This is a genomic window from Undibacterium sp. YM2 (assembly GCF_009937975.1).
GTDB lineage: Bacteria > Pseudomonadota > Gammaproteobacteria > Burkholderiales > Burkholderiaceae_D > Undibacterium.
Map to the genome: position 1 here is coordinate 2,130,764 of NZ_AP018441.1, position 57,671 is coordinate 2,188,434.

45 protein-coding genes, 3 tRNA genes, 2 rRNA genes and 1 pseudogene are annotated in these 57,671 nt (G+C 50.5%); 39 read left to right on the plus strand and 12 right to left on the minus strand.

The genetic code is table 11. The features are described from left to right. Positions 1–360 precede the first annotated feature (360 nt). The 3 genes from UNDYM_RS09585 (at position 361) to UNDYM_RS09595 (ending at position 4,877) form a co-directional block, all read left to right on the plus strand. Positions 361–3,234: ribosomal RNA gene (locus UNDYM_RS09585) — 23S ribosomal RNA — on the plus strand. Positions 3,235–3,490: 256 nt separating this feature from the next. Then, positions 3,491–3,603, plus strand: a 5S ribosomal RNA gene (rrf, locus tag UNDYM_RS09590). Between the two features lie 839 nt (positions 3,604–4,442). Then, the gene (locus tag UNDYM_RS09595) at positions 4,443–4,877 is read left to right on the plus strand and encodes a VOC family protein (protein WP_162040847.1); all 435 of its coding nucleotides are present in this window, start codon (positions 4,443–4,445) and stop codon (positions 4,875–4,877) included. 84 nt (positions 4,878–4,961) lie between these two features. On the opposite strand, the gene paaX is transcribed toward UNDYM_RS09595, so the two are convergent. Next, on the minus strand, positions 4,962–5,882 hold the full coding sequence (gene paaX, locus UNDYM_RS09600) for a phenylacetic acid degradation operon negative regulatory protein PaaX (RefSeq protein WP_162040848.1): 921 nt from the start codon (positions 5,880–5,882) through the stop codon (positions 4,962–4,964). A gap of 196 nt (positions 5,883–6,078) precedes the next feature. Between paaX and paaA the strand changes: the two genes are divergently transcribed. The 15 genes and pseudogenes from paaA to UNDYM_RS09675 all read left to right on the plus strand — a co-directional run bounded on the left by paaA (position 6,079) and on the right by UNDYM_RS09675 (position 22,011). Beyond that, positions 6,079–7,068: a 1,2-phenylacetyl-CoA epoxidase subunit PaaA gene (gene paaA, locus UNDYM_RS09605; protein WP_162040849.1), complete on the plus strand. Its 990-nt coding sequence runs from the start codon at positions 6,079–6,081 to the stop codon at positions 7,066–7,068. 30 nt (positions 7,069–7,098) lie between these two features. Beyond that, positions 7,099–7,383, plus strand: a complete 285-nt coding sequence (paaB, locus tag UNDYM_RS09610) for a 1,2-phenylacetyl-CoA epoxidase subunit PaaB (protein ID WP_110252930.1) — start codon at positions 7,099–7,101, stop codon at positions 7,381–7,383. A gap of 47 nt (positions 7,384–7,430) precedes the next feature. Continuing rightward, on the plus strand, positions 7,431–8,186 hold the full coding sequence (gene paaC, locus UNDYM_RS09615; RefSeq protein ID WP_162040850.1) for a 1,2-phenylacetyl-CoA epoxidase subunit PaaC: 756 nt from the start codon (positions 7,431–7,433) through the stop codon (positions 8,184–8,186). Positions 8,187–8,194: 8 nt separating this feature from the next. Beyond that, positions 8,195–8,709: pseudogene (gene paaD / locus UNDYM_RS09620) on the plus strand (1,2-phenylacetyl-CoA epoxidase subunit PaaD). Positions 8,710–8,752: 43 nt separating this feature from the next. Then, a complete protein-coding gene (paaE, locus tag UNDYM_RS09625; protein WP_162040851.1) occupies positions 8,753–9,829 on the plus strand; it encodes a 1,2-phenylacetyl-CoA epoxidase subunit PaaE in 1,077 nt (358 codons plus the stop codon). Then, entirely contained in the window at positions 9,830–10,621 is a 792-nt protein-coding gene (gene paaG, locus UNDYM_RS09630; RefSeq protein WP_162040852.1) for a 2-(1,2-epoxy-1,2-dihydrophenyl)acetyl-CoA isomerase PaaG, read from the plus strand. Between the two features lie 27 nt (positions 10,622–10,648). Continuing rightward, positions 10,649–11,143 (plus strand): hydroxyphenylacetyl-CoA thioesterase PaaI, encoded by a 495-nt coding sequence (gene paaI / locus UNDYM_RS09635; protein WP_162040853.1) that lies wholly within the window; start codon positions 10,649–10,651, stop codon positions 11,141–11,143. Positions 11,144–11,203: 60 nt separating this feature from the next. Then, positions 11,204–12,532, plus strand: coding sequence for a phenylacetate--CoA ligase PaaK (paaK, locus tag UNDYM_RS09640; RefSeq protein ID WP_162040854.1), 1,329 nt, complete (start codon positions 11,204–11,206; stop codon positions 12,530–12,532). 37 nt (positions 12,533–12,569) lie between these two features. After that, entirely contained in the window at positions 12,570–13,772 is a 1,203-nt protein-coding gene (gene pcaF, locus UNDYM_RS09645) for a 3-oxoadipyl-CoA thiolase (RefSeq protein ID WP_162040855.1), read from the plus strand. Positions 13,773–13,787: 15 nt separating this feature from the next. Then, positions 13,788–14,387 (plus strand): phenylacetic acid degradation protein PaaY, encoded by a 600-nt coding sequence (locus UNDYM_RS09650; RefSeq protein WP_162040856.1) that lies wholly within the window; start codon positions 13,788–13,790, stop codon positions 14,385–14,387. A 49-nt stretch (positions 14,388–14,436) separates the two neighbouring features. Further along, complete coding sequence (gene paaZ, locus UNDYM_RS09655; protein ID WP_370529456.1) at positions 14,437–16,413, plus strand: phenylacetic acid degradation bifunctional protein PaaZ; 1,977 nt, start codon at positions 14,437–14,439, stop codon at positions 16,411–16,413. Positions 16,414–16,729: 316 nt separating this feature from the next. Next, a complete protein-coding gene (locus UNDYM_RS09660) occupies positions 16,730–19,555 on the plus strand; it encodes an ATP-binding protein (RefSeq protein ID WP_162040857.1) in 2,826 nt (941 codons plus the stop codon). 193 nt (positions 19,556–19,748) lie between these two features. After that, entirely contained in the window at positions 19,749–21,626 is a 1,878-nt protein-coding gene (locus UNDYM_RS09665; RefSeq protein ID WP_162040858.1) for a potassium transporter Kup, read from the plus strand. Between the two features lie 57 nt (positions 21,627–21,683). Continuing rightward, positions 21,684–21,760, plus strand: a tRNA-Arg gene (locus tag UNDYM_RS09670). 174 nt (positions 21,761–21,934) lie between these two features. Beyond that, positions 21,935–22,011: transfer RNA gene (locus UNDYM_RS09675), tRNA-Arg, on the plus strand. 114 nt (positions 22,012–22,125) lie between these two features. Here UNDYM_RS09675 and UNDYM_RS09680 read toward each other — a convergent pair. Beyond that, on the minus strand, positions 22,126–22,524 hold the full coding sequence (locus UNDYM_RS09680) for a thioredoxin family protein (RefSeq protein WP_232063901.1): 399 nt from the start codon (positions 22,522–22,524) through the stop codon (positions 22,126–22,128). A 123-nt stretch (positions 22,525–22,647) separates the two neighbouring features. On the opposite strand from UNDYM_RS09680, the gene tsaB reads away from it, so the two are divergent. Genes tsaB through UNDYM_RS09700 form a run of 4 tightly spaced genes read left to right on the plus strand, consistent with a single transcriptional unit; the run spans position 22,648 to position 25,713 of the window. Next, on the plus strand, positions 22,648–23,358 hold the full coding sequence (gene tsaB, locus UNDYM_RS09685) for a tRNA (adenosine(37)-N6)-threonylcarbamoyltransferase complex dimerization subunit type 1 TsaB (protein WP_162040860.1): 711 nt from the start codon (positions 22,648–22,650) through the stop codon (positions 23,356–23,358). 11 nt (positions 23,359–23,369) lie between these two features. Further along, on the plus strand, positions 23,370–23,834 hold the full coding sequence (gene rimI / locus UNDYM_RS09690) for a ribosomal protein S18-alanine N-acetyltransferase (RefSeq protein WP_162040861.1): 465 nt from the start codon (positions 23,370–23,372) through the stop codon (positions 23,832–23,834). Then, entirely contained in the window at positions 23,834–24,757 is a 924-nt protein-coding gene (locus UNDYM_RS09695) for a uracil-DNA glycosylase family protein (protein WP_162040862.1), read from the plus strand. The genes rimI and UNDYM_RS09695 overlap by 1 nt, the downstream gene beginning before the upstream one ends. A gap of 5 nt (positions 24,758–24,762) precedes the next feature. Further along, complete coding sequence (locus tag UNDYM_RS09700; protein WP_232063904.1) at positions 24,763–25,713, plus strand: DUF1853 family protein; 951 nt, start codon at positions 24,763–24,765, stop codon at positions 25,711–25,713. Positions 25,714–25,766: 53 nt separating this feature from the next. On the opposite strand, the gene lplT is transcribed toward UNDYM_RS09700, so the two are convergent. Further along, entirely contained in the window at positions 25,767–27,029 is a 1,263-nt protein-coding gene (lplT, locus tag UNDYM_RS09705; RefSeq protein ID WP_162040864.1) for a lysophospholipid transporter LplT, read from the minus strand. 201 nt (positions 27,030–27,230) lie between these two features. On the opposite strand from lplT, the gene radA reads away from it, so the two are divergent. Next, the gene (gene radA / locus UNDYM_RS09710) at positions 27,231–28,616 is read left to right on the plus strand and encodes a DNA repair protein RadA (protein WP_162040865.1); all 1,386 of its coding nucleotides are present in this window, start codon (positions 27,231–27,233) and stop codon (positions 28,614–28,616) included. On the opposite strand, the gene hpnE is transcribed toward radA, so the two are convergent. After that, entirely contained in the window at positions 28,613–29,983 is a 1,371-nt protein-coding gene (gene hpnE, locus UNDYM_RS09715; RefSeq protein ID WP_162040866.1) for a hydroxysqualene dehydroxylase HpnE, read from the minus strand. The two genes, radA and hpnE, sit on opposite strands and share 4 nt — an antisense overlap. Further along, a complete protein-coding gene (gene hpnD / locus UNDYM_RS09720; RefSeq protein ID WP_162040867.1) occupies positions 29,976–30,809 on the minus strand; it encodes a presqualene diphosphate synthase HpnD in 834 nt (277 codons plus the stop codon). Before hpnD ends, hpnE begins: the two co-directional genes overlap by 8 nt. 417 nt (positions 30,810–31,226) lie before the next feature. On the opposite strand from hpnD, the gene UNDYM_RS09725 reads away from it, so the two are divergent. After that, positions 31,227–32,075, plus strand: a complete 849-nt coding sequence (locus UNDYM_RS09725; protein ID WP_162040868.1) for a hypothetical protein — start codon at positions 31,227–31,229, stop codon at positions 32,073–32,075. Positions 32,076–32,191: 116 nt separating this feature from the next. On the opposite strand, the gene UNDYM_RS09730 is transcribed toward UNDYM_RS09725, so the two are convergent. From UNDYM_RS09730 to hpnC, 3 genes are all read right to left on the minus strand, one after another. After that, the gene (locus tag UNDYM_RS09730) at positions 32,192–32,896 is read right to left on the minus strand and encodes a M24 family metallopeptidase (RefSeq protein WP_197740991.1); all 705 of its coding nucleotides are present in this window, start codon (positions 32,894–32,896) and stop codon (positions 32,192–32,194) included. Positions 32,897–32,931: 35 nt separating this feature from the next. Then, positions 32,932–33,144: a hypothetical protein gene (locus UNDYM_RS09735; RefSeq protein WP_197740992.1), complete on the minus strand. Its 213-nt coding sequence runs from the start codon at positions 33,142–33,144 to the stop codon at positions 32,932–32,934. 274 nt (positions 33,145–33,418) lie between these two features. Then, a complete protein-coding gene (gene hpnC / locus UNDYM_RS09740) occupies positions 33,419–34,228 on the minus strand; it encodes a squalene synthase HpnC (RefSeq protein WP_162040870.1) in 810 nt (269 codons plus the stop codon). A gap of 200 nt (positions 34,229–34,428) precedes the next feature. Here hpnC and UNDYM_RS09745 point away from each other — a divergent pair, with 200 nt between their 5' ends. The 7 genes from UNDYM_RS09745 (at position 34,429) to lon (ending at position 45,337) form a co-directional block, all read left to right on the plus strand. Continuing rightward, positions 34,429–35,643, plus strand: coding sequence for an efflux RND transporter periplasmic adaptor subunit (locus tag UNDYM_RS09745; RefSeq protein WP_232063906.1), 1,215 nt, complete (start codon positions 34,429–34,431; stop codon positions 35,641–35,643). Beyond that, positions 35,640–38,738, plus strand: coding sequence for an efflux RND transporter permease subunit (locus UNDYM_RS09750; protein ID WP_162040871.1), 3,099 nt, complete (start codon positions 35,640–35,642; stop codon positions 38,736–38,738). The genes UNDYM_RS09745 and UNDYM_RS09750 overlap by 4 nt, the downstream gene beginning before the upstream one ends. A gap of 298 nt (positions 38,739–39,036) precedes the next feature. After that, a tRNA-Leu gene (locus UNDYM_RS09755) sits at positions 39,037–39,123 on the plus strand. Between the two features lie 28 nt (positions 39,124–39,151). Further along, positions 39,152–40,501: a trigger factor gene (gene tig / locus UNDYM_RS09760; RefSeq protein ID WP_162040872.1), complete on the plus strand. Its 1,350-nt coding sequence runs from the start codon at positions 39,152–39,154 to the stop codon at positions 40,499–40,501. Between the two features lie 17 nt (positions 40,502–40,518). Beyond that, positions 40,519–41,145 (plus strand): ATP-dependent Clp endopeptidase proteolytic subunit ClpP, encoded by a 627-nt coding sequence (clpP, locus tag UNDYM_RS09765; RefSeq protein WP_162040873.1) that lies wholly within the window; start codon positions 40,519–40,521, stop codon positions 41,143–41,145. Between the two features lie 268 nt (positions 41,146–41,413). Continuing rightward, positions 41,414–42,679, plus strand: a complete 1,266-nt coding sequence (gene clpX, locus UNDYM_RS09770; protein WP_162040875.1) for an ATP-dependent Clp protease ATP-binding subunit ClpX — start codon at positions 41,414–41,416, stop codon at positions 42,677–42,679. 237 nt (positions 42,680–42,916) lie between these two features. Further along, positions 42,917–45,337: an endopeptidase La gene (gene lon / locus UNDYM_RS09775; RefSeq protein WP_162040876.1), complete on the plus strand. Its 2,421-nt coding sequence runs from the start codon at positions 42,917–42,919 to the stop codon at positions 45,335–45,337. A gap of 219 nt (positions 45,338–45,556) precedes the next feature. On the opposite strand, the gene lexA is transcribed toward lon, so the two are convergent. Next, positions 45,557–46,213: a transcriptional repressor LexA gene (gene lexA, locus UNDYM_RS09780; RefSeq protein ID WP_162040877.1), complete on the minus strand. Its 657-nt coding sequence runs from the start codon at positions 46,211–46,213 to the stop codon at positions 45,557–45,559. 265 nt (positions 46,214–46,478) lie between these two features. On the opposite strand from lexA, the gene rpsF reads away from it, so the two are divergent. The 7 genes from rpsF to UNDYM_RS09815 all read left to right on the plus strand — a co-directional run bounded on the left by rpsF (position 46,479) and on the right by UNDYM_RS09815 (position 51,375). Continuing rightward, entirely contained in the window at positions 46,479–46,847 is a 369-nt protein-coding gene (gene rpsF / locus UNDYM_RS09785) for a 30S ribosomal protein S6 (RefSeq protein ID WP_162040879.1), read from the plus strand. 27 nt (positions 46,848–46,874) lie between these two features. Further along, positions 46,875–47,174, plus strand: a complete 300-nt coding sequence (priB, locus tag UNDYM_RS09790) for a primosomal replication protein N (RefSeq protein WP_162040880.1) — start codon at positions 46,875–46,877, stop codon at positions 47,172–47,174. Positions 47,175–47,183: 9 nt separating this feature from the next. Further along, positions 47,184–47,468 carry a 30S ribosomal protein S18 gene (rpsR, locus tag UNDYM_RS09795; RefSeq protein WP_110252960.1) on the plus strand — a complete coding sequence of 95 codons (285 nt, stop codon included), beginning with the start codon at positions 47,184–47,186 and terminating at the stop codon, positions 47,466–47,468. 26 nt (positions 47,469–47,494) lie between these two features. Beyond that, complete coding sequence (rplI, locus tag UNDYM_RS09800; protein ID WP_162040881.1) at positions 47,495–47,947, plus strand: 50S ribosomal protein L9; 453 nt, start codon at positions 47,495–47,497, stop codon at positions 47,945–47,947. Positions 47,948–48,113: 166 nt separating this feature from the next. Further along, a complete protein-coding gene (locus UNDYM_RS09805; RefSeq protein WP_162044543.1) occupies positions 48,114–49,502 on the plus strand; it encodes a replicative DNA helicase in 1,389 nt (462 codons plus the stop codon). Between the two features lie 151 nt (positions 49,503–49,653). Continuing rightward, positions 49,654–50,280, plus strand: a complete 627-nt coding sequence (locus UNDYM_RS09810) for a DUF47 domain-containing protein (RefSeq protein ID WP_110252962.1) — start codon at positions 49,654–49,656, stop codon at positions 50,278–50,280. An 84-nt stretch (positions 50,281–50,364) separates the two neighbouring features. Continuing rightward, positions 50,365–51,375 carry an inorganic phosphate transporter gene (locus UNDYM_RS09815; protein ID WP_162040882.1) on the plus strand — a complete coding sequence of 337 codons (1,011 nt, stop codon included), beginning with the start codon at positions 50,365–50,367 and terminating at the stop codon, positions 51,373–51,375. 77 nt (positions 51,376–51,452) lie between these two features. On the opposite strand, the gene UNDYM_RS09820 is transcribed toward UNDYM_RS09815, so the two are convergent. The 3 genes from UNDYM_RS09820 to UNDYM_RS09830 all read right to left on the minus strand — a co-directional run bounded on the left by UNDYM_RS09820 (position 51,453) and on the right by UNDYM_RS09830 (position 56,051). After that, positions 51,453–52,211, minus strand: a complete 759-nt coding sequence (locus UNDYM_RS09820; protein ID WP_162040883.1) for a LytTR family DNA-binding domain-containing protein — start codon at positions 52,209–52,211, stop codon at positions 51,453–51,455. A gap of 8 nt (positions 52,212–52,219) precedes the next feature. Next, positions 52,220–53,551, minus strand: coding sequence for a sensor histidine kinase (locus UNDYM_RS09825; protein ID WP_162040884.1), 1,332 nt, complete (start codon positions 53,549–53,551; stop codon positions 52,220–52,222). Between the two features lie 259 nt (positions 53,552–53,810). Then, the gene (locus tag UNDYM_RS09830; RefSeq protein ID WP_162040885.1) at positions 53,811–56,051 is read right to left on the minus strand and encodes an EAL domain-containing protein; all 2,241 of its coding nucleotides are present in this window, start codon (positions 56,049–56,051) and stop codon (positions 53,811–53,813) included. A 288-nt stretch (positions 56,052–56,339) separates the two neighbouring features. Between UNDYM_RS09830 and aroC the strand changes: the two genes are divergently transcribed. Continuing rightward, entirely contained in the window at positions 56,340–57,422 is a 1,083-nt protein-coding gene (aroC, locus tag UNDYM_RS09835; protein ID WP_162040886.1) for a chorismate synthase, read from the plus strand. Positions 57,423–57,671: the final 249 nt, after the last annotated feature.

The window sequence follows — 57,671 nt, forward strand, 5'->3', positions numbered from 1 at the left end:
AGATTTAGGTTTGTACTTTCAAAGCGAAAGACATAGTAATAAGTAGTTCTCGTTCTTTAACAATTTAGAAGAAGTAAAGTAGAAATAATCAAAATTATTTCTGTAAAGAGAAGTCAGCGCAGTCAGTAATGACAGTGTTGATGGAAATTATGGAAGGGTTGTGATTGTATCGAACAAACATAGTATTAAAAGCGAGTTTGAAAAAGCTGTCGAAAGACAAGTTTTAGAAATATCAAATTCCTTGAGATACGGCAAACGCTAAAGTAATACTCATAAGTAGTAAAGAACTATAACCGGTTTTTGGTGATGAACCTGAAGTTGAAGAGATTCAATGACAGACACCAGAGGCTAACGTTATAGGGACAAGTGACTAAGTGCACATGGTGGATGCCTTGGCGATATCAGGCGATGAAGGACGTAGTAGCTTGCGATAAGCTGCGGGGAGTGAGCAAACACACATTGATCCGCAGATTTCCGAATGGGGAAACCCGGCCGTAAGGTCATTGCAACCTGAATACATAGGGTTGCAAAGCGAACGTGGCGAACTGAAACATCTAAGTAGCTACAGGAAAAGAAATCAACCGAGATTCCCAAAGTAGTGGCGAGCGAAATGGGAAGAGCCTGCAAGATTTAGCATCTTTGATAATAAAACGGAATGGAAAGTCCGGCCATAGAGGGTGATAGCCCCGTATATGAAATCATCGGTGTGGAACTAAGTTTGCGACAAGTAGGGCGGGACACGAGAAATCCTGTCTGAACATGGGGGGACCATCCTCCAAGGCTAAATACTCGATATCGACCGATAGTGAACCAGTACCGTGAGGGAAAGGCGAAAAGAACCCCGGGAGGGGAGTGAAATAGAACCTGAAACCGTGTGCATACAAACAGTAGGAGCGGACTTGTTCCGTGACTGCGTACCTTTTGTATAATGGGTCAGCGACTTACATTCAGTGGCAAGGTTAACCGCATAGGGAAGCCGTAGAGAAATCGAGTCCGAATAGGGCGAATCAGTCGCTGGGTGTAGACCCGAAACCAAGTGATCTACTCATGGCCAGGTTGAAGGTGCGGTAACACGCACTGGAGGACCGAACCCACTAATGTTGAAAAATTAGGGGATGAGCTGTGGGTAGGGGTGAAAGGCTAAACAAACTTGGAAATAGCTGGTTCTCTCCGAAAACTATTTAGGTAGTGCCTCAAGTATCACCGACGGGGGTAGAGCACTGTTATGGCTAGGGGGTCATCGCGACTTACCAAACCATTGCAAACTCCGAATACCGTTGAGTGCGAGCTTGGGAGACAGACATCGGGTGCTAACGTCCGGTGTCAAGAGGGAAACAACCCAGACCGCCAGCTAAGGTCCCAAAGTATAGCTAAGTGGAAAACGAAGTGGGAAGGCTAAAACAGTCAGGAGGTTGGCTTAGAAGCAGCCACCCTTTAAAGAAAGCGTAATAGCTCACTGATCGAGTCGTCCTGCGCGGAAGATGTAACGGGGCTAAGCTATACACCGAAGCTGCGGATATCCGTAAGGATATGGTAGGAGAGCGTTCTGTAAGCCTGCGAAGGTGACTTGTAAAGGTTGCTGGAGGTATCAGAAGTGCGAATGCTGACATGAGTAGCGATAATGGGGGTGAAAAGCCTCCACGCCGTAAGCCCAAGGTTTCCTGTTCAACGTTCATCGGAGCAGGGTGAGTCGGCCCCTAAGGCGAGGCAGAGATGCGTAGCTGATGGGAAGCAGGTTAATATTCCTGCACCGTCGTATGATGCGATGGGGGGACGGATCGCGGAAGGTTGTCCGACTGTTGGAATAGTCGGTTTTTAACCTGGAGAAGGCTGTTAGGCAAATCCGGCAGCGTAATTCAAGGGGTTGAGACGAGTGAATTTATTCACGAAGCAATCGGAAGTGGTTCCAAGAAAAGCCTCTAAGCTTCAGTCATACGAGACCGTACCGCAAACCGACACAGGTGGGCGAGATGAGTATTCTAAGGCGCTTGAGAGAACTCGGGAGAAGGAACTCGGCAAATTGGTACCGTAACTTCGGGATAAGGTACGCCCTTGTAGTTTGACTGCCCTGCGGCAGAAGGACGAAGGGGTTGCAATAAACTGGTGGCTGCGACTGTTTAATAAAAACACAGCACTCTGCAAACACGAAAGTGGACGTATAGGGTGTGACGCCTGCCCGGTGCTGGAAGATTAAATGATGGGGTGCAAGCTCTTGATTGAAGTCCCAGTAAACGGCGGCCGTAACTATAACGGTCCTAAGGTAGCGAAATTCCTTGTCGGGTAAGTTCCGACCTGCACGAATGGCGTAACGATGGCCACACTGTCTCCTCCCGAGACTCAGCGAAGTTGAAATGTTTGTGATGATGCAATCTACCCGCGGCTAGACGGAAAGACCCCATGAACCTTTACTGTAGCTTTGCATTGGACTTTGAATCGATCTGTGTAGGATAGGTGGGAGGCTTTGAAGCGTGGACGCCAGTTTGCGTGGAGCCATCCTTGAAATACCACCCTGGTTTATTTGAGGTTCTAACCTTGGCCCGTTATCCGGGTCGGGGACAGTGCATGGTAGGCAGTTTGACTGGGGCGGTCTCCTCCCAAAGTGTAACGGAGGAGTTCGAAGGTACGCTAGGTACGGTCGGACATCGTGCTAATAGTGCAATGGCATAAGCGTGCTTAACTGCGAGACTGACAAGTCGAGCAGGTACGAAAGTAGGACATAGTGATCCGGTGGTTCTGTATGGAAGGGCCATCGCTCAACGGATAAAAGGTACTCTGGGGATAACAGGCTGATTCCTCCCAAGAGTTCATATCGACGGGGGAGTTTGGCACCTCGATGTCGGCTCATCACATCCTGGGGCTGTAGCCGGTCCCAAGGGTATGGCTGTTCGCCATTTAAAGTGGTACGTGAGCTGGGTTTAAAACGTCGTGAGACAGTTTGGTCCCTATCTGCCGTGGGCGTTGGAAGTTTGAAGGGGGCTGCTCCTAGTACGAGAGGACCGGAGTGGACGAACCTCTGGTGTATCGGTTGTCACGCCAGTGGCATTGCCGAGTAGCTATGTTCGGAAGAGATAACCGCTGAAAGCATCTAAGCGGGAAACTCGCCTTAAGATGAGACTTCCCAGAGACTTGATCTCTTTAAAGGGTCGTTCGAGACCAGGACGTTGATAGGCTGGGTGTGGAAGTGCAGTAATGCATTAAGCTAACCAGTACTAATTGCCCGTAAGGCTTGTCCCTATAACCTTAGCAGGTAATAGGCTACGACAAGTATTGTGAAGTGTTTGCGAAATGTGCCTCTGTGAAAATCAATAGAACAGAGAGCAAGTTCGACAGCAGTCACAACCACCACAGTAAGCGATGGTCTCGCTTACTGTGAAAATTAAGTAATTCTTGATTAGTGCGAATAAGATCGCACACTCTACGACACTTCTTCTGAATTGGATTTGTTGCAGGCCACAAAACAACGTGACCCTCAACGAATCAACAAGTTATGCCTGATGACCATAGCTAATCGGTACCACCCCTTCCCATCCCGAACAGGACCGTGAAACGATTACGCGCCAATGATAGTGCTGCAACCAGTGTGAAAGTAGGTTATCGTCAGGCTTTTATTCCGCAGACCCCCACTCAAGCAATTGTGTGGGGGTTTTGCTTTTGCTCGAACGGAAATATCCCGGGTCGCAGCAAACAAAAACTACGTCAAGACCTCTCAACACAGAGGCACTGAGACACAGAGGGGCACTGAGAAAGGCGAGAACGGCAAAAGAACAGCAAAAACATGCGAACTTCTCTGTTTTTACTCTGTGACTCAGGCACTTTGTATTTTATTCTTGAAGCACTGGCATCCAATTCATCTCAATAGAGTGCGCCGTGCGCACTGCTTCTTCATTGCTCAATCGCTTTCTTATTCACCGCACGGCCCGTCAACCAACGACACTGGGCTCCAGCCTTCGCTGGAGCGACGATAATCTGGCTAATTCTCTTATGACCAGAACGGCTGGCTGCCTGCATCGCTGCTCAACTTGCTGGATAGTTCAAATCTTTGCATTCGGATGCGCGTATTTCAGCGTGAAAACTTAACATCGTCGCTCCTGCGCAGGCAGGAGCCCAGTGGCGTTCTTGGATTAACAGAGGCGTCCGCTTGGGGATAGGTACTTATCCAGTCACTTAATTCATGCGTATTGGAGGCATTCTTTTGAGTAACTGCTGCTAGAGTATCATTTTCTCTTCGGCGCGACTCTCCTGTATCGATTTACCCTCAATGCAAGTCAATACGATTATTGAGCAATTTGATTGAGATAACATTCGCAAGCGACAGTTCTGGAAAGATCCCATACAATTTTCATGATAACTTCTGTATGACGATGAATCTCCCAGATTGAAAACTCGTCATATATCAAGTGTAGCGAACAAGTGCATCAACAATTAAATGAGGACGCAAGCCTATGGCAATTAAGCGAATGGACAACATTCTCATCGTTGTCGATGACCTCGAAGCTGTCAAAGCCTTCTTTATTGCGCTTGGCCTGACACTTGAGGGAGAGACGACAGTCGAAGGCCCTTTGATAGGCAACCTGATCGCTCTAAAGGATGTCCGCGCGACTCTCGCAATGATGCGGACTCCTGACGGTCAGGGAATTGAGCTTGATAAATTCCACACTCCTGAAGCGATCAGGTTCGGGCCTGTGGATGCGCCTGTGAATACACTGGGTCTGCGCCGTATCATGTTTGCCGTCGATGGCATTCACGATGTTGTGGCCCGCATGCTTGAATATGGGGCAGAGCTGATTGGCGAAATGCAGTATGAGAATGCGTACAGCCTGGCTTATATCCGTGGGCCGGAAGGTATCATTGTTGCGCTTGCCGAACAGTTAGCCTGAGACGTGGCTATAAGCTGGTGCCTTAACGCTCGCATAGCTTTCAATACTACATAAACCGAAATGATATAAAACAGAAACGTGGCTTCAAAAAAGTCCACCAAACCTTTCTTGCAAACTCAAGCCACTGTCCTGTCGATGTTCAGGGTCCAGTACCTGACTCAACAAATTTTCTGCTGGCCGGAAACAGGCCCGGTAGAGATCGCGGCATAACCGGTAAGCCTCATCACCCAGCCAGCCTTCGGGGCGCAAACTGCTTGGTAAATTGGGATCGTGCAATTGGGTGCGACGGAAGCTATGTATCAGCAGACTGCGAATGACAAAGGCCGCGTGCTCAGGCAAATTCTGTCCTTGCACCAGTTTTATCAGTGGTGAGAATGCTTCAATAAAATTCTTGTAGGCGATATTTACTTCATCGAGCTGCCAGTGGCTGGCGATCAGTGATGGCAGGGGGCGCGCATTGGGCAAGTTCAAATCGCTGGTGCGACATACCGTGCATAATCCGGCAAAACCATTGCGTCCCAGCACATTTTGCAAGGCTGCGGTATCTGCCTGGGGGTGGGCAAATACCCCGGCATTGATCATGCGAAAGCCTTCCCATAACAATTCTTTTTTCAGACTCGCTTTATTGCCGGTGGAGGTATCGTCACCACTCATGATGACCAGGGTCCAGTAGTGATCCCACTTGCCAGTTTGTGGCACATACACGCGCTTGTAGGCATGCTGGAACCTGGCATAGCTTGCGGTTGCCAGTTGATATGTGCTGCGCCTTCCATCCCGTCTGGCTTCCAGCCAGCCTTCTTCGGCCAGTCTGAACACGCTAGTGCGTACCAATCTGTCATTAATGCCAAAATGACTCATTAATGAGATTAAACTACCAAGCCATATCGTGCCGCCGTGCGGGGCAATGGCATCGCCAAATACTGTCATCACCAGGGATTTTGCCCTGGGCGGATTATTGGTAAGTTGCTGGTCTATCCAGGTTTGGATGGCAGTGCTGGTCTGCATGCGGCTGTTGTGTGTTGATATGTGATTATTGGTTGTTGTTCAGATTTTACCTATGGTGTAGCTAATGAGGGGTAAATCCCTCAAAAAATTAAAATGATACAAAAAAACTTCAACATCAATAAAAACTGTATCATATAATTGTTTGACGCAGATCAATCTTCCATGTTCGCATCCTCAGGATGCCAAGGAGTGTTTCATGTATGCACAATTAGTCGAAACCGGCTTGAGCAAGCTCAAAACTGCAGAAGAGTTGAGCGATGCCGAGCGTGCTTTTCAAGAGCGCATCGATGCCGGTATCCGTATTGAAGCCAAAGACTGGATGCCAGATGCCTACAGAAAAACCCTGATACGGCAAATCTCCCAACATGCGCATTCAGAAATCGTTGGTCAATTACCAGAGGGTAACTGGGTCACCCGCGCACCTACGTTAAAACGCAAAGCCATCTTGCTGGCAAAAATCCAGGATGAGGCAGGGCATGGTCTGTATCTTTACAGCGCTGCCGAAACCCTGGGTGTGTCACGCGATGAGCTGCTGGCCGACCTGCATTCCGGTAAAGCCAAGTATTCTAGCATCTTCAATTACCCGACCCTGAGTTGGGCTGATATGGGTGCGATAGGCTGGCTGGTTGATGGCTCAGCCATCATCAACCAGATCCCTTTGTGCCGCTGTTCTTACGGTCCATATTCACGTGCCATGATACGCGTCTGCAAGGAAGAATCCTTCCATGCGCGCCAGGGTTACGACATCATGATGACCTTGTGCCGTGGCACAGCAGAGCAAAAAGCCATGGCGCAAGATGCACTGAATCGTTACTGGTGGCCAGCGCTGATGATGTTTGGCCCGTCTGATGCAGCATCGGTGAATAGCGCTCAATCTGCGCAATGGCGTATCAAGCTTTTTTCCAATGATGAACTGCGTCAGCGCATGGTGGATCAGACAGTGCCACAGATTGAATACCTGGGCCTGGAGCTGCCTGATCCTGCCATCAAATGGAATGAAGAACGTGGCCATTATGATTTTGGTGAAATCAACTGGGATGAGTTTTACCAGGTCTTGAAAGGCAATGGGCCCTGCAACCGCGAACGTCTGCGTACCCGTGTCAAGGCCTATGACGACGGCGCGTGGTTCCGTGATGCCTTGCAGGCCCATGCCGACAAGCAGCAACAACACAAAAAGAGCGCATAAAAAAATATATAAGAGAGCAGGAGACAGATCATGAGCAAAGAATGGCCCTTGTGGGAAGTATTTATCCGCAGCCAGCACGGTTTGGCGCACAAGCATGTAGGTAGCCTGCATGCTCCGGATGCCGAAATGGCGATCAACCACGCGCGTGATGTCTACACACGCCGCAATGAAGGTGTCAGCATCTGGGTGGCACGTGCTGGTGATATTTTCGCCAGCAGCCCAGGTGACAAAGAAGCTTTGTTTGAACCATCAAACAGCAAGGTATATCGTCATCCGACCTTCTTCCCTATGCCGGATGAAGTCAAGAATCTGTAGTTGAACTCTGTCTATACATCATCGCTAAATAATTCTGGAGAATTGAGATGTCAGAGGATAAGTTCAATCATGTTTTGCGTCTGGCAGACCATGCCATGATACTCAGTCAGCGCTTGTCGCAATGGTGTGGCAAGGGGCCTGCGCTGGAAGAGGACATGGCATTGACCAATGTAGCGCTGGATTTGATAGGTCAAGCCAGGCTCTGGTATGCCTATGCGGCAGAGCTGGAAGGCAAGGGACGTACCGAAGATGATCTGGCGTTCTTGCGGGATGCCCACGACTTTCATAATTTCTTATTGCTCGAACAGCCTAACGGTAATTATGCAGATACCCTGATGCGGCAATTCCTGTTTGACACCTGGCATTACCATTACTTGCAAGCGCTGAAGCAATCGACGGATCAGAAGATTGCTGCCATCGCAGAAAAATCACTGAAAGAAGTCACTTACCATTTGCGCCGCAGCAGTGACCTGGTGGTACGTCTGGGTGATGGTACTGAATTGAGTCAGAAAATGATGCAGACCGCTGTCGACGAGTTATGGCGCTTCACTGGCGAAATGTTCATGGACGACGAGATCGACGTCGCCATGCATGCGGCAGGTGTAGCTCCTTTACCTTCAGATTTGAAAGCCGCTTGGGATACCCATCTGGCCGATGTCATGCATGCCGCCACCTTGCGCCTGCCGGACGCTAATAGCTGGATGCAAAAGGGGGGCAAGCAAGGCGTACATACTGAACACATGGGTTACCTGCTGGCAGAAATGCAATTCCTGCAGCGTGCCTATCCGGGGGCACAATGGTAGCTTCTGCCATGGACTGTGGGCAAACTCCACCTGCCAGCACAGGGCAGATATGGCAATGGCTGGGTGAGATCAGCGACCCTGAAATTCCGGTCATTTCGGTGACGGATCTGGGTATTATCCGCGCAGTGGAATGGCAGGGGGCGAGTGTGTCATAACGATTACCCCTACGTATTCCGGATGCCCGGCCATGGATGTGATTGCCGAAGAAATAGTCAAGGCATTGCAGGCGCATGGCATCAAACCGCCCAGCATTGTTTATCAATTGTCGCCCGCCTGGAGTACCGACTGGATGACAGAAGCTGGCAAGCAAAAGCTTAGCGGCTATGGCATCGCACCACCACAGCAACAAGTGGTGGATATCTCTTCCATCCAACGTTATCGCGAAGTGCAGCCTGCTATCGCTTGTCCGCAATGCGGTTCTGTCGATACCCAACTGATCAGCCAGTTTGGATCAACTGCCTGCAAGGCGCTGTATAAATGCAAGGCTTGCCTGGAACCTTTTGATTACTTCAAACCGCACTGAGCGAATAATAAGAATAAAAAAGCATAAAAGGAGACGACAATACATGAGCAAATTTTACCCGCTGACAGTCAGCCAGATACGGCCAGAAACCCGTGATGCCGTAGTCTTGAGTTTTGCCGTGCCAGCCGATTTGCAGACGCAGTTTACCTATCGCGAAGGACAGCACCTGAACTTGCGCGCGAAGATAGCAGGCGAAGATGTACGGCGCTCTTATTCGATTTGTTCGGCTGTGCAGGATGGGCAGTTGCGGGTTGCCATCAAGCGCGTGCAAGGTGGTGCATTTTCCAACTGGGTGCATGACAGCTTACGTACAGGTATGGAGATCGAAGTCATGCCCGCCATGGGGCATTTCAATTTGCCGCTGGCTGCGGAACATGAAAAGCATTATCTTGCATTTGCCGCAGGCAGTGGCATCACGCCTTTGCTGTCCATCATCAAGACTACACTACAGACAGAGCCGCACAGTAAATTTACCCTGGTGTATGGCAATCGGGCATCATCGACAGTCATGTTCAAGGAAGAATTGGCAGCGCTGAAAGACAGCTATTTGCAGCGCTTGAACCTGATTTACATTATGAGCCGCGAGCAGCAGGATATTGACTTGTTTAATGGCCGCATCACCGCTGAAAAATGCCTGAACCTGTTTGACCGATGGATACGTATAGACGACATGGATGCGGCCTTCATCTGTGGGCCGGAAGACATGATGCATGCCGTCAGCGCTGCGCTGCAACAGCGCGGCATGCCCAAAGAGCATATCAAGGTCGAGTTGTTTGCCGCCAGCATACCGACGCACCGGCATGTCGCCAGCGCCAAGCCTTTGCCAGGTAAATCATCCTGTGCCGTGACGATTATCATGGATGGTCATCACACCCATTTCGACATGGAAAAAGACAAGGAATCTGTACTGGATGCCGCCCTAAAGCTAGGGCATGATATGCGTTATTCCTGCAAGGGCGGTGTGTGTTCTACCTGTCGTTCCAAGGTCGTGGAAGGCAAGGTCGATATGGACAGGAATTACGCCCTGGAAGATTATGAAGTGGCACGCGGATTTGTGCTGACCTGCCAGAGCTTCCCGGTCAGTGATAGCCTGACCCTGGATTTTGATAGCGAGAATTGAATGGACTATTCCCACATCCTGTTTCACATCAGTGACGGCATTGCCCACCTGACCCTGAACCGCCCGGAAAAGCTTAATAGTTTCAACGTTGCCATGCATCTGGAAATACAGGATGCACTAGAAAAATTGCGGGCTGATGCCTCGGTACGCGTCATGATATTGACAGGTGCCGGGCGCGGCTTTTGCGCAGGCCAGGATTTATCTGACAGAGCTGTGAGTGCGGATGGCGCACCACCTGATTTGGGAGCATCTGTAGAAAAATACTACGCACCTTTGGTACTGGCCTTGCGTGCTTTACCCATCCCGGTTATTTGCGCAGTGAATGGTGTAGCAGCCGGCGCCGGTGCCAATTTGCCGCTGGCCTGCGATATCGTACTGGCAGCACGTTCTGCCAGTTTCGTGGAAGTCTTTTGCAAGCTGGGTCTGATACCAGATACTGGCGGCACTTATTTCCTGCCACGCGCCCTGGGCACAGCCAGAGCCATGGGTGCAGCCATGCTGGGCGGCAAAATCAGTGCTGAACAGGCAGAGCAATGGGGCCTGATCTGGAAGTGTGTGGATGATGATCAGTTGCAGGCTGAAGCCATGGCTTTGGCCACGCATTTTGCATCTGCCCCGACCAAGGGCCTGGCCTTTACCAAGCAGGCAATCTATGCCAGTCCACAGCATACTTTGGAGCAGCAATTGACTCTGGAAACCAAGATGATGCGTGAACTGGGGCAAAGCCAGGACTATCGTGAAGGTGTGGCGGCGTTTGTAGAGAAGCGCGCCCCCAAATTTGTTGGCAAGTAAGTTTGATTGACCTGAGGAAAAGCATAGATGAGCACAGAGATCAGTCAAATAAGTAAGCAATTTGCCAAAGGCAGTCAGCACATGGCAGAACTCACTGCCGCCGCCATGTTTGCTAGCGATGCCGCAACGCGCGGGCTGGACATGCAGATAGTGTACGTAGCTGAAGGTACGGCAACACTCAGTATGTTGATCAGGCCTGACATGCTGAACGGGCACAAGACCTGCCACGGCGGTTATTTGTTTACCCTGGCTGACAGCGCTTTTGCCTTTGCCTGCAATAGCCGCAACCATGTCACTGTCGCTGCCGGATGCAGCATAGAATTTCTGTCACCAGGGCGCGAAGGTGATGTCATCACCGCGACTGCGACAGAGCAATCACTGACTGGCCGCACCGGTATCTACGATGCACGTCTGACTAATCAGCATGGCCAATTGATCGCGCTGTTCCGTGGTAAATCACATAAGCTGAATGCGGAAGTTGTACCGGGTCTGGTATTGCAAGAAAACGCAATTCCAGATTGAACTTGTGTTTAGCCATCAATCATAGAAACGAAATCAGGATAAGTGAGCGGGAGACAAAACATGGCAGACAACACAGACAGAAAAATAGCTACGGGTTTGGACGCAATAGAAACGGCAAGCAAAGACGAACTTCAGGCCCTGCAATTGCAGCGACTGAAATGGACATTGCAACACGTCTATAACAACGTCCCGCATTACCGCACCAGTTTTGATGCGGCGGGTGTACACCCTGATGATTTGAAAACCCTGGCTGACCTGGCGAAATTTCCATTCACAGGCAAGAAGGATTTACGCGACAACTATCCTTTCGGCATGTTTGCCGTACCGCGTGAAAAAGTGGTCAGGGTACATGCATCCAGCGGCACCACAGGCAAACCAACGGTAGTTGGTTACACGCAAAAAGATATTGATAACTGGGCAGACCTGGTCGCGCGCTCTATCCGTGCGGCTGGTGGCCGTACAGGCGACATCGTGCAAGTCTCTTACGGCTATGGCTTGTTCACTGGCGGCCTGGGTGCGCATTATGGTGCTGAGCGCCTCGGCTGTACCGTCATCCCCATGTCTGGTGGCCAGACAGAAAAACAGGTGCAACTGATACAGGATTTTCAACCATCCATCATCATGGTCACGCCTTCTTATATGCTTAATATCATAGAAGAAATGACGCGTCAGGGCATAGATGCTGCCAACACTTCGCTGCGTATAGGCATCTTCGGTGCGGAGCCGTGGACCGATGCCATGCGCAGTGAAATCGAAACGCGGGCAGGTATTGATGCCGTTGATATCTATGGCTTGTCAGAAGTCATGGGGCCAGGTGTGGCCAGTGAATGTATAGAAAGCAAAGATGGTCCAGTGATCTGGGAAGATCATTTTTATCCAGAGATTATCAATCCCGAAACGGGTGAAGTTCTGCCTGATGGTGAAGAGGGCGAGCTGGTGTTTACCTCACTGAGCAAGGAAGCTTTTCCTGTCATACGCTATCGTACCCGCGACCTGACACGCTTACTGCCACCGACTTCGCGCGCCATGCGTCGCATGGGCAAGATCACTGGTCGCTCCGACGACATGCTCATTATCCGTGGCGTGAATTTATTCCCTACACAAGTAGAAGAACTGATACTCAAACACCCACAACTGGCACCGCAATATCAACTGATAGTGACGCGTGAAGGTCATATGGACAAGCTTGATATCGTAGCTGAACTGCGGCCTGAAGTATCAGGCACTTTGTCAGAGCAGGATGTGAAGCAATTGCATCAGCAGCTTGAGCATCATATCAAGACCTTTATCGGTGTCAGTTGCCATGTCAGCATACTGCCAGCCAACAGCATAGAACGCACCATGGTCGGCAAGGCCAGGCGTGTAGTAGATAATCGCAAGAAAGCTTGAGTATTCAAAGCAAATAAAATAAAAGGACGACAAAAATATGGATGCATGGATATGCGACGCTGTCAGGACCCCATTCGCCCGTTACGGCGGAGCTATGGCCAGCATACGTACCGATGATCTGGCTGCCTTGCCCATCAAGGCATTGATAGAGCGTAATGCTGGTGTCGATTGGCAACGGGTCGATGATGTTTATTACGGTTGCGCTAACCAGGCCGGTGAAGACAATCGCAATGTTGGCCGCATGGCCGCACTGCTGGCAGGCTTGCCGGTAGATGTGCCAGCCAATACCATCAACCGTTTATGCGGTTCCAGCCTGGATGCCATAGGCATAGGCGGGCGTGCCATCAAGTCGGGCGAAGCATCGCTGATTATTGCTGGCGGTGTGGAGAGCATGACGCGCGCGCCCTTTGTCATGGCCAAGGCCGACAGCGCTTTTTCACGTGCCGCAAAAATAGAAGATACGACTATAGGCTGGCGTTTTGTAAATGCCTTGATGAAGGCAAAATATGGCATAGATTCCATGCCCGAAACCGCAGAAAACGTTGCCGAACAATTTGGCATCAATCGCGCTGACCAGGATGCCTTTGCCCTGCGCAGCCAGCAACGCTGGGCGGCAGCCCACGCTGCAGGTTTTTTTGCGGGAGAAATTATTCCTGTCAGCATCCCGCAAAAAAAGGGCGACGCCGTTTTGTTCACTACCGATGAACATCCACGTCCAGATACAGATATTGCCATGTTGGCTCGCTTGAAAGGCGTGGTCAAACCAGATGGCACAGTCACTGCTGGCAATGCCTCCGGCGTCAATGACGGTGCTTGCGCTTTATTGCTGGCTTCCGATGCGGCAGTAAAACAGCATGGCCTGACACCACGTGCCCGTATCGTCGGTATGGCGACAGCGGGTCTGGCTCCACGCATCATGGGCTTTGGCCCTTCACCTGCAACACGTAAGCTGCTGGCACAAACCGGGCTGAGCCTGGCGCAGATGGATGTCATAGAACTTAATGAAGCGTTTGCTGCACAAGGACTGGCAGTCACGCGTGATCTTGGCCTGGCTGATGATGCGGCACATGTCAATCCAAATGGCGGCGCGATAGCGATAGGTCATCCGCTGGGTGCATCAGGTGCGCGCCTGGTAACGACAGCACTGAACCAGCTGGAACGCATCAATGGCCGTTATGCCCTGTGCACCATGTGCATAGGCGTAGGGCAGGGTATTGCACTCATCATAGAACGTGTCTGAAGCCAAGGAAGCGGCATGACTATATATGCAATCGACGGCCTGATACCGGTGGTGCATCCCAGCGCCTATGTGCACCCCAGCGCAACACTGATAGGCGACGTGATCGTCGGGCCTGGCTGTTATATAGGCCCGTCTGCCAGTTTGCGTGGTGATTTTGGCCGCATCGTCCTTGAAGAGGGATCAAATGTGCAGGACACCTGCGTCATCCATGGCTTCCCCGATAGCGACACCGTGGTGGAGCAGGACGGGCATATCGGTCATGGCGCTGTGTTGCATGGCTGCCGCATAGGTAAAAACGCCATGGTGGGCATGAACGCCGTGGTCATGGACAAGGCAGTCGTTGGTGAATCGTCGATCGTCGCTGCCATGTCCTTTGTCAAAGCTGGTATGGATGTGCCGCCACGCAGCCTTGTCATGGGTGCACCTGCGCGCATCGCACGTGCCTTGCGCGATGAAGAAATCTCCTGGAAGACCGAAGGCACGGCGCAATATCATGCACTGACACGGCGCTCACTCGCCAGCATGCAGGAAGTGGAAGCGCTGACTGCAGTCGAAGAAAATCGCCCACGCATTGCGCTGGCAGCAGGCTTGCCAACATATAGTACCAAGACCTGATAGCACCACGTCCTGATTCTGAATATCTGATTATTTAAGAGAGTAATCCATGAAAATTTTGCAAAGCTGGGTAGGCGGTGTATGGACTGGCGCAGAGCCGCAACAAGTCTTGCATAGCGCCATTGATGGCAGCGCGATTTACGCCAGTCATGCCGAAGCCCTGGACTTTGGTGCAGCGCTGACTTATGCAAGACAGACTGGCCTGAAAAACTTGCTGGCACTGGATTTCCAGCAGCGTGCAGCTATCTTGCGCACTCTGGCCAAATACCTGACGGAGCACAAGGAAGAGCTATACGTAATTTCATCCCACACCGGTGCCACGCGCAGTGATAGCTGGATAGATATAGAAGGTGGAGCAGGTACCGTATTTGCCTACGCCAGTATAGGCACGAATGAATTCCCTTCTGGGAATGTAGTGCACGAGGGCCCGGCCATATCCTTGGGCAAACAGGGGCATTTTTCTGGAACGCATATCCTGGTGCCGCGCCAGGGCGTGGCAGTGCATATCAATGCCTTTAATTTTCCAGTCTGGGGTTTGCTTGAAAAATTTGCCCCCAGCTTTTTGGCTGGCATGCCATGTATCGTCAAACCGGCGACTGCAACCTCGTATCTGACCGAGGCACTGGTCAGGCAAATTCATGCCAGTGGCTTGCTGCCGGAGGGCAGCCTGCAACTGATCATCGGTTCCACCGGAAACCTGCTTGATCTGCTGGAAGAAACCGATGTCGTCACCTTCACCGGCTCTGCTGCCACGGCAGCACAATTGAAGGTACATCCAAATATCGTGCGCCGTGCTATCCCCTTCAATGCCGAAGCCGATTCACTGAATTGCGCAATACTCGGGCCGGATGTGATGGCTGGTGACGAAGAGCTGGATCTGTACGTCAAAGAAGTGGTACGTGAAATGACGGCCAAGGCCGGGCAAAAATGCACGGCCATACGCAGGGCCATGGTGCCCGCTGCGCAACTGGATGTGGTGGCAGAAAAAATACGCGCAAGGCTGGAAAAAACCATCGTCGGTGACCCACGTCTTGATGGTGTACGCATGGGGCCGCTTGCCAGTCGCGCCCAACAGCATGACGTACTCGCCAGTATTGAGCAACTGGCAGCAGGTAATCAAATCATCTGCGGTGGCACAGTACCTGTGCAAATGCAGGGTGAAGGACTGGAGCAGGGCGCTTTTGTCTCACCGACCCTGATCGTCTGCCGCCGGCCTATGGAGAATTCAGCAGTACACGAGATAGAAGCTTTCGGCCCAGTGACGACCCTGATGACTTATCAGGACATGCAGGAAGCCCTGGTGCTTGCGGCAAAAGGCTGCGGTAGCCTGGTAGCTACACTGGTCACCAAAGACCCGCATATCGCTGCTATGGCGATACCGCATATGGCAGCACGACATGGCCGCCTGATGATCTTGAACGCGGAGTCAGCACCAGAATCAACCGGCCATGGTTCCCCTTTGCCGCAATTGAAGCATGGCGGCCCGGGCCGTGCCGGTGGCGGTGAAGAACTGGGTGGCAGCCGCGCCGTCAAACACTATCTGCAAAGAGCTGCCGTGCAGGGTTCACCCACCATGCTGGCGGCAGTGACGGCAGAACATGTGCGCGGCGCTGCTGTGCTGGAGTCTGATATTCATCCTTTCCGCCGCTATTTTGAAGATTTGCAGATTGGCATGTCCTTACTGACCCACAGGCGCACAGTCAGTGAAGCCGATATCGTGGCCTTTGGTGGTTTGTCCGGCGATTTTTTTTACATGCATTTTGATGAGATCGCTGCCAAAGAAAGCCCTTTCGGCAAGCGTATTGCGCATGGTTATTTTGTTTTGTCTGCTGCTGCCGGTTTATTCGTGTCTCCTGCACCTGGTCCTGTCCTGGCCAACTATGGCCTCGACACCCTGCGCTTCATCAAACCGGTAGGCATAGGCGACACTATCCGTGCACGCCTGACTTGCAAGCGCAAAATAGACAGGCAAAAGAAAGATGCCAAAGGTGTAGGGCAGGGGTGGTGGCCTGGGATGTCGAAGTGACTAATCAGGACAATGAACTTGTGGCGTCCTATGATATTTTGACCCTGGTAGCCAAAAAGTCAGACGCAATAATCGCATAGATATAGAAATTGTTTGAATTTCAATAAATTATCTTTAAGCTAATGAGCAGGCTGGTATTTCAATGAGAAATTCATTAGAAATACCAGCCTGTGTTACTTTTCGGTGTAAGGTTTTGTCAATATTCTTCAAATACACTCTTCAGGCTTTCGGATAGTCTTCAAATTTTTGCCTGATCTGATACTATTTCTTCAATACCCAAGCCATCAAAATCATCCAACCTCCTTAATTTCAACCCATGGACATATTCGTTACCAATGACGAAGTAGAACAGTGGGAACGCGAATTGCCTGGTTTGCGGGGGATGGAATTATTGGCTCTGCAGTTAAAACTTGCCTGGCATTTGCGTCAGCGTGACACTCTCAGGGCTCTTAAGCTGGCACAGGCCACAGAAAATCTCACTGGCGAATTGTTTCCTTCAGATGATAGCGATGCCGACGGCGCTGCACGGCTCATACGCGCCCGCTTGCTGCTGATCCGTGCTGAAGCTGCGTGGTTGTTTGGCGAGTTTGATCAGGCGGCGCAGTTGTCTGTGCAATCTCTGGAGCTGTCAACTGGTAATGGCTCAGACCTGGCTGCGTGCTGTACTGCAGATGCGCATTTTTTGCTTGCTAGTGTTGGTTTGCAAAAAGGTGAGGTACCAGTAGTTGAATCAGAAATTGGCCTGGCTGTTCAGTTTGCCCTTGTGGCTAAAGACAAGATGCGCGAAATCGCCGCTGAATCCCTGCTGGCAAATCAACTGGTGTTGCGCAACTTGCCTCTGGCGCTTGAGCGCTGGGGAGAAAGCCGCAATCCTGAAAGCCAGAGTGACGATCTGTTCTTGCGCAGTTATATCAATGAATTTTTAATGTATACCTACTCCCTCACCAGTGACTTTGGTGCATCCGCAGGGCGTGGCATACAGGTATTTGAATTCGCCAGAAATTATGGGCAAAAGCGCCGCATGATCACTGCTGCCAGCAATATAGGTGATGCCTTTAACAGCATGAGTGATCATCAGTCGGCCTTGCACTGGATACAGGATGGACTTGATCTGGCAAGAGCGGCCGGATGGCCCAACAGCATAGCCAGTTGCCTGGTACAGATGTCAGAGACCCTGCGCAGACTTGGGCGCCTGGATGCTGCTAAGCAGATGCTTGAAAATGCCTTGCCCATACTTGCCAAGGTGGTAGGGGCACGCGCCCATTTACTGGCCTTGCGTTATCTCGGTGATTTGTCACTGGACATGGGTGACTATGCAACTGCGCTGACCAGTTTTCATGAATTGATTTCCTGGGCGGATAAAAAGAATCATCTGGATTTTCGCATAGGCTCACGCCGTGGTTATGCCAATGCCTTATCCATGCAAGGACAGGCCAAGGCGGCATTGGCTGTCGCGCTTGAAGCATTGACGCTGGCGCGCCAGAGTACTGATGGCTACCGGCATATTGAAGTCCTGCGTGTGCTCGCAGCTTTATACACGCGCCACAGTTTGCCTGAACCTGCACAAATGCAAGCTGCCAGCGCCTCCTTGCATTATCTGCGCATGGCACTTGACCTCGCTGACAATATCAGCGGTTTTACCATACCCCCAGATTTGTATGAAGAAATTGCCCATGCCTATGCGGCTGCCGACAATTTTCGCCAGGCCTATGAGTTTGGACAACTGGCACTCATTGCCCGCGAAAAAAGTAACAAACTTGCTTCTGCAAACCGGCTCAATGCCATGCAACTGAGCCAGCAGACTGAGCGCATGAAGGCTGAGAGTGAACATCTGCGCCAGCTGGCAGCAGCAGAAGCGCAACGTGCCAAAGTCTTGCAACAAACCAGCATCGTGCTGGAAAAATTGGGAACCATAGGGCAGGAAATTACTGCCAGCCTGGATGCGGCGGCAGTCTTTGAAGCCTTGAATCGCCACGTGCACGACTTGCTGCATGTGACCGCCTTTGTCATCTACATGATGGATGATGATCAGCAAAGCATGACCTCAGCTTTTGGTGTCGAAAATGGTATGCCGATAGAGCCAGATACCGTTTACATGTCCAGCCCGGTGTCCAACTCAGTGCGCTGCGTCAAAGAGCGCCGTGAAGTTGCCATAGAGCTGGCTGCCGAAGATGAATTGCCAGGTCTGATACCAGGTACGGAAATGGTGCACAGCATGCTGTTTGCGCCGCTGATCATCGGCGACAGGATACTGGGTGCGATGACTATACAATCTTCACGCCAGCATGTGTATGGCGACAGGGAGAAAATGATCTTTCGCTCGCTATGCGCGTATGGTGCTATTGCCCTTGGCAATGCGGATGCCTATATGCGTCTGCAAAAAACCCAGGAGCATTTGCTCGCGCAGGAAAAACTGGCGGCCCTGGGTTCGCTGGTAGCGGGTGTTGCGCATGAACTCAATACGCCCATAGGCAATTGCCTGCTGGTCGCCAGCACCTTGCAGGATGGTAGCCGCTACCTGAGCAGCAAGCTGGCAGGACAAAGCTTGCGACGCTCAGACTTGAATAATTTTTGTGAAGAAGTCAAAACCTCGTCAGAGATATTGATGCGTGGCTTGAGCAGTGCTGCGACCCTGGTCAGCAGCTTCAAACAGGTGGCGGTCGACCGCACTTCTGAACACAGGCGCAGCTTTGATCTGCGCCAGGTCTTGCATGACATTATCGCCACCCTGAATATACGCATTACCCAGACCGGTCACAGCATACAAGTCAATGTGCCGTATAACATCCACATGGACAGCTACCCAGGTTCTTTGGGCCAGGTGATCAGCAACCTGGTGGAAAACTCCATCTTGCATGCCTTCGATAAAAGACAGGCGGGCCATATGGAAATCAATGTGAGTATGGTAGATGGCGAGCGCGTCCTGATCGTCTTTAGCGATGATGGCGAAGGTATACCCGAAGAAAACCAGAAACGGATTTTTGACCCGTTCTTTACCACCAAACTGGGGCAGGGAGGCAGTGGCCTTGGCCTCAACATTTGCTACAACATTACCACTTCGATTTTGCACGGACAACTCAGCGTTAAAAGCAGTCTTGGGGCTGGAACCAGTTTTTATCTCGATTTACCTCTCGTCGTATGAGTTTTATTTAAGTTTTATCAGGATTTGTGAAATAACAATAATTGTAGAAAACAGTATGCACAAAGTCAGGTTTTTAGAAAAAATCGACGCTTGAATTTGATCCTTGTCAAGCATCCTTTTTTTGTTGCACTTACTTGAAAATCTGAACGAATTCACCTATTGTGCAATGCACCAATAATAACAAGGTACACAATTGGCTAATCAACACACAAAAAGCAGCCTTGCAGGCTTGACCCTGGCTGCTGTCGGCATCGTCTATGGCGATATAGGTACTAGTCCTCTTTACACGATGAAAGAGGTATTTTCAAAAGAACATGGTCTACCCCTGAATGAGGCGAATATTTTCGGCGTGGTTTCGCTTATCGTTTGGGGTCTGCTGATCATTGTCGCCATTAAATATGTAACTCTCATACTCAGGGCAGATAACCGTGGTGAAGGCGGTATTATGGCCTTGACTGCTTTGGCTCTGGAGTCAGTGGGTAAATCGTCAAAATGGCATTTTACGTTGCTTGTTTTAGGACTGTTTGGTGCCGCACTGTTTTATGGGGACGGCGTCATTACTCCTGCCATATCAGTGCTTTCTGCAATAGAGGGATTGGAAGTTGCAACCCCCGCTTTCACACCCTATGTGGTACCCATCACTTTGGTTGTCTTGTTGTTGTTGTATTCTGTGCAATACAAGGGCACTGCGGGCATAGGCAAATGGTTCGGCCCCATTATGGTGATCTGGTTCATCGTGCTTGCCGGTATGGGTTTATATAATATTGCCAAGATGCCCGGGATACTGTGGGCCTTAAATCCTGCACATGCATTTCATTTTCTGACGGAATATAAATGGCTGGCTTTCCTGGCTTTGGGTGCAGTCGTGCTGGCATTTACCGGTGCAGAAGCCTTGTACGCAGATATGGGTCATTTTGGCAGCAAGCCCATACGTGCAGCCTGGTTCATGATTGTATTTCCATCCCTGGGTTTGAATTACCTTGGGCAGGGGGCGTTGTTGCTTGGTACTCCTGAAGCCGTCAGCAATCCTTTTTACCAGCAACTGGGTGCATGGAGTGTATATCCGCTGGTGATTTTATCGACGATAGCGACAGTGATCGCGTCGCAGGCAACAATTTCTGGCACCTTCTCTATGACCAAGCAGGCAATTTCCCTGGGTATTATGCCGCGCATGGAGATTGTTCATACATCATCAAAAGAAATCGGCCAGATATATATTCCTGCGGTTAACTGGTTGCAGCTGGCAGTGGTGGTTGCTGCGGTGATTGGTTTTGGTTCGTCTTCCAGTTTGGCGTCGGCCTACGGTATTGCTGTCACTGGTACGATGCTGGTTACGTCGCTCCTGACTTTCTTCGTGATTCGTTATGGTTGGAAATATAACCCCTTCCTTTGTTTCGCAGCGACAGGCTTTTTCCTGTTCATTGACGTAGCACTGTTCTCTGCAAATGCCTTGAAGTTCTTCCATGGTGGCTGGTTCCCTGTTGTCTTGGGTATAGTAATGTTCACCCTGATGATGACATGGAAGCGTGGCCGTGAACTGGTGTTCGATAACCTGAAAAAACATGCGATTCCATTGGAAGACTTCCTTGAATCCCTGTTTGTTTCTCCTCCAGTGCGTGTCGCAGGTACTGCAATCTTCCTGCGTGGCGAGGCCGATGGTGTGCCGCATGCGTTATTGCACAATCTTTCGCATAACAAGATCTTGCATGAACGTGTGGTTTTCCTGACCCTGCATAATCGTGAAATTCCCTGGGTGCCTTTCTCGGAAAGGATCAAGGTCAGTGACCTGGGGAATGCCTGTTATCAGATTGACGTCTATTATGGCTTCAAGAATGAGCCGGATATCCCGGGTGCCCTGGCGCTGTGCGCGCCCTATGGCCTGACTTTCGAGCCTTTGGAAACCTCTTACTTCATTTCACGTCAGACTATCATCTCCAGCCCTGGCAGTGGCATGGCTGCATGGCGTGAGAGTGTATTTGTGGCCATGTCCCGTATTGCCCGTGATGCTGCTGATTTTTATCAGATACCAAGTAACAGGGTGATTGAAGTGGGTTCACAGGTGGAAATCTAAAAACTTGGCACAGGCACTTATCAAACCGAAATGCCTGTGCTATACTCTCGGTCTTTCGCGGCTGTAGCTCAGCTGGATAGAGTACTTGGCTACGAACCAAGGGGTCGTGGGTTCGATTCCTGCCAGCCGCACCAGATTCAAGGGACTAGATGAAAATCTAGTCCCTTTTGTCTTTTTTACGCCCAATTTTGATGCGCAGACTGAGGTTTCTGGCTTGTATTGGACGGGAATATCTTTTAGCTAAGAAAAAATAATCTGGCTTTGGGGGCTTTCCATTTTGCATCAGTCCGGCTATAATCTTGTTTTTCGCGGCTGTAGCTCAGCTGGATAGAGTACTTGGCTACGAACCAAGGGGTCGTGGGTTCGATTCCTGCCAGCCGCACCAGATTCAAGGGACTAGATGAAAATCTAGTCCCTTTTGTCTTTCTGGCGATAGAGTTCAACGGGGTGGTATCTGCAGCGTTGCTGCAGATCATTGATGGTTTCAGGGGCAAGACGCTTAGCTTGCGAGTATCAGTTCCCGTATGTTCCAGCCATCGGGTGCTGCCTGGTTCAGGGCACTGCGTTTGACTTGCGGGTCTGGCGTTTCTTCTGTCATGGAGAGAATCAGGCGCTGCAACTGGGCTGCATCCGGCAGCACAGTGCCAAGGAAGATCACCTGGTCGCGGTACTGTATAAGGATGGTGGGGAAGTTGTCTATATCTATTTCATCCACCAGATGGGCCTGATCTTCGATATCTATCCAGGCAAAGCATTTGTCGGGATGCTTGCTCATCAGTTCGTCAAAAGACGACCTGTAAAAATTGCAGGTATCACACCAGGCGGCGCACAGGCAGGCGATTAACCAGTCTTTATTTGCCAGGTCAGCCTTTATTGCGGAAATATCTTCGGTATTCATGATGGTATTCATCACGTAATTTTAAACCAAGTGATGAACTGAGGCGTAATTAAGGCATGACCAAGGTATAAGCTTTGGCAAACAGCCAGTCTTGAAACAGGTGGAACACGGTAAAATACGCGTATGACCAGAATTTTAGCAATTGAAACCTCCACAGAACTCGCCACCGCAGCCATATTGACTGATGGTGGCATATTTGTCCGCGAACTCAGCGGTGTCCAGACACATTCCCAGGGCATTTTGCCTGCCATACAGGCTTTGCTTGTTGAGGCAGGTGTTCGCTTGCAGGATTGCAATGCCATTGCCTTTGGCTGTGGTCCCGGCGCTTTTACCGGCATACGCACAGCTTGCGGCATCGTGCAGGGTCTGGCCTATGGCGCAGATCTGCCAGTGGTGCCCGTGATGAGCCTGCTGGCCATGGCTGAAGCCGCGCGCGAGCAGGCAACATCAAATGAGTTTGTCTGCATACTCGATGCGCGCATGAATGAAGTGTACTGGGCGCAGTACCGCTTTGATGATGTGGCTGGCTGGACAGAAATAAGTGCACCCGCGCTGACAGGGCTGGATGCTGCATTGGCGGGCATTATATTAGAAACTCCGCAACTGGTACTGGGCAATGGCCTGACTTTGCCTGAGCCTGAGCAGGCGAAATATCAAGTGGTGCTATGTATGCCGCACGCAAAACAAGTCGGCATACTGGGGCAACTGGATTTCGCCGCTGGTCTTAGCCTGCCTGCAGACCAGGCGCAGCCGCTGTACCTGCGCAATAAAATTGCCCTGACTACCGCTGAGCGTGAGCAAGTCAAACTCCAGGCAGCCAATGTGCCAGTGTAATGGAGTTGGCAATGGATTTGAAATTGACTGCACCGCATTATGGCAAGCTGGGGTTTGCTGATGTTGACAGCATACTCAGCATAGAAGAGCGGGTGTATGCCCATCCCTGGACACGTGGCAATTTTACTGATTCCTTTTCCAGTGGCTATGAAGCTTTTGGCTTCAGGAATGCAGAGCTGGATTTGTTTGCCTATTTTGTGGTCATGCCCATACTGGATGAATTACACCTGCTGAATTTCGCGGTAGATTTGCCATACCAGGGCCAGGGTCATGCAAAATTACTGATGGATAAATTATTTGCTTACGTCAAAGAGCATGCCTATGCCTCGATTTTGCTGGAAGTGAGGCGTAGTAATGCGCGTGCTATCAGTGTGTATGAAGGTGCCGGGTTTGCTGCAATAGGTGTGCGTAAAGGCTATTATCCTGCACATGATAATCAGCGTGAAGATGCAATAGTGATGCGGAGGATGTGTTGATGCAGACTTTTGACGCCTATAACAGACAAAGAGCTTTGCAAGAACTAGGCCTGGGGCCTTTGTGGTTATTGCGAAATATTGAATCGCCAGCACCTGAGCCTGCCATGGAGGCTGAGCCTGAAGTCAGACAGCATTCTGCGCCTGTCGTTGCGAAAGCTGCTGAGCCAGTGGTCGCGGATGCAAAACCAGCAGTAGATGCTGCCTGGCCAGAACCAGAAGTTGTGCAGCACAAACACCAGCCTGTAGCCGAGTCTTTAGCTCAGGCTTTTGAAAGCATGCCTGAACCAGATGACTGGATGCCGCAAGACCTGCCTCCTGTTTTGTCTGCAGATAATGAACCTGTGGTCGCCACTTTATCCTGGGATGAATTGCAGCCCATGGTAGAAAGTTGCCGCTTATGCGGTTTATGCCAGGGCAGGAAAAAAGCCGTATTTGGCACCGGTGACAAACAGGCCAAATGGCTGTTTGTCGGTGAAGGGCCTGGTTACAATGAGAATTTGCAGGGATTGCCTTTTGTCGGTGCTGCCGGGCAATTGCTAGACAATATGCTCAAGTCTTTGGGGGTGCCACGCGGCGAGCAAAGTTATATCGCCAATATCGTCAAATGCCGTCCTACAGATGCGCAAGGCAAGGACAGGCCACCGACTGCCGATGAAATTGCCGCCTGCCTGCCTTATCTGCACAGACAGATCGCCATGATCAAACCGCAAATCATTGTGGCGCTGGGCAAGACTGCTGCCGTGTCCCTGTTGGGTATGGATCTTGAAACCCCTGTGGGTCAATTGCGTGGCAAGGTGCATCAATTCAATGGCATACCAGTGGTGGCAACTTATCATCCGGCCTATCTCTTGCGTAAACCTGCGGACAAGGCCAAGGCCTGGGCAGATTTATGTCTCGCTATTAAAGCACTGCCAGCAAATTGAGTCACATGGAGAGCGCACAGGCTGCATTTCACCGGCAATGGCAGCATCTCCACAATCCTCATGTACGGGCACTGACATGGATGCTGACAGCGCCGGGTCTGCTGGATACCCATCATGTTTCCTGGGACGGTAAACTGGCAGGCGCAGTATTTTCTGATGCTCAAGTATTGCCACAATGGCTGACTGAGCTTGATCGTGATCCAGGCCCCTTGCTCGACTTGTTGCAGCGCCATCCTTCGCGCCGGCTTGGCCTGTATGCTGAGAGGCTCTATGAATTCTATTTGACTGCCCACGGCTTGCTGGTTGCGCACGGTTTGCAGGTGCATAACAAGGGCGCGAGTACGATAGGGGAGTTTGATTTTCTGTTGCAGGCCCAGGCTGGCCTGCAGCATCTGGAGCTGGCAACAAAATTTTACTTGTATCATGCCGATGCGGCAGTGGTACCAGATTTATATGATTATCTTGGTCCCAATCTGGCGGACAGCCTGGGCGCCAAGCTGCATAAAATCATGGGGCAACAATTGGGATTATCCCGGCATCCGCTGGCACAGCAGGTCTTGCCAGGCCCAGTGCAAAGTGCGCAGGCGCTGATACTTGGCTGGTTGTTTTACCGCGACGAACAAGCGAACAATCACCTTGTCGCCGGGCTGGCACACAATCACTGCCGTGGAGCGATATGGACGCAAGCAGAAGTGTGGTCGCTGGATTTTGAGCAAGCTTTGTTATTGGACAGATTGGAGTGGCTGGCACCGGCACAGTCGGACAAGAATGCAGTGCAGGAGAAAGAAAGCATACTGAATAGCATGCAAACTTACTTTGCCACTTCCAGTACGCCACTCATGCTCGCCCTGATGCAGGAAAACCATGGCCTGATGCAGGAGTATCGGCGGGGTATGGTGGTGCCGGGTGACTGGTTTGTTCAGGCCGATGCCGTCAAACTGAGGCGCACTGTTTAGTACGCGTTCTGCCATGCGATGTGCACACGATGGTTTGTGCACATTCTCCTGGATCAGTGTTTGTGTTCACCTATCAGCGCCAGCGAATCATGCTCGCGCTGGTTGGCAGCATGTTTGCGCATGACGCCATAGATGGTGCTGGAAACAAACAGGCCAAACAGCACGATAATGACCATGATGTCCATCTTCATGGAGTTGAGCAGCGTATAAAGCGCCAGCATGGTCAGTACAGACAGATTCTCATTGAAGTTTTGCACAGAAATGGAATGCCCTGCACTCATCAATACGTGACCGCGATGCTGTAGCAAGGCGTTCATGGGAACCACAAAGAAACCGGCCAGTGCGCCCACCAGTATCAGTAATGGGTAAGCGATCCAGATGGTATGTACAAAGATCATGGTGATCACCACCAGGCCCATGGCAACGCCAAGAGGCATGACGTTCAGTGATTTTTTCAAAGGCACGAAACGGGCTGCTGCCACCGCACCCAGGGCGACCCCTATGGCCACCACACCTTGCAGGATGGCAGCTCTGTCCAGCGTCATGTGCAGGGATTTTTCTGCCCATTTCAAAACAATGAATTGCAGGGTTGCGGCAGTACCCCATAACAAAGTGGTGACGCCCAGTGTGATTTGACCGAGCCTGTCTTTCCACAGAATAGTCACGCACTCGGCAAATTCAGTCACCAGCTTGGCAGGATTGCGCTGCTGGTGTTTGTAACGCGCGCCGGTATCCGGGATATGCATATTGAATAATGCAGCCATGGCATAGCAGGCAGTCACTACGCACAGTGCTGCCTCGGATGGGGTAGTGATATTAAAGTCGATGAGAGGAAAATCAAAGTTGAGCAACACTGCCGAGACTTTTGAGTTCACCAGCGCACCACCCAATACCGTGCCAAAGATGATGGATGAAACGGTCAGGCCTTCTATCCAGCCATTCGCGGCCACCAGCTTTTCTGGTGGCAATAGTTCGGTGAGGATGCCATATTTGGCGGGAGAGTAGGCGGCAGCGCCAAAGCCGACGACGGCATAGGCGATCAAGGGATGTACGTGAAAAAACATCAGGGCACAGCCACCGACTTTAATCATATTGGTAATGAGCATGACCTTGCCCTTGGGCAGGGAGTCAGCAAAGGCGCCAACGAAGGGAGCCAGCAAAACATAAGACAACACAAAAAACAGCTTCAATAGCGGTGGCATCCAATCGGGTGATTGCATGGATGTCAACAGTGCCATCGCGGCTATCAGTAAGGCATTGTCGGCCAGTGAAGAAAAAAACTGCGCCGCCATGATGGTGTAAAAACCGCTCTTCATGCTTTATTCATGCTCTATATCTACCTGCTACAAAATGTCACTGGCAGCTTTATACCATGAAAATTGTGCGGAATTAGTGAAATAAGGCAAGCTAATTACTGAATACTGGTTAAAATATCAGTGTTTTTCTGGCTGGTATGCATGTCGTTTGCGCTAATTCTGTGCTCTTGCATATCTCTTAAAATTTCCTCTGGTCTGAAGATGGCAAAAGCAAAGACAAATTTTACCTGCACCGAGTGTGGTGGTATTGTTAATAAATGGGCTGGGCAGTGCCCGGCTTGCGGGCAATGGAATACTCTCGTCGAAACTATCGTCGAATCAGTGGGTAACCGTTTTAGCGCAAAACCACAGGGGCTCGCGCAATCTGCGCCGGTACTGAACCTGGCTGAAATTGAGGCGCTTGATGTACCACGCTTTGGTACCGGCATTGATGAATTTGACCGCGTGCTCGGTGGCGGGCTGGTTGCCGGCGGCGTGGTGCTGATAGGTGGTGACCCTGGCATAGGTAAATCCACTTTGCTGTTGCAGGCGCTGGCCAATCTCGCACAGATAAAAAGAGTCTTGTATGTCAGTGGCGAAGAGTCGGGAGCACAAATCGCCCTGCGCGCCAAGCGCCTGTCATTGGATGCCAAAGACTTGCAATTACAGGCTGAGATACAACTGGAAAAAATTCTCAATTCCCTGGCTGAGCATAAGCCGCAAGTCGTGGTCATTGATTCCATCCAGACCATGTATTCAGATGCCCTGAGTTCTGCGCCCGGCTCAGTTGCCCAGGTACGCGAATGTGCCGCCCAGTTGACACGTGTTGCCAAAACCATGGACATCACCATGATACTGGTCGGCCATGTTACTAAAGAAGGTGCACTGGCCGGGCCACGTGTGCTTGAGCATATCGTTGATACGGTCTTGTATTTTGAAGGTGATACCCATTCCAGTTTCCGCCTCGTGCGGGCGATTAAAAACCGTTTTGGTGCAGTCAATGAACTCGGTGTGTTTGCCATGACTGAAAAAGGCTTGAAGGGGGTATCCAATCCTTCTGCCTTGTTCCTGTCGCAGCATGATGCCCAGGTGGCTGGTTCTTGCGTCATGGTCACGCAAGAGGGGACGCGGCCCTTGCTGGTAGAGATACAGGCACTGGTTGACAGTTCGCATGCCCCTAATGCCCGTCGTTTGTCAGTAGGCTTGGAGCAAAACCGTCTGGCCATGTTGCTGGCGGTGTTGCACAGGCATGCAGGTGTGGCGGCTTTTGATCAGGATGTGTTTATCAATGCTGTAGGTGGCGTCAAGATTGCAGAACCAGCCGCCGATCTGGCCGTGTTGCTGGCGATTAACTCTTCGATGCGTAATAAACCCTTGCCGCGTGGACTGGTGGTGTTTGGTGAGGTCGGGCTGGCGGGTGAGATACGCCCAGCGCCACGCGGGCAAGAACGCTTGCGCGAAGCGGCCAAGCTGGGCTTTTCGATTGCGATGATCCCAAAATCAAATGCGCCCAAACAAAAAATCGAAGGCCTGACCATCATAGGTGTGGACAGGATAGAAGAGGCCCTGTCCAGAATCCGTGATGTCGATAGCGAAATCCCGGATTAGTTTTTTGCCGTCTTCAAGTCTTTGGCGATAGCGTGGCTGGCTGCTATGCCACTGCGTACGGCTCCTTCCAGCGTCGCAGGGTAGTCGCCTTTGGTATAGTCGCCTGCCAGATACAGGCCAGTGTAAGCAGTGTGATTGTCTGGCCTGTTCAAACCAGGTGCGCAACTGAAGGTGGCGCGCTTTTCCGAGATGCATTGATGCCAGATGGGCTGCGCCAGTACTGGCATGCCCAGACTCTGCGCCAGTTGTGCGGCGATATCCATCGCCAGTTCATGCCTGTCAATTTCCGTGGCAGCTTGCGAAACACTCACGACCACAGCCAGCAAGCCAGCCTGGTCGGGCTGTAACTGACCTCTGTCAAATACATATTGCCCCCATTTTTTTTGCCCGGTGTCGTCAAGCAGGGCCAGCATGGGACGTGGCAACCTGACGTTTGACCCATATTGCAGATAACAGGTAGTGATAGGCTCGTAACTCATTGTAGCCAAGGGGATAGCCTGGTCTTTGGCTGGCAAGCTGGACATTAGCCTGTCTGCATTGGCAAAATCGCAGGCAAGTATGACTGCGTCATAAAGCGGCAGTTGTGCTTCAGCTTGCTTCAGCTCGATTTGCCATTTGCCATCTTCGTTTTGCAGAAGGCCTGTTGCGGTATGTGCTGGCAAAACTTGCCCGCTGTGCTTGCGTACGTATGCAGCCGCTTTTTCAGGGAAGACGCTGCTCAGATCCAGCCGTGGTATCAGCATGTCAGAAGCGGCACGTTTCGCCCCAAGGCTATCGCGCAGCACATTTAAAAATACCTGGGCTGAGGCGCGCTCTGGCGGGGTATTCAGGGCTGCGATGCAAAGTGGTACCCACATCAAACGACATAGCCGCGGTGTCTGATCAAAACGTTCAAGTAATTCCAGGACGCTGCAATCTTCATTCAGACGCCAGTCCATCCAGCGTGCGGTGGACGAAAACCTTGCCAGCGCCATTTTGTCGGCAAAGCTCAGACCGCTGGATTTAATTAGTGCGAGTAATAAGTGTAGTGGGGCTGGCAAGCGCGGGGCAATGAATGACATGCCGTCTTCCAGCGCCGGATACACCATTTGCAATGGCAAATTCAAGAGTGCTGTTTCGGTATCGACACCAACCAGTCGCATCAGGCGCAGGCTCTGGGTATAGGCGCCCAGCAAAATATGCTGGCCATTATCCAGTTCCTGCCCATGCACAGTGACGCCACGTGCGCGTCCACCCAGATGGCGGCTGGACTCCAGCAAGGTCACCGTTGCTCCTTGTTGCACCAGTTCACAGGCTGCCGCGCAACCAGCCCAGCCAGCACCGATGATGGCGACTGACTTGTTTTTCAGCGCATCTTTTTTAGCCACGGACGTAGGTTTTCCAGGCCAGCCAGAGTTTGCGTATTGGCGTTAACGAGATACGCTGATTCAGTACATGGAAGCCATCGCGTTGTATCTCTACTAGCAGGGCACGGTAGATCGCCGCCATGATCAGGCCGGTTCTTTGCGCCTTGCGATCTTCCGGTGGCAGCAGAGCAAAGGCTTCTTCGTACAGTTTTTGCGCGCGCTCATACTGGAATTGCATCAGGGTTTCAAATTGCGTGCTATGACGGGCATTCAGAATATCGGCTGCTGTGACATTGAATTGCTGTAATTCATTGACGGGCAGGTAAATCCTGCCTTTGCGTGCATCTTCACCCACGTCGCGGATGATATTGGTCATCTGGAAGGCCAGTCCCAGTTTCTCCGCGAACTCACGGGTTTGCGGATTGGTGATGCCGAAAATACTTGCCGACAAAATGCCGACCACGCCAGCGACATGCCAGCAATATTTTTGCAGGGCATTGAAGTCGAGGTAGCGGGTCTGGTTCAAATCCATTTCCATGCCATCGATAATCGCCAGCAGGTGTGCGCCATTCAGCTGATAGTCTGCCATGTGCGGCAGCAAAGCCTTGGTCACCGGATGCGTAGGCTGATTTGCCAGCATGGCCTGCACCTCCTTGCGCCACCAGCCCAGCTTGCTGCGGGCCACCATATCGTCTGTGCTTTCATCCACAACGTCGTCAACTTCGCGGCAAAACGCGTACAGGGCAGTGATTGCCCGCCTTCTGGCCTGAGGCAAAAACAGGAAGCTGTAATAAAAACTGGAGCCACTTTGTGCAGCTTTTTGCTGGCAATATTCGTCTGGAGACATGCTGAATGAGTAAGAAGTGGCGGCGAAAGCCAAAATTAAGGCTAAAAATAAAGCCAAAAAAGTAGCTATGTTAACAAACTGTGGCAAAGCTCACAAATCTCTTGCGCTACATTGTGTGCCCGAGAATGATGATTTCTGCGCAGTTTACAGTAGAAATATGAAATTCTTATTAACAAAGTAAGGTGCTGGTCTGGCTGACGCTGGTTTTGCGCGGGATAGGCAACCCCCTGGGCTTTGTATAAGAAGTGTATTTTGACGCCGGGATAGGCCTGTTTTATCGTAACATATTGTAATGAAAACGAAGAACTGCCTTCTTATCCGGGACTAAACGTATAATAGGCGGCGCGTTGTAGAGCGATAGAGCGCCATGGAAAACCGGCGCGGCATTGAAAATAATTACTCATTCGGACGAATATCTTGAATAAATCGAAATTTGCAGCATTGATCGTTGGCGCAGGCATAGTCCTCGCTGGATGTGGTGGCTTTGTATATACGACAGTTGGCGGTACTGTCACTGGTCTGGGTACTGGTGATGTCCTGGTTTTGCGCAATGAAGCCAATTACACCCAGACGTTGACGGCAGATGGTACTTTCTCATTCAATGTTGCCAGCAATGGTGCTTACTCCATCAGTGTGCTGACCCAGCCAAATTCTGTGAACTGCACGGTTGTCAATGGCACAGGCAAGATGTCCAGTGATTCAGCAGTCAAGAACATCGCAGTCACCTGTGTGCCGAATGTGCCAGTGGGTGGCACGGTTTCTGGCATGGCTGACAATAGCTCCATGGTATTGCTCAATAATGCATTGGCAACGACTACGGTAACGGCCAATGGCAGCTTCCAGTTTGCATCTTATGGTGTCAGCGGGCAGCCGTTTGCTGTGACTGTAGGCATCCCGCCCGCATCGCAATACTGTACAGTCGCCAATGGCACTGGCACGGTCAACAATGCCAATCCTGCAGCTTCGCTGACGGCCCTGGTATCTTGCGTACCTGCCGTGCCAGTTCAATTTACCGTCAATGGTCTGACAGCCGGCACCGTGTTGACCATGGTGAATACTGTAGATGGTTTTGCTGATAAATTCTCTGTCAGTGCGCCAGGTAATTATCAGTTCAACTGGAGCTGGTTGAGTGGCAAGCCATTCAATATCACGGTTGATACCCAGGCTACCGGTCAGACTTGCAAGGTTACTGGTGGTACTGGTTTTGTCGATGCATCCAATCCAGCTGCCTCAAGAAATGCAGTGGTAGATTGCGCCAAGACCTGATAGCACGCGGTTGATATAAACAAAAAGCTGGACAGATTAACGTCTGTCCAGCTTTTTTGTGTTTACCCGCAAGGGCAGGCGGATTAAATGGGTGGCGGGGGGGGCTGCCTTTGCCTTTATATTTCTTCCAGCTTGCCCTGCTCATTGAAATAAAAAATCCCTTCATGCTTGAAGCCCCATTTGCCGCCTTTGAGGCGTATGAAGGGTTCAAAGCTGAAAAAAGCGACGTCTCCCAACTCCTGGTTGTTATCAGAATGGATGTATTGGCGCTGGTCGCGGTCTGTGACTATGCTGTGTCCGACATTGTTGCGGTAATCCAGATTCACAAAGCCATTTTGACGTATGCGTAAATTGGCCCAGTCAAATAATTCGCCAAAGGTGGTTTTCGGTGTCACGGTTTCCAGCATTTGCGCATGCAGATGCTGCTGGAAGCAAAGCCCATTGCGGAACTCCAGCAATTGTGGCGTGTGCGTTACCCTGCCGTTTTCAACGGGGAAGGAGCGAGCGCAATCTCCCCAATACGCATCATGGACCGGGCTCAAATCCACCGTAATCAGATTGGCTGATCCCACGGTTTCTTTGCCGGGTTGGTAATCACTGCCAGAAATGGAGACACAACTACGCGACCCAAGCAGGACCAGGGCTGGGCATTGGTGGTACCAGGTTTCGGAATAGCCCGATTCGCACAGCATGGCATAAGCCTTGTCGGCGATGCTTTGTTCGGTATCTTCAGCCGTGATCATGCCAGCCAGGCGTGCCAGTACCGTCTTGGCAGCGGACTGGATTTCCCTGTGCTTGGCAATTTGCAATGCTGTGGGCATGATATTGAGTTGGCTATCGTACAAAATACGGGTGCTTATCTATGGTGCTTGCTATTGGAGTTACTGTCGGCGTCACTGCTGTCGCTGTCCTTATTGGCATCACTATCTTCTTCGCTGTCGCTGGTGACGGCCCTGACGCCTGCACGTGTGACGTCGACGGCAGTGCCAACGACGGCACTGCCGACTTTAACGGTGGTTGAGACCGCAGCATCGGCAATTGCAATGACGGTACAGCCGTTAAGTGACAATAGTGATAGTAGGAAAACACATCGACATATACAAGTTCGCATTCAGACTCCAGAATCCGGTGCAGACCCGCTTGCTCGTAAAAGAAACGCAAGGGATTACTGCTTGGTGTGATTGACAGTCTGATTTTAAGTTCAATCCCGTGTATCTCCTATTGCTATCAGACAAAAACAATAATGATTTACATGTTGCTACAATTTGTTGACACAGCGGGATGCTGGCAAACGTTTGCTGTGGGTCAGCGATTGAACGGTGCGGATTTGCGCTGGTTTGTCTTCACATGTGTGTAGCCCGCCATGCCAGTCTGATCCAGTCGGTCTTGGTTAATGTGGGCCTGTGCTGAAATACGTTGTAATTTGCTGCTTCGATTTTTTCCAGTATGCGCAGCCCGCCTTGTACCACCAGGCGCAATTCCCATCCCAGCCTGCCGGGCAGGCGCTTTGCCAGACCGCTGCCAGATTCCATCATATTTCTGGTGCGTGCCACCTGAAAACGCATCATATTGCGCCAGTCCTCATTTTGCATGCCACTGGCAATTTGCTGCTCTCCTATGCCAAACCGGCTCAGGTCATCCAGCGGGATATAGATTCTTTGCTTTTGCCAGTCTATGGCGACATCCTGCCAAAAATTGATCAGTTGCAGTGCACTGCAGATCGCATCTGAATCGCGCAAATTTTCAGTGCTGGCCTGTTCATACAGGTGCAACATCAGTGTGCCGACCGGATTGGCAGAGCGGGCACAATAATCCAGTAGCCCGGTAAAGTCTGTATATCTGGTAGTGACGACATCCTGCTTGAATGCCGACAGCAAATCGCGAAAGCTTTGCAAAGGCAGCTTATATTCACGTATCACCTTAGCCAGCGCCTTGAATAGTTGTGATTCACTGCTACTATTTTTCTCTATGTTATCGAGTTCGCGTTCATATTCTGCCAGTTGCGCCAACCTTTGCTCTGGGCTGGCATCTCCCTCATCGGCAATGTCGTCGGCACTGCGGGCGAAAGCATAGATGACCTTGACCGCTGGTCTTAAGCGGGCAGGAAGCAATAGGGAAGCAACGGGGAAGTTTTCGTAATGGTTAACCGACATTTGTTTAGCTAAATTCCATGGAAAGTCTTAATGACCGAAAAGTCATTGGCAAAAACAAGATGCTTAACTATAATTACTAACCGCAAAGTCAGTTACTTGATAGTAGCATGCAGTCAATATTGAATATTAATAAAATCACATTGTCATTTTTGCCCGTTTTGTTCCGGCCCTGAAAGCCAGCATAGTAAAGGAAAACTCCTGTGTTAACACCAGAAACTACCATCCATCCTCAAGCGAGGCAGTTTGCTGGAAGGCGCGCTGCCCAATTCGCCTTCATTCTTGCTTCTGCAACACTATTGCTGGCTTGCTCCAAACCTGCCGAAAAAACCGAAGACATACGTCCGGTCAGAACCATTACCCTGGCGAGCAGTAATATAGATATCAATGCTGAGCTGACTGGTGAAGTGCGTCCGCGCATAGAATCACGCCTGGGTTTTCGCGTGCCGGGCAAAATCGTTGCCCGTAAAGTGGATGCCGGTACGCTGGTCAAGCGCGGCCAGGTATTGATGCAGCTTGACCCTCAGGACCTGGCGCTGGCGCAGGTCCAGGCCAAGGCAGGGCTGACCGCAGCCGAGAGTAACCGTGATCTGGCCAAGGCTGAATTGAAGCGTTATCAGGAGTTGCGCTCCAAGAATTTTGTGGCCGCCGCCGTGCTGGATGGCAAAGAAGTCGCTTACAAATCGGCGCAATCAACTTATGAACAGGCTCTGGCAGCTTATAAAAACCAGTCCAACCAGTCTTCCTATACCAGCCTGGTAGCTGATGTTGATGGAGTGGTGACAGGCATTGATGCCGAGGTGGGGCAGGTGGTTGCCGCTGGCACGCCAGTGGTGCGCGTAGCCCAATTGGGGGCCATGGACGTTATCGTTGGTGTACCTGAAGACAAGGTCAATTCCATCCGCCAACTGACGGATGTCAATGTACGTTTGTGGGCCAACCCTGGCCAGACCATACCTGGTAAATTGCGTGAATTGTCACCTATGGCTGATCCTGTCACCCGCACTTACACTGCCAAAGTCAGCCTTGCTGGTGATAACAAGGATGTACAACTGGGCATGACGGCTTATGTCAGCTTCAATGCGAAAAATCCGAATAGTGCAATCAAAGTGCCTTTGACTGCCTTGTTTCAGGAAAAAAATGTTTCTTCAGTCTGGGTGGTCGAATCTGGCGTAGTCAGGCTGGTGCCGGTTCAAGTAGCTGGTTCTTCTGGCGAAGAAGCTTTGCTGGCTGGTGGTGTCAAGCCAGGTCAGGTAGTGGTGACGGCGGGTGCCAACCTGCTCAAGAATGGCCAGAAAGTAACCATACTCGGTGTGGAAACTGCCCCCGCCCCGGCCAAGTCTGTGGCCGCTGCCAGTGATGCTGCGTCCGTAGCTCCTGCAGCGCAGGCAGCACCAGCAGCAGGAGCTGCCAAATGAGTGATTCCTCACGTGGTTTCAATTTATCCAGGTGGGCGCTGGAGCATATCCCGCTGACGCGCTACCTGATGGTTGTGCTTTTGCTGGGAGGCATACTCAGCTATGGCAAACTCGGGCAGGATGAAGATCCGCCATTTACTTTCCGTGCGATGGTGGTGCGGGCTATCTGGCCAGGTGCCACCGCTTTGCAAATGGCAGACCAGGTGACTGACAAGCTGGAAAAAAAGCTGCAAGAAACGCCTTATATAGACAAGATACGCAGCTACTCCAAACCAGGTGAGACTTTAATCATCCTGCAATTGCGTGAATCGACGCCGCCCAAGGAAACGCCGCAGGCCTGGTACCAGGTGCGCAAGAAGATCAGTGATATACGCGGGACTTTGCCCCCGGGTGTCATAGGTCCTTTCTTCAATGATGAATTCGGCGATACCTATGGCTCCATCTTTGCCTTGTCCGGCGATGGTTTCAAGTATGAAGAAGTCAAGGAATATGCCGATTTTGTGCGTCAGCAATTCTTGCGCATCCCTTCTGTCTCCAAAGTAGAGTTGTTTGGTGTGCAGGACGAGAAAATCAACATTGAATTCTCGCAAAAGAAATTCTCGCAACTGGGCGTGCCTTTTGATTCCATCGTGGGGCAAATCAATTCTCAGAATGGTGTGGAAGCTACGGGGGTTCTGACCACCTCGACAGATAACCTGCAAGTGCGCGTTTCTGGCGCGCTGATGACGGTTAAAGAGCTGGAAAACCTGCAATTGCGCGCCAATGGCACGACTTTCCGCCTGGGTGATTTTGCTACCGTCAAACGTGAGTATAAAAACCCGCCGCAAGACAAGATGCGCTTTAATGGAAAAGAAGTTGTCGGCCTCGGTATTTCCATGGAAAAGGGCGGCAATATCATAGAGCTGGGCAAACACCTGCAAGTTGATGTTGCTGAAATCAAGGCAAAACTGCCAGTAGGCATTACCCTGGAGCAGGTGACCAATCAGCCGGATGCGGTGAAGTCTTCTGTCGGTGAATTTATCCGCACATTGATAGAGGCGGTCGTCATTGTTCTTGCAGTCAGTTTCCTGGCCTTGGGTTTGCATACTAAACCTTTCCGCCTCGATATCTGGCCTGGTTTGGTGGTTGGTTTGACGATACCGTTGGTATTGGCAATTACCTTCCTGTTCATGCGCATCTTTGATATCGATTTGCACAAGATATCGCTGGGTGCCCTGATCATTGCCCTGGGTTTGCTGGTCGATGATGCGATTATCGCGGTTGAAATGATGGTTCGTAAGATGGAAGAAGGTTTCTCGCGCTTTGATGCGGCAACCTTTGCCTACACATCAACGGCGATGCCCATGCTGACTGGTACTCTGATCACGGCTGCGGGCTTCTTGCCTATCGGCCTGGCAAAATCTGCAGCGGGTGAGTATACCTTCTCGATGTTCTCGGTAAATGCCCTGGCTTTGCTGATTTCCTGGCTGGCGGCGGTTATTTTTACGCCTTATCTGGGTTATTTGTTGCTGAAGGTGAAACCACATGGCGGCTCTGGTGGCAGTGAGCATGAGATTTTTGATACACCTTTTTATACCCGTTTCCGTGCCTTGGTGAACTGGTGCGTTAATTGGCGCAAGACTACCATCATCATTACGCTGGGTGTGTTTGGTCTGGGCGTGTATGGATTCAAATTCATTGAGCAACAGTTCTTCCCCGATTCAAGCCGTCCTGAATTGATGGTGGAGTTGTGGCTGCCCGAAGGTTCATCCTTCCAGGCCACGGAAGCACAGGCCAAGAAGTTTGAAGCCTTCATGCAAAAACAGCAGGGCGTGGAAAGTGTGACCAGCTATGTCGGTACGGGTAGCCCACGTTTCTATCTGCCGCTGGATCAGATTTTCCCGCAGACCAACGTGTCGCAGATTGTGGTATTGCCCAAAGACCTGAAGGCGAGGGCAGCTTTGCGCCTGAAGATCATTGAAGCATTCAAGAATGATTTTCCTGAGGTGCGTGGTCGTGTGAAACTTTTGCCAAATGGTCCGCCGGTTCCTTATCCTGTGCAGTTCCGTGTCACCGGTCTGGAAGTGACCAAAGTCAGGGAAATTGCTGATCGCGTCAAAGAGGTCATGCGTGCCAACCCGAATACCGTTGGTGTGAATGACAACTGGAATGAATCAGTCAAGGTAGTGCGTATTGACCTCGACCAGGATAAGTTGCGTGCATTGGGCATTACTTCGCAAGCCGTGATGCGTGCTGCCAACACCATCCTGACGGGTACGACTGTTGGTCAGTTCCGTGATGGCAACAAGCTGATTGATATTGTCGTGCGTCAACCAGTCGATGAGCGTTCTACCATAGAAGCATTGGGTAATGCCAATGTGCCAACTGGCAGTGGCAAATTTGTGCCTTTGTCCCAGGTCGCCCGTATCAATCTGGTATGGGAGCCGGGTGTGGTCTGGCGTGAAGGTCGCGAATGGGCAGTAACGGTGCAGTCTGACGTGGTTGATGGCATACAGGGGCCAACTGTGTCCAGCCAGATTTCGCCCAAGCTTGACCAGATCAGGGCCAGTCTCTTGCCAGGTTACAAGATAGAACTGGCAGGTGCAGCTGCTGACAGTGGCAAGGCGCAGGAGTCAATTGCTGCCAACGTGCCATTTGTGATTTTCATCATCTTCACCTTGTTGATGTTGCAATTACATAGTTTCTCGCGCTCTGTGCTGGTGTTCCTGACTGGGCCTTTGGGTGTGGCGGGGGCAGCGATGGCCTTGCTGATATTGCAGCGTCCATTTGGCTTCGTTGCTCAGCTCGGTGTCATTGCCCTGTTTGGTATGATCATCCGTAACTCTGTCATTCTGATTGACCAGATTGAGCATGACATAGGTGAGGGCGTGCCACCATGGGAGGCGATTGTTGAGTCTGCGGTGCGCCGTTTCAGGCCTATTATCCTGACGGCAGCAGCAGCGGTGCTGGCGATGATACCTTTGTCACGTTCCGTGTTCTGGGGCCCAATGGCGGTTGCCATCATGGGTGGTTTGGTTATCGCAACAGCATTGACCTTGTTATTCTTGCCAGCCTTGTATGCTGCCTGGTTCAGGGTCAAGAAAACCAGCCTCTAGGCGCATGTTCTAGGTATGTGTCTGATGTCGTTCCCGCCTGCCATAGTGTAGGTGGGAACGAAAAATGGCTTAAATCCGCCAATCTTGCCTGCATCAAGGGCTTAAAGCACCTGCATTGAGCTTGTATTTAAAAAAATAAGGCACATGCCGATAAAATCCAGTAGAATATCGGGCTGGAGTTGTAATGCCACATACATCAGTTTTGGGCGACGCTTGAATTTCGGGTCGCCCTTTGCTTTTGTGACGGCCGTGCAGAACGTGTGGCGGCATTGCGCCGGTGAACATAAACATACATCCCGCGAGGATGGCGAAATTGGTAGACGCACCAGGTTTAGGTCCTGACGCCAGCAATGGTGTGGGGGTTCGAGTCCCCCTCCTCGCACCACAGAATTTTTACTATTTGGACGATTTTCATGGCAACTGCAGTCGAAACTTTAGATAAATTGGAACGCCGTTTGACGATTTCCTTCCCGGTCGCTGATGTGCAATCGGAAGTTGAAAAGCGTTTGAAACAGCGCGCACGCACAGCAAAAGCGCCTGGTTTCCGTCCTGGTAAAGTACCTATGAAAATGGTAGCCGCCCAATATGGCTATCAAGTAGAAACAGAAGTACTGAACGACAAAGTCGGCCAGGCTTTTGCTGCTGCAGCAAATGAAAACAAATTGCGTGTTGCTGGTTACCCAAGCATAGAGCCAAAGTCTGGATCAGACGTGGCTGAAGGCAGCTTGGCATTCGATGCAACTTTCGAGGTGTATCCAGAAATTACAGTGGGTGATTTGGCTGTTGCAGAAGTTGAACAAGTCAAATCTGACGTAACTGACGCTGAAATCGATAAAACCATCGATATCCTGCGCAAGCAACGTGTCCATTTCCACGTTAAAGGCGAGCAGGGCGCGCATGGTGACGGTGGTGCAGACCAGTCCGCACAAAATGGCGATCGCGCTACAGTAGATTTTGTTGGCAAGATCGACGGCGTCGAATTTGCTGGCGGCAAAGCTGATGGTTTTGCATTCGTACTGGGCGAAGGCCGCATGTTGCCTGAGTTTGAAGCCGCAACTATCGGTCTGAAAGTCGGCGAATCCAAGACTTTCCCACTGGCTTTCCCTGAAGACTATCATGGCAAGGACGTCGCAGGTAAAACTGCAGAATTCACGATCACTTTGACAAAACTGGAATGGGCGCATATGCCTGAAGTGGATTCCGAGTTTGCCAAAATGCTGGGTGTGGAAGATGGCGACCTGGTCAAGATGCGCGCAGATATCAAAGACAACTTGGAACGCGAAGTACGTGGCCGTGTCAAATCCAAGACTAAAGAAAGCGTGATGGACGCATTGGTCAAGGTCGTGGAATTTGACGTGCCAAAAACTCTGGTTGCTCAAGACAGCGAACGTCTGGCAGAAATGACACGTCAGGACATGGCGCAACGCGGCATGAACGTCAAAGATGTGCCTTTCCCTGCTGACTTGTTCAATGCACAAGCTGAGCGCCGCGTTCGCCTGGGCTTGATCCTGGCTGAGCTGGTAAAGGCTAACAATCTGCAAGCGACAACTGAACAAATCAAGGCGCAAGTTGAAGATTTTGCTCAAAGCTACGAAGATCCGCAGCAAGTCGTTAAATATTATTTCAGCGACCGCAATCGTCTGGCTGAAGTTGAAGCCCTTGTATTAGAAGAAAACGTCGTTAACTATGTGTTGGGTAAAGCGAAAGTCACAGACAAAGTTCTGCCTTTCGACGAATTGATGGGTAACAACGCACAAGCGTAACAAATAAAGGAAAACACATGACAGGCATCATCCGTAATTCGGCACTGGACACAAACATGCTGGGCATGGTGCCTATGGTGATTGAGCAAAGCGGCAGGGGTGAGCGTTCATACGACATCTACTCACGCTTGCTCAAGGAGCGTGTGATTTTCCTGGTAGGTCCGGTCAATGATCAGACTGCCAATCTTGTTGTTGCGCAGTTGCTGTTTTTGGAAAGTGAAAATCCTGATAAGGATATTTCACTTTACATCAACTCTCCTGGTGGTTCGGTATCTGCTGGTATGGCGATTTTCGATACCATGGAGTTCATCAAGCCTGACGTATCTACCCTGTGTACCGGTATGGCGGCATCCATGGGTGCCTTTTTGCTGGCAGCAGGTGCCAAGGGCAAGCGCTTCTCTTTGCCAAATTCCCGTATCATGATTCATCAACCTCTGGGCGGCGCTCAAGGTCAGGCATCTGATATTGAAATTCAGGCACGTGAAATCCTGTATCTGCGTGAGCGCCTGAATGGCATACTGGCTGAAAAAACTGGCCGCAGCCTGGAGCAAATTGCCAAAGATACAGATCGTGATAATTTCATGTCAGCAGATGCTGCTGCGGAATATGGTCTGATCGATAAGGTGCTGGCGCATCGCGCTTAAATCCCCCAAGCACATTGCTTATCAAAAGAAAAACGCCTGTTCCATGATGGTCCGGGCGTTTTTTTATTCTGTTCTATAATGTCTCTTTGCTCCCCATTGTTGCATATTGATGTCATGACGAAAGACGTTTTTGCAGGTAATATGCAAGACCAAGAAGCTGAGATTATTAATGTTTAATGTGCGTGGCTGAGGCCTGAGTCCAGGCTCTGTCCAGCCAGCGTTTAATCATCAGTTTATAGATTAATTTTGTTTATTTCATATACGTATCATGCCCGATAAAAAATCCTCCAGCGGAGAAAAGTTGCTCTATTGCTCGTTTTGCGGCAAGAGTCAGCATGAGGTTAAAAAATTAATAGCTGGGCCATCCGTATTCATCTGCGACGAGTGTATCGATCTGTGCAATGACATCATTCGTGACGAAGTGTCAGAGATTGATAATATTGCCAGTGCTAAAACTGAGTTGCCTACACCACAGGAAATCACGGATTTGCTGGATCAGTACGTCATTGGCCAGTTGAATGCCAAGCGCATCCTGGCAGTGGCTGTATACAACCATTACAAGCGCCTCAAACATCTCGGTAAAAAAGATGACGTTGAACTGGCAAAGAGCAATATTCTGCTGGTAGGTCCTACCGGCTCTGGTAAAACCTTGCTGGCGCAAACACTGGCACGCATGCTGAATGTGCCTTTCGTCATCGCCGATGCGACTACCCTGACTGAAGCTGGCTATGTTGGTGAGGACGTAGAAAACATCATCCAGAAATTGCTGCAAAATTGCAATTATGAGGTCGAGCGCGCACAAAAAGGTATCGTCTATATCGATGAAATCGACAAGATTTCCCGTAAATCTGATAATCCTTCGATCACCCGTGACGTATCCGGTGAGGGCGTGCAACAGGCCTTGCTGAAGTTGGTTGAAGGTACCATGGCGTCAGTGCCACCTCAAGGTGGTCGCAAGCATCCGAATCAGGATTTCATCCAGATCGACACCACCAACATCATGTTCATCTGCGGTGGTGCATTTGATGGCCTGGCCAAGATCATTTCTGACCGTTCAGAGCGCAGCAGCATAGGTTTCTCTGCCAGCGTCAAGAGCCAGACTGAAAAGAGCGCCAGCGAAGTCATGCAAGACGCAGAGCCGCAGGATTTGATCAAGTTTGGTCTCATTCCTGAACTGGTTGGTCGTTTGCCTGTGATTGCTACGCTTAATGAACTGGATGAAGCAGCGCTGATACAAATCCTGGTTGAGCCCAAAAATGCGCTGATCAAGCAATATGCAAAATTGCTGGAGATGGAAGGTACTGAACTGGATATTCGCCCCGCGGCCTTGCAAGCGATTGCCAAGAAGGCCATTGCGCGGAAAACTGGTGCTCGTGGCCTGCGTTCCATCCTTGAGCATGCTCTGCTGGATGTCATGTATGACTTGCCTAGCCATCAGAATGTGGAAAAAGTTGTCATTGATGAAAATACCATTACGAATGGCGCCAAACCCTTGCTGATTTACCATGAGCAGCCAAAAGTATCTGGTGCCTGATGGCATTGTTTGCTGCGAAGTAACAAAAATGGGGACTTAGCTCCCCATTTTTATTTATTTTGCCTTTTTTTAATTTGATTCGAAGTACAATGGTTTAACCAAACGATTCTGGCTTCAATCGTAAAGCTACCCGGAGAAGCTCTCTGAGTGGCTTTTTTTATTGTTTTTTTCCAGAATGGGCTTGTGTTTCCGCCCAGTGCGCCAACATTGTTAACCAGTATTTATGAAAGGTGCGCCATGACGACTACTCTGATTACCGAACAAACCCAATTGCCGTTGTTGCCACTGCGTGATGTCGTTGTATTCCCGCACATGGTAATCCCCCTGTTTGTGGGCCGCCCCAAATCCATTAAAGCCCTCGAAGCCGCTATGGACCAGGGCAAGAGCATCATGCTTGCTGCCCAGAAAGCTGCTGCCAAGGATGAACCTTCGGCAGATGATATCTATGAAATTGGCTGTATTGCCAATATTCTGCAAATGCTGAAATTGCCCGACGGCACTGTCAAGGTGCTGGTCGAAGGTGCGCAACGTGCGCGCATCAGCAAGATCCATGATTCTGAGTCGCATTTCTTTGCTGACCTGACACCGATCGCCGTCGATGAAGGTGATGAGTCAGAAGTCGAGGCTATGCGCCGTACTATCGTTCAGCAATTTGACCAATACGTCAAACTGAACAAAAAGATTCCACCAGAAATTCTGGCATCCCTGTCCGGCATTGATGACGCTGGTCGCCTGGCTGATACCATCGCCGCGCACCTGCCTTTGAAGCTGGAACAAAAACAGGTCATCCTGGAAATTTTCAGTGTGGCAAAACGTCTTGAACATTTGCTGGGTCAGCTCGAAGGCGAGCTCGATATCTTGCAAGTTGAAAAGCGCATCCGTGGTCGCGTCAAGCGCCAGATGGAAAAATCCCAGCGCGAGTATTACCTGAACGAGCAAGTCAAGGCTATACAGAAAGAGCTGGGCGAGGGTGAAGAGGGCGCTGATATTGACGAGCTGGAGAAAAAAATCCTGGCCGCCAAAATGCCTAAAGAAGCCCGCGACAAAGCACAGAATGAGTTGAAAAAACTCAAGATGATGTCGCCTATGTCGGCAGAAGCTACTGTCGTCCGTAATTACATCGACACTATCGTCAATTTGCCATGGAAGAAAAAATCCAAGGTCAATAATGATTTGACGAATGCTGAAAAAGTATTGGAAGACGAACACTTTGGCCTCGATAAGGTCAAAGAACGCATCCTGGAATATCTTGCAGTACAACAGCGCGTCGACAAGTTGAAAGCGCCTATCCTGTGTCTGGTAGGTCCTCCAGGTGTGGGTAAAACCTCGCTGGGGCAATCCATCGCCCGTGCCACGAACCGCAAGTTCGTGCGTATGGCCCTCGGTGGCGTGCGTGATGAGGCAGAAATTCGCGGTCATCGCCGTACTTACATAGGCTCCATGCCAGGCAAAATCTTGCAAAGCCTGTCCAAGGTCGGTGTACGTAATCCATTATTCCTGCTGGATGAAGTCGATAAGATGGGTGCTGACTTCCGTGGCGACCCTTCGTCTGCCTTGCTGGAGGTATTGGACCCTGAGCAAAATCACACTTTCTCGGACCACTATATCGAAGTCGATTTCGATTTGTCCGATGTGATGTTTGTAGCGACGTCCAACTCTTACAATATCCCGCCAGCATTGCTGGACAGGATGGAAGTGATACGTCTGTCGGGTTATACCGAAGATGAAAAGACCAGCATTGCCCAGCGTTATCTGTTGCCTAAACAAATCAAGAACAATGGTTTGAAAGAAGGCGAAATCACCGTGGCTGAAAGTGCAATACGCGACATCATTCGTTATTACACCCGTGAAGCCGGTGTGCGTTCGCTGGAAAGGGAAATCTCCAAGATTTGCCGCAAGGTCGTGAAAATGCTCTTGCTCAAAAAGACCGAGAAAAAAGCTACGGTCAATTCTAAAAATCTGGATAAATACCTGGGTGTACGTCGCTATGACTTTGGTGTTGCCGTCAAGGATAATCAGATTGGTCAGGTAGTCGGTTTGGCCTGGACGGAAGTGGGTGGCGATTTGCTGACCATAGAAGCTGTCAATATGCCAGGTAAAGGCGGTGTGATACGCACAGGTACACTGGGCGATGTCATGAAAGAATCGATAGAAGCAGCCCGCACTGTGGTACGCAGCCGCGCCAAACGTCTGGGTATCAAGGCAGATGTATTCGAGAAGAGCGACATCCATATCCATGTACCAGAAGGCGCAACACCAAAAGATGGTCCATCTGCCGGTATAGCCATGACCACGGCTCTGGTGTCAGTGTTTACAGGCATCCCGGTTCGTGCTGATGTTGCCATGACAGGTGAAATCACCTTGCGTGGTGAAGTATTGCCTATCGGTGGCTTGAAAGAGAAATTGCTGGCTGCTCACCGTGGTGGCATCAAGACAGTCTTGATACCTGAGGAAAATGCCAAGGATCTGGCAGAGATCCCGGACAATGTAAAAAACAAACTGGAAATCATCCCGGTCAGGTGGATAGACAAGGTCCTGGAAATTGCACTGGAAACCCAGCCTGTTCCTTTGGTGGATGAGCCTGTTTCTGTGGCGGCTGCAACGCCCGCCACTGCGCCAGCTGAAGCACCTGCAGATACAACGGTTGTTAAGCACTAAGCTTCTGAAGCAACAGCTTGTTGCTCTGAAATGAAAAACGTCCGGAAAGTCCGGACGTTTTTTTATATCTGTCGCTTATCTCAGCTGAGAGTGAGTCACTTAATGAGAGGAAGCAAGGCGGGCTTGCCAGTAGACAGAAACAAATAGCTTGAAATATAAGCTTGAGATTCTGCCCGGGCGTGAAGCAAACGAGAGGGTAAAATCACGCCCGGGCTGACCTCAAACCCAGTTGCGCATGAGGCCGACAGCCAGACCTTCCAGCGCGAAATCTTCTTCCGAGTCGCCAATCTTGATCACGGGATAATCCGGGTTCTCTGGCATCAGCTCTATCAGGCTGCCAGTTTTTTTGTAGCGCTTGACGGTCACATCATCACCCAGGCGCGCAACCACGATCTGGCCATTGCGGGCACTGTCAGCCTTTTTGACGGCCAGCAAGTCACCGTCAAGTATGCCAGCATCGCGCATGGACATGCCGCGTACCTTTAGTAAAAAATCCGGCTTGGCAGAAAACAGGGCAGGATCTACGTGGTAAGTGGATTCTATGTGTTCACTCGCCAGTATCGGGGAGCCAGCGGCAACGCGGCCAACCAGTGGCAGGGCAAGTTGCAATAGAGCGGGGTGAGGCAAGGCCAGTTGCTTGCCTGTGATATGGCTGGACAACTCTGACTCCAGCAGGCGTATACCGCGTGAAGTACCTGCCGCAATTTCTATGACGCCTTTGCGTGCCAGGGCTTGCAGATGTTCTTCAGCAGCATTGGTAGAGCGGAACCCCAGCTCTGTCGCAATCTCGGCACGAGTAGGAGGAAACCCCGTGTTTTGAATGGCGTCTTTGATCAGGTTCAGGATTTGTTCCTGTCGGGAAGTGAGTTTGAGCATGGCGTTTTCTAGTGTTAAGGTGCTGTATATACAAGCAGTCTGTATTTTTATACAGTAAAGCTGAATATGCAAGTCAAAATGACCGTAATTAATGAGAAATGTGAAAAAAATACCTCACTTACGATGAGGAATTGGCAGATAAATTGCCTAAGTCACTGATCTAATTGATCAATATGAAAAACTGGGTTATTATTGTCGGCTTTCCTCTTCCCGCACTCGTCTTGACGCCGAGGCGGGCTATTTTTATTGTCCACAAGGAGAATATATGCGTCATTATGAAATCGTATTTATCGTACATCCAGATCAGAGCGAGCAAGTTCCTGCAATGATCGAGCGCTACAAGGCAAGTGTTGTAGCCCGTGGTGGTCAAATCCACCGCGTTGAAGACTGGGGCCGTCGTCAACTGGCTTACATGATTCAAAAACTGGCGAAAGCGCACTACGTTTGCATGAACATCGAATGCGATGCTGAAACTCTGCTCGAGTTGGAAACAGCATTCAAATTCAATGATGCTGTCTTGCGTCACCTGACAGTCAAATTGAAAAAAGCAGAAACAACACCTTCTCCTATGATGAAAGCTGTTCAGAAAGAAGATGCTGCAAAAGCGCAACGTGTTGAAGCGCCTGCTGCTTAATAATTGACAAAGGTCGCGTAAAAAATAGTGAATCAGCTGAAGCTCGTAGCCCGGATTGTGGGAAAAAGCGCATTGCGCTACACCCCGGCCGGTATCCCGATAGCTTCTGCTACCTTGATGCATAGTTCAGAAACTCGTGAGGCGAACACTGTCCGCCAGGTCGAGTTTGAGATTTCTGCGATGGCTGCTGGTGAAATATCCCAGCGTTTTACAGAAATTGCCCTGGAACAGCCCATGGAATTCACCGGTTTTTTAGCGCGCAAAAATCGCAATAGCAAAAGTCTCGTTTTTCATATCACTGAATTCGGGACACATTTACTAGATTAGGAGCCAAAAATGGCATTCGGTAAAAAATTCGACAAAAGCAAATTGAAGCAAAAGCGTCAACAACAAAACCCTTTGTTCAAACGCAAAAAATTCTGCCGCTTCACAGCAGCACATGTAGAAAAAGTTGACTACAAAGACATCGACACACTGAAAGATTTCGTGCAAGAAAACGGCAAAATCATGCCAGCACGTTTGACCGGTACAAAAGCGCTGTATCAACGTCAAGTTGACACTGCAATCAAACGTGCACGTTACCTCGCGTTGCTGCCATACACTGATTTGCACACAGCGTAATTGACGACAAGGTAAAGGAGAAAAATATGCAAGTTATTCTGTTGGATAAAGTCGTTAATCTCGGCAATCTGGGTGATGTAGTTCGCGTAAAAGACGGCTATGCACGTAACTTTTTGATTCCACAACGTATGGCTCGTCGTGCTACGACAGCTGCAGTTGCTGAATTCGAAGCTAAACGCGCTGAACTGGAAAAAGCAGCAGCAGCCAAATTGGCAGCAGCTCAAGCTCAAGGCGAAAAACTGTCCGGTCTGACCGTACAAATCACACAAAAAGCGGGTGTAGATGGCCGTTTGTTTGGTTCTGTTACTAATGCTGATATCGCTGAAGCCCTGACTAAACAAGGTTTTGCGGTAGAAAAAGCACAAGTGCGTTTGCCACAAGGTCCGTTGAAGATCGCTGGCGATCACAGTGTTTCCGTTGCTCTGCACACTGATGTGGTAGTTGACGTTATCGTTGCTGTATTGGGCGAACACGCTTAATTTGCTTTCTTGGCAAATTCAAAAAAGCCGGGTTTTCCCGGCTTTTTTTATGTGGATGGCCGAATTTTGAGCGATTTCGCTATTTGTCACAAACTTGTCACAAACTGGTTCATTTCTCCATGCTGGGACGTTCTGATAGTCTGATTTAACGGTTATAATGCGCGCCATGAAAGCTGGTTCTGATCCTCAACTTGATGCCTTGCGTGTCCCCCCTCATTCCATAGAAGCAGAGCAATCTGTTCTCGGAGGTTTGCTGCTTGATAATGCCGCCTGGGATCGTATCGCTGACTTCATCAACGAAGAAGATTTTTATCGTTATGACCACAGGATCATTTTCCAGTGCATGGTCAAATTGATCAATTCTTCCCGTCCTGCTGACGTCATCACTGTGTATGAAGCCCTGAATGGCATGGGCAAGGCAGAAGACGCCGGCGGCCTGACCTACCTCAACGCGCTCGCGCAGAATACACCTTCGGCTGCGAATATACGCCGCTACGCAGAGATCGTGCGTGACCGCGGTGTCTTGCGCAAGCTGATTACCGTGGCAGATGAGATTTCAGGAGACGCCTTTAACCCGCAAGGGAAAGAGGTCAAGCAAATGCTGGACGCGGCGGAATCCAAGATTTTTGCCATCGCCGAAGAGGGCGCGCGTGGAGCACAAGGTTTCCAGGCCATCCAGCCCTTGCTGACACAAGTGGTTGAACGCATTGATGAATTGTACAACCGCGACAACCAGAACGATATTACCGGTGTGCCTACCGGTTTTGTTGATCTGGACAAAATGACTTCAGGTTTGCAGCCGGGTGATCTGATCATTGTGGCGGGACGTCCATCCATGGGTAAAACGGCCTTCTCGCTGAATATAGGTGAGAACGTGGCGATAGACAGTGGCTTGCCAGTCGCCGTGTTCTCCATGGAGATGGGTGGCGCTCAGTTGGCCATGCGTATGCTGGGCTCGGTAGGTCGTCTGGATCAAAGCCGCCTGCGGGTCGGCAAGCTGACTGATGAAGACTGGCCCCGCCTGACGCATGCGATACAAAAAATGAATGATGCGCAGTTGTACATTGATGAAACTCCAGCGCTGAGTTCAATTGAGTTGCGTGCACGCTCACGCCGCCTGGCGCGCCAATGTGGCAAACTGGGTTTGGTGATAGTCGATTACTTGCAATTGATGTCAGCCAATAATGCCGGTGAAAACCGTGCGACCGAGATTTCTGAAATTTCCCGTAACTTGAAGGGCCTGGCAAAAGAACTGCATTGTCCAGTGATTGCCTTATCCCAGTTGAACCGCTCCCTGGAACAAAGACCAAATAAACGTCCTGTCATGTCTGACTTGCGTGAATCTGGTGCGATTGAACAGGATGCTGACGTCATCATCTTTTTGTATCGCGACCAGGTGTACAACCCGGATTCACCGGACAAGGGGACGGCAGAAATCATTATTGGTAAGCAGCGTAACGGCCCCATTGGTAGCGTGCGTCTGACTTTCCTGGGTGAATACACCAAATTCGATAACTACGTCGGTCATTTGTCCGTGTTTGGTGATAACGAATAATATTAAAAAAAGTATGAACTGATATTGATTGCTTGGTAGAGACGAAGTGGTGTTGTAAAGACTTAAAAGTAGAACAGTGTTGCCAGGTATGTTTGTATGCATGCACTTTCCTGGGCAATTCTAGAAATCTTATATTTTCAGTGAGAATAAAATGTTTGGACGCTTGATGCCCACCGAGGGCAAATTTTTTGAACTCTTCAATCAACATGCTGAGTTATGTGTCAAAGGCTCCAAGGAAATGGTTGCCCTGATGACGAACTTTGATGACCTGGAGATCCGTGTTCACGCGATAGAGAGCATAGAAAAACAGGCTGATACTGTCACTTACAACACGATAGAATTGTTGCACAAAACCTTCATCACACCACTGGATCGTGATGACATCCATAAACTGATCACACGGATGGATGATATTCTGGATTTGCTGGAAGATGCGGGCCAGACCATCTCCCTGTACGATATCCGTGAAATCACACCAGAAGCCAAGCGCCTTGCTGAACTTTGCCTGGGTTGTGCCGAGAAAGTGAAGGCAGCCGTAGCCTTGCTGCACAACATGGATAATTCCCGCGAAATTCTGGCACTGTGCGAAGAAATCGACCGCCTGGAATCGGACGCTGACCATGTCATGCGCGCTGCCATGTCCAAACTGTTCCGCGATGAACCTGATGTCCGCAATCTGATCAAACTCAAAGCGATTTACGAAATTCTGGAAACAGTAACGGATCGTTGTGAGGATGTCGCCAATATCATAGAAGGCATTATTGTTGAGAACGCTTAAGCGTCTGACTTTTTTATTTTGACGCTTAATTGACGCTTAACAGTTCTCTGTCAATGCAGAGAGCGAACAAGGGAATTCACTTTTATGCAATCCTTTCATATGAGCCTGTATGTCATCATCTTATTGGTGGTACTGGCATTGTTATTCGATTTCATGAACGGCTTCCATGATGCCGCCAATGCGATCGCAACCGTTGTATCGACGGGAGTATTGAAGCCTAGCCAGGCTGTAGCCATGGCTGCCTTATTCAATGTATTTGCTTTTTTTGTTTTTAACCTGTCGGTTGCCAAGACCATAGGCAAAGGTACGATTGATCCTGTCATTGTTGATCACTATGTCATCTTTGGTGCCCTGGTCGGGGCGATATTCTGGAATCTGGTGACCTGGTATTTCGGTATCCCGTCTTCATCTTCACACGCCCTGATTGGCGGCCTGATAGGCGCTGCCGTGGCGAAAGAAGGTACTGGGGCCCTGATTGCTGCCGGTCTGTACAAGATCATCTTGTTTATCGTCTTGTCACCCTTGCTGGGCTTTGTGCTGGGTTCCGTGATGATGCTGATCGTCTCCTGGCTGTTCGTTAAGTCGACACCAAGGAAAGTGGATAAATGGTTCCGTCGCCTGCAACTGGTATCGGCTTCTGTCTTCAGTCTGGGACATGGTGGTAATGATGCTCAAAAGACCATGGGCATCATCTGGATGTTGTTGATTGCTGCCGGTTATTCCAGTGAGGCTGATAAAGGCCCGCCGAGCTGGGTAGTGTATTCCTGCTATGCAGCCATAGGCCTGGGTACCTTGTTTGGTGGCTGGCGTATCGTGAAAACCATGGGTCAGAAAATCACCAAACTCAAACCAGTAGGCGGTTTTTGTGCTGAAACCGGTGGTGCCATCACCCTGATCATGGCAACGGTACTGGGTATTCCTGTATCGACAACGCACACCATTACTGGTGCGATCGTTGGTGTAGGCTCTGCACAAAAAATGTCTGCTGTGCGCTGGGGTGTTGCCGGCAACATCGTCTGGGCATGGATTTTGACAATCCCGGCTTCTGCTTTTGTGGCAGCCATAGCCTGGTGGATAGGCAGACATATCCTTTAAGTCAGGATAATGTTTTTTCAGAAAAAAAGCCTCGCTTCATCATGAAGCGAGGCTTTTTTATTGGAGAGGCGTAAGGCTTACATCTGCTTGAACAAATGCACAAAGCTGCGGCTGACCTCGAGTTTCTCAGTCAGCCCCTTGATCTGCACCAGGTGGCGGCCACGCAGGTCGCGCACTACGCCAGAAATGGCCTTGGCATTCACCAGGGTCGATCTGTGGATTTGCCAGAACAGGGCAGGGTCGAGTTCATCTGCCAGATCGCGCACAGGTTTGCGTATAAGCGCTTCGTAAGTGGCGGTCTGTACCCGCGTATATTTTTCGTCAGACTGGAAGAACAGAATTTCTTCTACCGGTATCAGTCGCAATTCCTGGCCTATCGATGCCTGTATCCATTGCAGGTAATTGGGCTTGGGTGCTATGCCCATCTGTTTTGCCAGTTGTGACAGCATGGTGCTCATGTCATTTGGCTGGCTCTGGGCAGTTAACCTTGCCTTGAGTCTTTCTACCGTGCGCGTCAGCCTCTCTACGTCGGCGGGCTTGAGTACATAATCAACTGCACCATGATCAAAAGCCTGTATCGCATATTGATCGTAAGCTGTGATGAAAACGATATGCGCCTTGTTGCCTATGTCCTTGGCCGCTTCCAGCCCGGTTTTGACCGGCATGCGTATGTCCAGGAAAACCAGGTCTGGTTTGTGTGTTTCGACCAGGGCGACAGCTTCCTCGCCATTTTTTGCTTCATCCAGAATTTCCAGCTCGGGCCAGACTTGTTCCAGGCGCGACTTTAACTGGTCGCGCATCAGTCTTTCATCATCGGCGAGTATTGCTGTTGGCATAGTCGTTATTAATTGGCTAATTCGTAAGGGATTTCTATAGTAACGCAAACTCCGCTGGGTTGATTGGGCGTAATGATCATTTGCCCTTTTTCTTTATAAATCAATTTCAGACGTTCGCGTATATTTTGCAATCCCAGGCCAGTGCCATTGCTGGGCATGGCACCAAATCCCAGTCCATCGTCCGTCACTGAGACACGCAACTTGTTATGCGCAACCTCGGCGTGGAAGCGTATGGTGCCGCCTTCTGCCTTGCATTCCAGGCCATGTTTGATGGCATTTTCTACCAGGGATTGCAACATCATCGGTGGGAAAGACGCGCTGCGCAAACCTTCAGGCATGATGAAATCGACATTCAGTCTTTCTTCCATGCGCATTTTCAGTAACTCCAGATAGGATTTGATCATATCTGCTTCACGTCCGAGATTGGTCACGCTGGCATTTTCACGCATTTGTGGCAGGACAGCACGCAAATAGGCGATCAGGCTGCGCTGCATGGCAGCGGCACGTGGAGGATCGGTTTCTATCAAATGCTCGACCGAGGCCAGGGTATTGAACAGAAAATGTGGCTCCACTTGCGCCTGCATCATTTGCATCTGCGCTTCGCTGACCTGACGCAACAGCGATTCGCGCTCGGCTGCCATGCCAGCTTCCTTGGCCTTTTCTTCGGCACGGACTTTGCCGCTCATCAGGGCTTTCATGCCAAACAGGCCAAATACCAGCAAGACCACGAAGTTGACAAACCATTTGGAAGAGGTGCGTTTATAGCTACGTACTTCTTCATCGGCAGCGTCGGCAACTGCATTATTGATTTCTTCGCTGATTTCCTTGGCTATTTCAGCAGGCAGCTTGATGTGGATATCGTCATTCTCTGAGATTGACGGCGGGCTAGGAGGTGTTGGTGGTGCGGGAGGTGCAACTGCACCAGGGGCGGCTGGTGCCGAGGGCGGAGCAGGGGGAGTAATGCCGCTGTCCTTGCTGATGTGGACACCGTTCTCATCAATCTCTATCTGCTTGCCCTTGCCGTCAATATTGTTTTTACGGATATGCAGGCCAGTATTGTCTATTTCTATACTGGTATCACCATCGCTGATCTTGCTGGTTTTTTTTGCCTTGCTGGATTTGCCAGATGGGCTGCTTTTTGTGACAACCACCTTTTCTTCCGACGTGAACAGCATGTCCTGCAGCATGCTGCCTGCAGTGATGGTGATAATGGCAAACAAGAAAAACTTCCACCAGGATAATTTGGTCACCCAGGCTGCCGTTGTGTCAAAGCTTTTGCTGAGCCAGGCCATCAGGTCGGCGATAAGCTGCTTGATCGTATCTGCATTGGTATTATTCATGATGCTTCTCTTTTAACGGTTGTCCCTGACATTACAGCCTGGTGTCATGCACGGGCTGCTGGCGACTTTTCAGTCCATGTTGATACTGTAGGGAAATCGTGCTGGCTTTGATAGTGACTTGCGACAGTCTGCAAAAAATGCAGGACAGAATGGAAAATGCCACATTTAGTATGCATGGTTACTGACGCAGTGAGTAGCAAGGTTGGTGTTGGGCTGCACGCGTCAGGCCAGAAAATCCGGTCTGTTGCGTGCAGTGGGATTATCTGCTTGCCAGCCAGGCATGCAAATCATCGCGGGTCAGGGGTTTGGAATACAGGTAACCCTGGGCGATATGGCAATCGTAAGAAAGCAGGGTGTTTGCCTGCATTTCACTTTCCACGCCTTCGGCGATGATGGACAGCCCCAGGTTTTTGCCAAGTTGAACAATCATTTTGGCAATGCTGCCTTCATTTGGATTTTTTTGGATTTCATTGACAAAGGCGCGGTCAATTTTCAATTTATCTACATCGAGTTTTTGCAAATGACTCAGTGACGAGAAGCCTGTACCAAAGTCATCAATCGAAATGCTCATGCCCAGTTGCTTGATCTGATGCAGGGTCTTGATCAGCAATTCCGGATCTTTCATGGCCATGGATTCAGTAATTTCCAGTTCCACATATTGCGGTGGCACCTGGGTATCTGCCAATGCCTTGTTCAGTGATTGCATGAACAAGGGATGTGAAAACTGTGCCTGCGACACATTGATCGCCATCTGGAAATTGGTATAGCCAAGGCTGCGCAAATGCACCAGTTCAAGACAGGCAGTACGCAAGACCCATTCACCTATATCGACAATCAGGCCAGAATACTCGGCGATGGGAATAAACTGATCGGGCGGGATGAATTTGCCTTCGTCTGTTTTCCAGCGCAACAAAGCTTCTGCGCCGAGCACGCGGCCATCGCGCATATCGATCTGCGGTTGGAAAACCAGGAATAATTTTTTTTGCTCAAATGCCGCGCGCAGGGCGTGCATGAGCAAGACGCGCTCACGTATTTCTACACCCATATTGCGGGTGAAGTATTCATAGCCGCCCCGACGGTTCATCTTGGCGCGCTTCAGGGCAATATTGGTATCTTTCAGGGCCTCTGAACCATCGCTTTCATAATCATCAAGCTTGATCAGGCCTATGGTTGCCGACAGTTGCACGTCTTGCTGATCGACGTCGAAGGGTGAGTTGAACAAAGCCAGGATCTTATCCGGGCATACCAGACCTTCGTCACCCAGCAGGGCGAATGTATCGCTGCCAACCCTTGCCAATTGGCAATGTTCGCCAAAATTGGCGACCAGTCTTTGTGCAACGGAATACAGGAGCTGGTCACCAAATTGATGGCCAAGTGCATCATTGGTCTCGGCAAAATGGTCTATGTCTATGAGCGACAGTGAGCTGTGGTTCTTGAGTGAGGTCATCAGTGTCTCATTCAAGGTCTGCAGCAGCTTGAGGCGGTTTGCCAGGCCTGTCAGGGGGTCATAGAAGGCGTAGTTATGCAGACGTGAAGTCAGCATGACATTATCCAGACCTACCGATACATTGCCGCAGAACACACCCAGCAGGCGCTTGTCCATCTCGTTCAGATGCAGGCCGGTATTGAGGTAGAGCGTGAAATCCTTTTGTGCGACATTGTTGAAGTACAGCGCGGTGGAATCTGCTTCAAACACGCTCTGGCGGGCTTCCAGCGAGCGTTTGACGATATCGCCAGTTGCATGGCTGCCCAATTGTTCCAGTGGCTTGTTGAGGCTGCCCAGGTACATATTGGTGGCGGCGATAATGTACAGGTCATCACTTTCTTCCTGCAGCTCCACAGGTACCTGCCGGGCGCACACGAATCCTTCTGTATTGAGTCCCAACAAACCCGCAATCTGTACCAGCACTCCGGCTGCAAAATTCTGCAGGCCCTGTAGTGCCATCAATTCAGTGCTGGCATGAATAATCATTTCCAGGCCGCGACGGCTGGCACTGATGGCGCAAATCTGCTCGTAAGAGCGGATGGCTGAGGTGACGGCGGTATACAGCTTGGTGCGGGTCAGTTCTGATTTGGTTTTGTAATCATTGATGTCGTAATCGCGTATCGCATCAATTTCAGGGGCATAGCCTGGTTGGCCGGTGCGCAGGATGATGCGCACATCGGTCAGGCCCAGGGTCTTGCGGATATGGCTGACCAGTTGCAGGCCAGCGTCTTCCTGCTCCATGACCACATCCAGCAGGATGATGGCAATATCGGTTTCATTTTTCAGGATGTCGCGAGCTTCTGCTGCTGAATACGCATGCAGGAAACTCAGGGCACGGTGCTGGATCTCCAGGCTACCCAACGCAAAGGTTGTAGCGGAGTGGACATCCGGATCATCATCAATAATCATGATCCGCCAAGTCTGCGCAGGCCGCGAAGCCGCCGCAGTTTCATCGCTGTCTGGTTCGTCGAGGAAAACCAGATCATCTTCAGAAGAGTGGATCGTTGAATTCATCTGTAATGCGGCTCCATGCTTGGCATATCGTATGGTAAGGGCACTGCAAAATTGGTTCCTTGCGGAACTATGACACTAAAAGTATCGGGAGCCAAGCTTCAAATATTTATCATTGGTAAGAATAAAACAAGATTCACCAGAGCGGGGATAAAAATGCCGTGAATTTGACTGGAATGTGCGAAAAATAGTGAAATCTTTTGCCACTTCATACAGAGGCTAAATTCTGTACTGGGCGCTTCACTGGTAAAATGGAATTTATTCTGTCTAACCTCTCATTTTCGAAATAATATGTCCGGCAATACTTTTGGCACCTTGTTTACTGTTACAACCTTCGGCGAATCCCACGGTCCAGCCATAGGTTGCGTGATTGATGGCTGCCCGCCGGGCATGGAATTGTCTGAAGCAGACATACAGCCAGAACTTGACCGCCGCCGCCCAGGCACCTCGCGTCACGTAACCCAGCGCCAGGAGCCTGATACGGTGGAAATTCTGTCCGGTGTATATCAGGGCAAGACGACAGGTACGCCGATAGGTCTGCTGATCCGCAACCAGGACCAGCGCAGTAAGGATTATGGCAACATCACAGAAACTTTTCGTCCAGGGCATGCCGATTTCACTTACTGGAATAAATATGGCATTCGCGACCCGCGTGGTGGTGGGCGCTCTTCTGCACGTTTGACTGCGCCCGTTGTTGGTGCTGCAGCAATTGCAAAAAAGTGGTTGAATCAGCAATATGGGACGGTGTTCCACGGCGGTATGAGTCAGCTGGGCGAAATTGTCATTCCATTTCAAGCCTGGGAGCATGCTGCAACTAACCCGTTCTTTGCGCCAACTTCTGATGTTGCACTGATACAGCAACTTGAAGATTACATGGATGCCTTGCGCAAGGATGGTGACTCCATCGGTGCCAAAATCGATGTCGTTGCCTCCAATGTGCCAGTTGGTCTGGGCGAACCTATCTATGACAAACTTGATGCAGAAATTGCTTATGCCATGATGGGGATTAATGCAGTCAAGGGAGTGGAAATCGGCGCTGGCTTTCGTTCAGTTGCACAACGTGGTTCTGAACATGGTGACGAACTGACACCTGAGGGTTTTGTTGGCAATAATGCCGGTGGCATACTGGGGGGTATTTCTACTGGTCAGGATATTACGGTTTCGATTGCGATCAAACCTACCTCCTCGATCCGTACGCCAAGAAGATCAGTCGATAAAGATGGTAATCCTGTCATGGTGGAAACCTTTGGACGTCATGACCCCTGTGTTGGCATTCGCGCCACACCAATCGCTGAAGCCATGCTGGCGCTGGTCCTGATGGATCATGCACTACGCCACAGGGCTCAATGTGGTGACGTCAAGCCTGGTGCCTGATGTCAGGCATGATCCTGCTTCCATTCCTTGTCGTTCAGAGGCGTGGCAGGATCATGCTACACTGCGGGCAATTGTTTATGTGGCTTCTGTGCCGTAACTTGACTGGCCGCTTGCCGGTCAGTGCATTTCTCTCTTGCTGGCACTGTTCTGAGTGCCACGTCGTTGCGTCTGCTCCAGAATATTCACTGGCAATTTTCCAGATTCCCCTCAAAATCCAGATGAAAATTTGGCGATTTTCACCAAACCCAT

What these genes read in the sequence shown, in the direction of transcription:
- UNDYM_RS09595 (WP_162040847.1), top strand. Translation starts at nt 4,443, where the DNA reads ATGGCAATTAAGCGAATGGACAACATTCTCATCGTTGTCGATGACCTC.
- paaX (WP_162040848.1), bottom strand. Translation starts at nt 5,882, where the DNA reads ATGCAGACCAGCACTGCCATCCAAACCTGGATAGACCAGCAACTTACC.
- paaA (WP_162040849.1), top strand. Translation starts at nt 6,079, where the DNA reads ATGTATGCACAATTAGTCGAAACCGGCTTGAGCAAGCTCAAAACTGCA.
- paaB (WP_110252930.1), top strand. Translation starts at nt 7,099, where the DNA reads ATGAGCAAAGAATGGCCCTTGTGGGAAGTATTTATCCGCAGCCAGCAC.
- paaC (WP_162040850.1), top strand. Translation starts at nt 7,431, where the DNA reads ATGTCAGAGGATAAGTTCAATCATGTTTTGCGTCTGGCAGACCATGCC.
- paaE (WP_162040851.1), top strand. Translation starts at nt 8,753, where the DNA reads ATGAGCAAATTTTACCCGCTGACAGTCAGCCAGATACGGCCAGAAACC.
- paaG (WP_162040852.1), top strand. Translation starts at nt 9,830, where the DNA reads ATGGACTATTCCCACATCCTGTTTCACATCAGTGACGGCATTGCCCAC.
- paaI (WP_162040853.1), top strand. Translation starts at nt 10,649, where the DNA reads ATGAGCACAGAGATCAGTCAAATAAGTAAGCAATTTGCCAAAGGCAGT.
- paaK (WP_162040854.1), top strand. Translation starts at nt 11,204, where the DNA reads ATGGCAGACAACACAGACAGAAAAATAGCTACGGGTTTGGACGCAATA.
- pcaF (WP_162040855.1), top strand. Translation starts at nt 12,570, where the DNA reads ATGGATGCATGGATATGCGACGCTGTCAGGACCCCATTCGCCCGTTAC.
- UNDYM_RS09650 (WP_162040856.1), top strand. Translation starts at nt 13,788, where the DNA reads ATGACTATATATGCAATCGACGGCCTGATACCGGTGGTGCATCCCAGC.
- paaZ (WP_370529456.1), top strand. Translation starts at nt 14,437, where the DNA reads ATGAAAATTTTGCAAAGCTGGGTAGGCGGTGTATGGACTGGCGCAGAG.
- UNDYM_RS09660 (WP_162040857.1), top strand. Translation starts at nt 16,730, where the DNA reads ATGGACATATTCGTTACCAATGACGAAGTAGAACAGTGGGAACGCGAA.
- UNDYM_RS09680 (WP_232063901.1), bottom strand. Translation starts at nt 22,524, where the DNA reads ATGAATACCGAAGATATTTCCGCAATAAAGGCTGACCTGGCAAATAAA.
- tsaB (WP_162040860.1), top strand. Translation starts at nt 22,648, where the DNA reads ATGACCAGAATTTTAGCAATTGAAACCTCCACAGAACTCGCCACCGCA.
- rimI (WP_162040861.1), top strand. Translation starts at nt 23,370, where the DNA reads ATGGATTTGAAATTGACTGCACCGCATTATGGCAAGCTGGGGTTTGCT.
- UNDYM_RS09695 (WP_162040862.1), top strand. Translation starts at nt 23,834, where the DNA reads ATGCAGACTTTTGACGCCTATAACAGACAAAGAGCTTTGCAAGAACTA.
- UNDYM_RS09700 (WP_232063904.1), top strand. Translation starts at nt 24,763, where the DNA reads ATGGAGAGCGCACAGGCTGCATTTCACCGGCAATGGCAGCATCTCCAC.
- lplT (WP_162040864.1), bottom strand. Translation starts at nt 27,029, where the DNA reads ATGAAGAGCGGTTTTTACACCATCATGGCGGCGCAGTTTTTTTCTTCA.
- radA (WP_162040865.1), top strand. Translation starts at nt 27,231, where the DNA reads ATGGCAAAAGCAAAGACAAATTTTACCTGCACCGAGTGTGGTGGTATT.
- hpnD (WP_162040867.1), bottom strand. Translation starts at nt 30,809, where the DNA reads ATGTCTCCAGACGAATATTGCCAGCAAAAAGCTGCACAAAGTGGCTCC.
- UNDYM_RS09730 (WP_197740991.1), bottom strand. Translation starts at nt 32,896, where the DNA reads ATGCCCACAGCATTGCAAATTGCCAAGCACAGGGAAATCCAGTCCGCT.
- hpnC (WP_162040870.1), bottom strand. Translation starts at nt 34,228, where the DNA reads ATGTCGGTTAACCATTACGAAAACTTCCCCGTTGCTTCCCTATTGCTT.
- UNDYM_RS09750 (WP_162040871.1), top strand. Translation starts at nt 35,640, where the DNA reads ATGAGTGATTCCTCACGTGGTTTCAATTTATCCAGGTGGGCGCTGGAG.
- tig (WP_162040872.1), top strand. Translation starts at nt 39,152, where the DNA reads ATGGCAACTGCAGTCGAAACTTTAGATAAATTGGAACGCCGTTTGACG.
- clpP (WP_162040873.1), top strand. Translation starts at nt 40,519, where the DNA reads ATGACAGGCATCATCCGTAATTCGGCACTGGACACAAACATGCTGGGC.
- clpX (WP_162040875.1), top strand. Translation starts at nt 41,414, where the DNA reads ATGCCCGATAAAAAATCCTCCAGCGGAGAAAAGTTGCTCTATTGCTCG.
- lon (WP_162040876.1), top strand. Translation starts at nt 42,917, where the DNA reads ATGACGACTACTCTGATTACCGAACAAACCCAATTGCCGTTGTTGCCA.
- lexA (WP_162040877.1), bottom strand. Translation starts at nt 46,213, where the DNA reads ATGCTCAAACTCACTTCCCGACAGGAACAAATCCTGAACCTGATCAAA.
- rpsF (WP_162040879.1), top strand. Translation starts at nt 46,479, where the DNA reads ATGCGTCATTATGAAATCGTATTTATCGTACATCCAGATCAGAGCGAG.
- rpsR (WP_110252960.1), top strand. Translation starts at nt 47,184, where the DNA reads ATGGCATTCGGTAAAAAATTCGACAAAAGCAAATTGAAGCAAAAGCGT.
- rplI (WP_162040881.1), top strand. Translation starts at nt 47,495, where the DNA reads ATGCAAGTTATTCTGTTGGATAAAGTCGTTAATCTCGGCAATCTGGGT.
- UNDYM_RS09805 (WP_162044543.1), top strand. Translation starts at nt 48,114, where the DNA reads ATGAAAGCTGGTTCTGATCCTCAACTTGATGCCTTGCGTGTCCCCCCT.
- UNDYM_RS09810 (WP_110252962.1), top strand. Translation starts at nt 49,654, where the DNA reads ATGTTTGGACGCTTGATGCCCACCGAGGGCAAATTTTTTGAACTCTTC.
- UNDYM_RS09815 (WP_162040882.1), top strand. Translation starts at nt 50,365, where the DNA reads ATGCAATCCTTTCATATGAGCCTGTATGTCATCATCTTATTGGTGGTA.
- UNDYM_RS09820 (WP_162040883.1), bottom strand. Translation starts at nt 52,211, where the DNA reads ATGCCAACAGCAATACTCGCCGATGATGAAAGACTGATGCGCGACCAG.
- UNDYM_RS09825 (WP_162040884.1), bottom strand. Translation starts at nt 53,551, where the DNA reads ATGAATAATACCAATGCAGATACGATCAAGCAGCTTATCGCCGACCTG.
- UNDYM_RS09830 (WP_162040885.1), bottom strand. Translation starts at nt 56,051, where the DNA reads ATGAATTCAACGATCCACTCTTCTGAAGATGATCTGGTTTTCCTCGAC.
- aroC (WP_162040886.1), top strand. Translation starts at nt 56,340, where the DNA reads ATGTCCGGCAATACTTTTGGCACCTTGTTTACTGTTACAACCTTCGGC.